The 57,023-nt window shown below is 68.5% G+C and carries 53 protein-coding genes and 1 pseudogene (1 of these 54 running past the window's edge); 27 read left to right on the forward strand and 27 right to left on the reverse strand.

Translation table 11 applies throughout. The features are described from left to right. The 6 genes from P3G67_RS32560 to P3G67_RS32585 all read left to right on the forward strand — a co-directional run. The coding region (locus P3G67_RS32560) for an alpha/beta fold hydrolase (protein WP_276096710.1) at positions 1-1,553 on the forward strand (1,553 nt) is incomplete at its 5' end. 851 nt (positions 1,554-2,404) lie between these two features. After that, on the forward strand, positions 2,405-3,016 hold the full coding sequence (locus P3G67_RS32565; RefSeq protein WP_276096711.1) for a UbiX family flavin prenyltransferase: 612 nt from the start codon (positions 2,405-2,407) through the stop codon (positions 3,014-3,016). A 52-nt stretch (positions 3,017-3,068) separates the two neighbouring features. Then, positions 3,069-4,529, forward strand: a complete 1,461-nt coding sequence (locus P3G67_RS32570; protein ID WP_276096712.1) for a UbiD family decarboxylase — start codon at positions 3,069-3,071, stop codon at positions 4,527-4,529. A gap of 1,689 nt (positions 4,530-6,218) precedes the next feature. Then, entirely contained in the window at positions 6,219-7,292 is a 1,074-nt protein-coding gene (locus P3G67_RS32575; RefSeq protein WP_276096713.1) for a response regulator transcription factor, read from the forward strand. Positions 7,293-7,466: 174 nt separating this feature from the next. Beyond that, positions 7,467-7,688 (forward strand): hypothetical protein, encoded by a 222-nt coding sequence (locus P3G67_RS32580; RefSeq protein ID WP_276096714.1) that lies wholly within the window; start codon positions 7,467-7,469, stop codon positions 7,686-7,688. Positions 7,689-7,882: 194 nt separating this feature from the next. Next, positions 7,883-8,011 carry a hypothetical protein gene (locus tag P3G67_RS32585; protein ID WP_276096715.1) on the forward strand — a complete coding sequence of 43 codons (129 nt, stop codon included), beginning with the start codon at positions 7,883-7,885 and terminating at the stop codon, positions 8,009-8,011. A gap of 168 nt (positions 8,012-8,179) precedes the next feature. Here the strand turns inward: P3G67_RS32585 and P3G67_RS32590 are convergent, their stop codons facing one another. The 7 genes from P3G67_RS32590 to P3G67_RS32620 form a co-directional block, all read right to left on the reverse strand. After that, positions 8,180-8,971, reverse strand: a complete 792-nt coding sequence (locus P3G67_RS32590) for an alpha/beta fold hydrolase (RefSeq protein ID WP_276096716.1) — start codon at positions 8,969-8,971, stop codon at positions 8,180-8,182. Between the two features lie 130 nt (positions 8,972-9,101). Then, the gene (locus P3G67_RS32595) at positions 9,102-9,515 is read right to left on the reverse strand and encodes a DUF6640 family protein (protein ID WP_276096717.1); all 414 of its coding nucleotides are present in this window, start codon (positions 9,513-9,515) and stop codon (positions 9,102-9,104) included. Between the two features lie 189 nt (positions 9,516-9,704). Then, positions 9,705-10,112 carry a winged helix-turn-helix transcriptional regulator gene (locus P3G67_RS32600; protein WP_276096718.1) on the reverse strand — a complete coding sequence of 136 codons (408 nt, stop codon included), beginning with the start codon at positions 10,110-10,112 and terminating at the stop codon, positions 9,705-9,707. Between the two features lie 79 nt (positions 10,113-10,191). After that, positions 10,192-10,344, reverse strand: a complete 153-nt coding sequence (locus P3G67_RS32605) for a helix-turn-helix domain-containing protein (protein ID WP_313881771.1) — start codon at positions 10,342-10,344, stop codon at positions 10,192-10,194. Positions 10,345-10,736: 392 nt separating this feature from the next. Next, complete coding sequence (locus P3G67_RS32610; protein ID WP_276096719.1) at positions 10,737-11,063, reverse strand: plasmid stabilization protein; 327 nt, start codon at positions 11,061-11,063, stop codon at positions 10,737-10,739. 164 nt (positions 11,064-11,227) lie between these two features. Further along, a complete protein-coding gene (locus P3G67_RS32615; RefSeq protein WP_276096720.1) occupies positions 11,228-11,785 on the reverse strand; it encodes a hemerythrin domain-containing protein in 558 nt (185 codons plus the stop codon). A gap of 152 nt (positions 11,786-11,937) precedes the next feature. Further along, positions 11,938-12,153, reverse strand: coding sequence for a hypothetical protein (locus P3G67_RS32620; protein ID WP_276096721.1), 216 nt, complete (start codon positions 12,151-12,153; stop codon positions 11,938-11,940). Between the two features lie 359 nt (positions 12,154-12,512). Between P3G67_RS32620 and P3G67_RS32625 the strand changes: the two genes are divergently transcribed. The 3 genes from P3G67_RS32625 to P3G67_RS32635 all read left to right on the forward strand — a co-directional run bounded on the left by P3G67_RS32625 (position 12,513) and on the right by P3G67_RS32635 (position 16,055). After that, positions 12,513-13,151 (forward strand): DNA polymerase ligase N-terminal domain-containing protein, encoded by a 639-nt coding sequence (locus P3G67_RS32625; protein WP_276096722.1) that lies wholly within the window; start codon positions 12,513-12,515, stop codon positions 13,149-13,151. A 514-nt stretch (positions 13,152-13,665) separates the two neighbouring features. Continuing rightward, positions 13,666-14,871, forward strand: coding sequence for a cytochrome P450 (locus P3G67_RS32630; protein WP_276096723.1), 1,206 nt, complete (start codon positions 13,666-13,668; stop codon positions 14,869-14,871). 56 nt (positions 14,872-14,927) lie between these two features. Then, positions 14,928-16,055 carry a type III polyketide synthase gene (locus P3G67_RS32635; RefSeq protein ID WP_269859422.1) on the forward strand — a complete coding sequence of 376 codons (1,128 nt, stop codon included), beginning with the start codon at positions 14,928-14,930 and terminating at the stop codon, positions 16,053-16,055. Here the strand turns inward: P3G67_RS32635 and P3G67_RS32640 are convergent. From P3G67_RS32640 to P3G67_RS32675, 8 genes are all read right to left on the reverse strand, one after another. Further along, entirely contained in the window at positions 16,023-16,904 is an 882-nt protein-coding gene (locus P3G67_RS32640) for an ABC transporter permease (RefSeq protein ID WP_276096724.1), read from the reverse strand. The two genes, P3G67_RS32635 and P3G67_RS32640, sit on opposite strands and share 33 nt — an antisense overlap. Further along, positions 16,904-17,905 carry an ATP-binding cassette domain-containing protein gene (locus tag P3G67_RS32645; protein ID WP_276096725.1) on the reverse strand — a complete coding sequence of 334 codons (1,002 nt, stop codon included), beginning with the start codon at positions 17,903-17,905 and terminating at the stop codon, positions 16,904-16,906. The genes P3G67_RS32640 and P3G67_RS32645 overlap by 1 nt, the downstream gene beginning before the upstream one ends. Positions 17,906-17,980: 75 nt before the next feature. Further along, complete coding sequence (locus tag P3G67_RS32650; protein ID WP_276096726.1) at positions 17,981-18,973, reverse strand: carbohydrate kinase family protein; 993 nt, start codon at positions 18,971-18,973, stop codon at positions 17,981-17,983. Between the two features lie 52 nt (positions 18,974-19,025). Next, the gene (locus tag P3G67_RS32655) at positions 19,026-20,015 is read right to left on the reverse strand and encodes a zinc-dependent alcohol dehydrogenase family protein (RefSeq protein ID WP_276096727.1); all 990 of its coding nucleotides are present in this window, start codon (positions 20,013-20,015) and stop codon (positions 19,026-19,028) included. Beyond that, positions 20,012-20,842 (reverse strand): carbohydrate ABC transporter permease, encoded by an 831-nt coding sequence (locus tag P3G67_RS32660; protein WP_276096728.1) that lies wholly within the window; start codon positions 20,840-20,842, stop codon positions 20,012-20,014. The genes P3G67_RS32655 and P3G67_RS32660 overlap by 4 nt, the downstream gene beginning before the upstream one ends. Next, the gene (locus P3G67_RS32665; RefSeq protein WP_276096729.1) at positions 20,839-21,807 is read right to left on the reverse strand and encodes a carbohydrate ABC transporter permease; all 969 of its coding nucleotides are present in this window, start codon (positions 21,805-21,807) and stop codon (positions 20,839-20,841) included. The genes P3G67_RS32660 and P3G67_RS32665 overlap by 4 nt, the downstream gene beginning before the upstream one ends. Before the next feature lie 42 nt (positions 21,808-21,849). Beyond that, the gene (locus P3G67_RS32670; protein WP_276096765.1) at positions 21,850-23,217 is read right to left on the reverse strand and encodes an ABC transporter substrate-binding protein; all 1,368 of its coding nucleotides are present in this window, start codon (positions 23,215-23,217) and stop codon (positions 21,850-21,852) included. Positions 23,218-23,312: 95 nt separating this feature from the next. Beyond that, positions 23,313-24,074, reverse strand: coding sequence for a DeoR/GlpR family DNA-binding transcription regulator (locus P3G67_RS32675; protein WP_276096730.1), 762 nt, complete (start codon positions 24,072-24,074; stop codon positions 23,313-23,315). A gap of 462 nt (positions 24,075-24,536) precedes the next feature. On the opposite strand from P3G67_RS32675, the gene P3G67_RS32680 reads away from it, so the two are divergent. Further along, complete coding sequence (locus P3G67_RS32680; protein WP_276096731.1) at positions 24,537-27,584, forward strand: non-ribosomal peptide synthetase; 3,048 nt, start codon at positions 24,537-24,539, stop codon at positions 27,582-27,584. Positions 27,585-27,764: 180 nt separating this feature from the next. Then, on the forward strand, positions 27,765-29,108 hold the full coding sequence (locus P3G67_RS32685) for a phosphoribosyltransferase family protein (RefSeq protein WP_276096732.1): 1,344 nt from the start codon (positions 27,765-27,767) through the stop codon (positions 29,106-29,108). Positions 29,109-29,120: 12 nt separating this feature from the next. On the opposite strand, the gene P3G67_RS32690 is transcribed toward P3G67_RS32685, so the two are convergent. Continuing rightward, positions 29,121-29,456, reverse strand: a complete 336-nt coding sequence (locus P3G67_RS32690) for a YnfA family protein (protein WP_269859433.1) — start codon at positions 29,454-29,456, stop codon at positions 29,121-29,123. Between the two features lie 120 nt (positions 29,457-29,576). On the opposite strand from P3G67_RS32690, the gene P3G67_RS32695 reads away from it, so the two are divergent. The 3 genes from P3G67_RS32695 (at position 29,577) to P3G67_RS32705 (ending at position 32,904) form a co-directional block, all read left to right on the forward strand. Beyond that, a complete protein-coding gene (locus P3G67_RS32695) occupies positions 29,577-29,987 on the forward strand; it encodes a YciI family protein (protein WP_276096733.1) in 411 nt (136 codons plus the stop codon). Positions 29,988-30,098: 111 nt separating this feature from the next. Then, the gene (locus P3G67_RS32700) at positions 30,099-31,376 is read left to right on the forward strand and encodes an RNA polymerase sigma factor (protein WP_276096734.1); all 1,278 of its coding nucleotides are present in this window, start codon (positions 30,099-30,101) and stop codon (positions 31,374-31,376) included. 115 nt (positions 31,377-31,491) lie between these two features. After that, complete coding sequence (locus tag P3G67_RS32705; protein WP_269859436.1) at positions 31,492-32,904, forward strand: glutamate decarboxylase; 1,413 nt, start codon at positions 31,492-31,494, stop codon at positions 32,902-32,904. On the opposite strand, the gene P3G67_RS32710 is transcribed toward P3G67_RS32705, so the two are convergent. Next, positions 32,901-33,110: a hypothetical protein gene (locus P3G67_RS32710; protein ID WP_276096735.1), complete on the reverse strand. Its 210-nt coding sequence runs from the start codon at positions 33,108-33,110 to the stop codon at positions 32,901-32,903. The two genes, P3G67_RS32705 and P3G67_RS32710, sit on opposite strands and share 4 nt — an antisense overlap. A gap of 202 nt (positions 33,111-33,312) precedes the next feature. On the opposite strand from P3G67_RS32710, the gene P3G67_RS32715 reads away from it, so the two are divergent. Together P3G67_RS32715 and P3G67_RS32720 are read left to right on the forward strand one after the other, a co-directional pair. Beyond that, the gene (locus tag P3G67_RS32715) at positions 33,313-33,492 is read left to right on the forward strand and encodes a hypothetical protein (protein WP_391858398.1); all 180 of its coding nucleotides are present in this window, start codon (positions 33,313-33,315) and stop codon (positions 33,490-33,492) included. Between the two features lie 128 nt (positions 33,493-33,620). Next, positions 33,621-34,640 (forward strand): tetratricopeptide repeat protein, encoded by a 1,020-nt coding sequence (locus P3G67_RS32720; RefSeq protein WP_276096736.1) that lies wholly within the window; start codon positions 33,621-33,623, stop codon positions 34,638-34,640. Positions 34,641-34,811: 171 nt separating this feature from the next. On the opposite strand, the gene P3G67_RS32725 is transcribed toward P3G67_RS32720, so the two are convergent. Both P3G67_RS32725 and P3G67_RS32730 read right to left on the reverse strand, forming a co-directional pair. Beyond that, positions 34,812-35,552, reverse strand: coding sequence for a peptidylprolyl isomerase (locus P3G67_RS32725; RefSeq protein ID WP_276096737.1), 741 nt, complete (start codon positions 35,550-35,552; stop codon positions 34,812-34,814). Continuing rightward, positions 35,549-40,711, reverse strand: coding sequence for a glycoside hydrolase family 38 N-terminal domain-containing protein (locus tag P3G67_RS32730; protein WP_276096738.1), 5,163 nt, complete (start codon positions 40,709-40,711; stop codon positions 35,549-35,551). Before P3G67_RS32730 ends, P3G67_RS32725 begins: the two co-directional genes overlap by 4 nt. Before the next feature lie 272 nt (positions 40,712-40,983). Between P3G67_RS32730 and rpmB the strand changes: the two genes are divergently transcribed. From rpmB to P3G67_RS36395, 6 genes and pseudogenes are all read left to right on the forward strand, one after another. After that, positions 40,984-41,220 carry a 50S ribosomal protein L28 gene (rpmB, locus tag P3G67_RS32735; RefSeq protein WP_269859442.1) on the forward strand — a complete coding sequence of 79 codons (237 nt, stop codon included), beginning with the start codon at positions 40,984-40,986 and terminating at the stop codon, positions 41,218-41,220. Further along, positions 41,220-41,525: a 30S ribosomal protein S14 gene (rpsN, locus tag P3G67_RS32740; protein WP_276096739.1), complete on the forward strand. Its 306-nt coding sequence runs from the start codon at positions 41,220-41,222 to the stop codon at positions 41,523-41,525. Before rpmB ends, rpsN begins: the two co-directional genes overlap by 1 nt. 574 nt (positions 41,526-42,099) lie before the next feature. After that, positions 42,100-42,663, forward strand: coding sequence for a GNAT family N-acetyltransferase (locus P3G67_RS32745; RefSeq protein WP_276096740.1), 564 nt, complete (start codon positions 42,100-42,102; stop codon positions 42,661-42,663). 270 nt (positions 42,664-42,933) lie between these two features. After that, complete coding sequence (locus tag P3G67_RS32750) at positions 42,934-44,241, forward strand: eCIS core domain-containing protein (protein ID WP_391858399.1); 1,308 nt, start codon at positions 42,934-42,936, stop codon at positions 44,239-44,241. Positions 44,242-44,544: 303 nt separating this feature from the next. Beyond that, positions 44,545-45,249 carry a ribonuclease H family protein gene (locus tag P3G67_RS32755; protein ID WP_276096741.1) on the forward strand — a complete coding sequence of 235 codons (705 nt, stop codon included), beginning with the start codon at positions 44,545-44,547 and terminating at the stop codon, positions 45,247-45,249. Positions 45,250-45,297: 48 nt separating this feature from the next. Further along, positions 45,298-45,462, forward strand: a pseudogene (locus P3G67_RS36395) (IS256 family transposase); the annotation flags it as partial. A gap of 66 nt (positions 45,463-45,528) precedes the next feature. Here the strand turns inward: P3G67_RS36395 and P3G67_RS32760 are convergent. Next, entirely contained in the window at positions 45,529-46,662 is a 1,134-nt protein-coding gene (locus P3G67_RS32760) for an FAD-dependent oxidoreductase (RefSeq protein ID WP_276096742.1), read from the reverse strand. A 123-nt stretch (positions 46,663-46,785) separates the two neighbouring features. On the opposite strand from P3G67_RS32760, the gene P3G67_RS32765 reads away from it, so the two are divergent. Further along, complete coding sequence (locus tag P3G67_RS32765; protein WP_276096743.1) at positions 46,786-47,511, forward strand: TetR/AcrR family transcriptional regulator; 726 nt, start codon at positions 46,786-46,788, stop codon at positions 47,509-47,511. A gap of 298 nt (positions 47,512-47,809) precedes the next feature. Here P3G67_RS32765 and P3G67_RS32770 read toward each other — a convergent pair whose 3' ends face one another. The 3 genes from P3G67_RS32770 to pip all read right to left on the reverse strand — a co-directional run bounded on the left by P3G67_RS32770 (position 47,810) and on the right by pip (position 50,749). Beyond that, entirely contained in the window at positions 47,810-48,619 is an 810-nt protein-coding gene (locus P3G67_RS32770) for an MBL fold metallo-hydrolase (RefSeq protein ID WP_276096744.1), read from the reverse strand. Between the two features lie 153 nt (positions 48,620-48,772). Then, on the reverse strand, positions 48,773-49,480 hold the full coding sequence (locus P3G67_RS32775) for a class I SAM-dependent methyltransferase (protein ID WP_313881773.1): 708 nt from the start codon (positions 49,478-49,480) through the stop codon (positions 48,773-48,775). Positions 49,481-49,789: 309 nt separating this feature from the next. Beyond that, positions 49,790-50,749, reverse strand: coding sequence for a prolyl aminopeptidase (gene pip / locus P3G67_RS32780; protein WP_276096745.1), 960 nt, complete (start codon positions 50,747-50,749; stop codon positions 49,790-49,792). A gap of 554 nt (positions 50,750-51,303) precedes the next feature. Between pip and P3G67_RS32785 the strand changes: the two genes are divergently transcribed. Next, positions 51,304-51,759: a transglycosylase SLT domain-containing protein gene (locus P3G67_RS32785; RefSeq protein ID WP_276093212.1), complete on the forward strand. Its 456-nt coding sequence runs from the start codon at positions 51,304-51,306 to the stop codon at positions 51,757-51,759. A 310-nt stretch (positions 51,760-52,069) separates the two neighbouring features. Here the strand turns inward: P3G67_RS32785 and P3G67_RS32790 are convergent, their stop codons facing one another. The 4 genes from P3G67_RS32790 to P3G67_RS32805 form a co-directional block, all read right to left on the reverse strand. Then, entirely contained in the window at positions 52,070-52,447 is a 378-nt protein-coding gene (locus tag P3G67_RS32790) for a hypothetical protein (protein WP_276096746.1), read from the reverse strand. A 267-nt stretch (positions 52,448-52,714) separates the two neighbouring features. After that, entirely contained in the window at positions 52,715-53,080 is a 366-nt protein-coding gene (locus P3G67_RS32795; protein ID WP_269858173.1) for a hypothetical protein, read from the reverse strand. A 196-nt stretch (positions 53,081-53,276) separates the two neighbouring features. Beyond that, entirely contained in the window at positions 53,277-53,687 is a 411-nt protein-coding gene (locus P3G67_RS32800; RefSeq protein ID WP_276096747.1) for a hypothetical protein, read from the reverse strand. 485 nt (positions 53,688-54,172) lie between these two features. Continuing rightward, positions 54,173-55,009, reverse strand: coding sequence for an NAD(P)H-binding protein (locus P3G67_RS32805; RefSeq protein ID WP_276096748.1), 837 nt, complete (start codon positions 55,007-55,009; stop codon positions 54,173-54,175). A 24-nt stretch (positions 55,010-55,033) separates the two neighbouring features. Between P3G67_RS32805 and P3G67_RS32810 the strand changes: the two genes are divergently transcribed. The 3 genes from P3G67_RS32810 to P3G67_RS32820 form a co-directional block, all read left to right on the forward strand. Further along, complete coding sequence (locus P3G67_RS32810; RefSeq protein WP_276096749.1) at positions 55,034-55,333, forward strand: hypothetical protein; 300 nt, start codon at positions 55,034-55,036, stop codon at positions 55,331-55,333. Between the two features lie 275 nt (positions 55,334-55,608). Continuing rightward, positions 55,609-56,778: a UDP-N-acetylglucosamine--N-acetylmuramyl-(pentapeptide) pyrophosphoryl-undecaprenol N-acetylglucosamine transferase gene (locus tag P3G67_RS32815; RefSeq protein ID WP_276096750.1), complete on the forward strand. Its 1,170-nt coding sequence runs from the start codon at positions 55,609-55,611 to the stop codon at positions 56,776-56,778. Beyond that, a protein-coding gene (locus tag P3G67_RS32820; protein ID WP_276096751.1) for an SDR family NAD(P)-dependent oxidoreductase crosses the window boundary here: on the forward strand, positions 56,775-57,023 show its start. 747 nt of this gene lie beyond the right edge of the window; 249 of the gene's 996 nt are visible here — the first part of the coding sequence; it begins with the start codon at positions 56,775-56,777; the stop codon falls past the right edge of the window. Before P3G67_RS32815 ends, P3G67_RS32820 begins: the two co-directional genes overlap by 4 nt.

Consider the following 57,023-nt stretch of genomic DNA (forward strand, 5'->3'; position numbering starts at 1 on the left):
GTGCGGCGGCGTGGGGTAGTGGTGGTCAGGGCGGGTATGCGGCCGGCAACGCTTATCTGGATGCTCTGGCTGGGTATCGCAGGGCGCAGGGTGGTAGGGCGACCTCGGTGGCGTGGGGTTCGTGGGATGAAGCGGGGATGCTGATCGACGTGGCCGGACAGCACCGTGAGCGTCTGGATGCGTTGGGTGTGGTGCCGATGCGGCCGGAGTTGGCGCTGGCCGCGTTGCAGCGTGTTTTGCATGATGACGAGACGACGATTGTCATCGCGGACATGGACTGGGCGCGGTTCGCGCCGATCTTCACCGCGGCCCGGGCGAGTGCTTTGCTGTCCGATCTGCCGGAGGTCGCCCAGGCGCTGCAGACCTCGGGAGGGGACCAGACGCTATCCGGCGGCCTGCGGCAGCAATTGGCCCAACTACCCCCTGCGGAACGCGAACAGGCCCTGCTTGCCCTGGTGCGGGAATCCGCCACCACCGTACTGGGACACGCCCCCAGCACACAGATCGATAGTGACCAGCCCTTCAAGGAACTCGGCTTCGACTCACTGACCGGCATCGAGCTACGCAACCTCCTCCAAGCCAAGACCGGAGCGAGCCTGCCCGCCAGCGTGGTGTTCGACTACCCGGATCCGGAGAGTCTTGCCAATGGCCTGGGGGCGATTTTGTTCCCGCCGACGGAACCTTCAAACCGCAGTGTCGGTATGATCTCGACGTCGCATCACGACTTGTTCGGCGAGTTGTACCTTCGGGCCATGGAGAACGGTCAGTTGGCGCATGCGCAAGAGCTCATGCTCAGTGGCGCACAGCTGCGTGCGAAATTCCATGATCCTGCCGAATTGGACGCCGCGCCTTCTGTTGTTCCGATCGGTTCGGCGCAGCACGGCCCGCACATGATCTGTGTGTGCCCGACGGTCATGACAACCGGACCGCAGGTTTACACACGTCTTGCGGAACAGTTCGCGGACGGCTGGACGGTGTCAGCCTTGGTTCCGCCCGGATTCGACGGCGGCGAAGCCCTGCCTGCGACTCGTGAGGCTTTGGTGCGCAGCTTGGCAGATTCGGTCGAAGAATACGTCGGGGATTCAGAGCTCTCGCTCGTCGGTCATTCCTCGGGTGGTGTGGTGGCGTATGAAGTCGCCAAGGAGCTTCAGGCGCGAGGTTTGGATCCCACTGCGGTGGTGTTGATAGATTCATACAGCTTCGACGGTGATGGCGGCCGGCCTGAAGAAATGTTCCGGAACGCGCTGAACGCAAGGATGATCGAGTACCTGCGCTGGGCGAGTGGCGACAAGCTGTCCGAGCGGATCACGGCCCAGGTGTGGAGTCTGGAGTTGCTCAGGGGTTGGCGGCCGGAAGGACTTTCCGCGCCGACACTGTACGTTCGCCCGATCCAGCCTCTTGTGGAAGAGGAGAAGCCCGAATGGCGAGGTGATGTCATATCGATGATGACCTCAGTCGCTGATGTACCCGGCGATCACTTCACCATCTTGGAAGGTGAGCATGTGGGTTCGACCGCTCGGGTCGTCGACCACTGGTTGAGGAACTTGCGATGACGACGCTGGTGCGCGCTGCCAGTTAGCGGTCGGCACCAGCGTCCAACAGAGAGGTGACAGTACCCTGTCCTGGGTGCGCTGTTGCCGCGCCCACTGCCCAACCAACGGCGATCCTGATGCGCAAGCCGGATCGCCTGATGCGCAAGCCGGATCGATGGCGCTTGCCCACACCCGTGGCGCGTTCGTGACCCGAAGACGAGGCGTTTCTCCTGCCGTACGCCGCGCGTACTACTCAAACGAGGGATGGGGTCGCTGGCCCCGCGCGGGACAATGAGCGGCGTACGAACTGACGGCCTAGGGTACAGGTTGGTGATCGGGACAGTCGTGTGCAGTCGGACCATGAACCCCACCGCCCCGCAGGCCATCGTGCGCTTCGGCCGCAGCGCCGGGAGAGCTGTGCCAGGCCCAGCGGGGTGCGGCCACTACGTGCCGCACACTTGGCCGGTCTCAACGCACAGCCGGTCGAAGATCCCTTGACGCTTCGTCAAATAGAAGTCGAGGGGGCACCTCGACCGTGACCCTGGCGGCTGGCGGTGAGTGCATGCGGATGGCAGCCGAGACGCCCGTGAGCGCCCGCCTGAGTACGGACCGCCAATGTTGTGCAGGCTTATGGCGTGAGGCCGCTGGTGCGGCTGGTGTCGATGCGTGGCCGACGCAGTGTGCCGGAGGCAGAGTTGGGCGGCCGGAGCCAGCGCGCGATGTGTGACGCCAGAGGTGGCCCGAGTGGGAGAGTTGCGTGCATCGGATGTGGAGGCGAAATGCGCGGCGCTGCGGACCACCTGGTATCGACTGACAAAAGTCGCTGAGTCGGCGTTGCGACAACTCGGGCGGGCGACCCTGAAGGCAGTGGTATGCGGTTGATCGTCGCCATCACGGGGACTACCGGTACAGCGTTGGGAGTCCGCCTGCTTCAGCGGTTGCGCGAGATCGGCTCGATCGAGACGCATCTCATCCTGAGTCGGTGGCCGAGAGCCACCCTGGAACCGGAGATTCCGTATTCCGTTGGTCAGGTTCGCGAGCTCGCCGATGTGACCTACGGTCCGGCGGACCAAGCCGCCCCGATCTTGAGCGGCATCTTGAGCGGCTCCTTCCTTGCGGATGGGATGATCGTGATCCCGTGCAGCAACGAAGCCCTCGCAGTGGTCCGCGCCGGATATGCGAGTGATCTGGTCACGAGAGCGACTGATGTCGTGATCAAGGAGCGGCGGCGCCTTGTCCTGGTGACGAGGGAGACGCCGCTTTCGGCGATTCATCTGGAGAACACGCTCGAACTCGCCCGGCTCTGGGTCACGACCATGCCGCCGACTCCTGCGCATTACACACGGCCGCAAGACATCGACGACGTCGTGGACAACTTCGTCGGCCGTGTTCTCGACCAGTTCGGGCCCGAAGTCGGGCCCGACTCCGCCGAGGTCCCCCGCTGGGCCGGGCTACCGACCAAGAGTCCGTTGAGCCCCGGCTAGCGTCGGCCACGCCGCCGACGACCGGTCCGTCCATCCTGAAGGGAACAGCTGAATGAAGCGACTCAAGGACCTTCGTGAGTATCTGGACGAGCTGAAGGCGCATGACGATGTGCGCCACATCGACGACCAGGTCGACCCTCATCTGGAGGCCGGTGCCGCGGCCCGCTACTCCTACGAGAACCGCGGACCAGCCCTGCTCCTGAATCACCTGACCGGACATGACCGGTTCTGCCGCATCCTGGCCGCGCCGGCGGGGCTCAGTTCCATCCCCGAATACCCTCTTGCCCGTATCGCGCTGTCCCTCGGGCTCGACGTCGCCGCGACGGCCCGCGAAATCATCGACGCTCTCGCGGCTTCGCGCACGCGGGAGCCGATCCCACCAGTCGTTGTCGACCATGCGCCGTGTCAGGACAACGTGTTGCTCGGTGAGGAAGCCGACCTCGATCGGTTCCCGGCGCCGATGCTTCACGACGGCGACGGGGGGCCCTACATCAACACCTGGGGGACGATCATCGTCTCGACTCCTGACGGGTCGTTCACCAACTGGGCGATCGCCCGCGTGATGAAGATCGATGGCCGACGAATGACCGGCACCTTCATTCCCACCCAGCACCTCGGGCAGATCCGGAAGCAGTGGTCCGACCTCGGCCGCCCTATGCCCTTCGCTATTGTGCAAGGAACCGAACCCGGCATTCCGTTCATTGCGAGCATGCCGCTCCCCGATGGGGTCGAGGAAGCGGCATTCCTCGGAACGCACTTCGGTGAGCCCATGGAGCTGGTCAAGTGCACCACCCTGGACCTGCTGGTCCCCGCGAGCGCGGAGATCGTCATCGAAGGACACGTCATGCCGGGGCGCACCGCGGTCGAGGGGCCGATGGGCGAGTACGCCGGCTACCAGCCACGGCACACCAGCATGCAACCGGAATACGTGGTGGAGGCGATCACCTACCGGGACGAACCCATCTGGCCTATCTCCGTTGCAGGTGAGCCGGCCGACGAGACACACACCGCGTGGGGCCTGGTCACGGCCGCGGAGGCCCTCGCTCAGCTGCGGGCGGCGAATCTGCCGGTTTCCACCGCGTGGATGCCCTTCGAATCCGCTTCCCACTGGCTCGTTATCACCCTCCCTGAGGATTGGCGGGAGCAGTTGCCCGGCGTCGGCACAGACGAGATGTGCTTGCGCATCTCACAAGTCCTGTCCAATACCCGCATCGAGGCCATATTCACGCGGATCTTCGTCCTCGACGACGACATCGACCCGTCCAACCCCACAGAGCTGGCCTGGGCAATAGCGACCCGGGTGAGCCCCGCGCGCGGACGCATCATCCGACACGGCATGATCAACCCGCTCGCGGGATGCTATTCCGACCAGGAACGCCGCCTCGGCTACGGTCCCAAGGCCGTCCTGAACGGCCTCCAAGCACCGTCCGGAGAGCGCAACACACGCAGCTCCTTCCGCCACAGCTACCCAGAAGCGGTGCAACAGCGAGTGATTGAGCTTCTTGCCCAGTAGGCGCGGCCTGCCTCCCGTGGTGATCGAGGAAGCACTTCCAGGAGCGGACACAGGCAAGGAGCGGCGGGACGTCTGAGGGGGGAGGGTGCCTTCGAAGTTGAGCGGTGCGTCCCGTTGGGCGAGCCAGTTACCCGTCGCAGTGAGTGACTGACGTGGCGGGCATCGGCCCTGTATGCGGAGCGCCCGTGGGCACATGTGATCATTTCGGTGCTCTACGCAGAGGCGAGGAGGCTGCGCAGGTTCTCCTTGGCGATCCACCCGGTCAGCAGCGTCTGGCTGATCCTGCCCTCACCCACCAGCGCGTTCCACATCGTCGCGAACTGCTTTGAACGGCACGTAACTCGGCGCTAGTCGTGTCTGCGCTGTGAGGCGCTGCTGGTCCTTGGTTGGTATACAAAAGCTGGCCGGTAGGCCACGAGGAAAGCCTGCGGTGTACTCGTGGCGATGCCGTACGCAGTCGGGCTTGTCCCTGTCCAACTTCGTGCACGACCCGGCAACGTCCTGGTGGCGTGCGACCTGGTCGCGGGTAACGAGGGAGCCCGGTCGACTACTTCTGCGCCCCGGGCTGTCGCTGGGTACTGGATGCAGGCATCGAGGCGTGCTTCGGCTCGATCGACCACGTGGCCCTGACGGAACCGGGTGCGTCACCTGGTGAAGGAAAAGGGCGTCTTGTCGCTAGTCAAAGCCTTCCTCAAGGCCGGGGTGCTCACGGAACTTGGTGATAGCAAGGAGGCGCTGACCTGCACCAAGCAAGGCGGCATTGTCAGCCTCCAACACAATAGAGAACTGCTGCTTCGAAGTGGCGTCGCGTCACCGGTGGTTGGGGAAGCTACCTTGCGCTGCGAGTAGGCTTGGCCATGAGGGGTAGTACTTTCGTGGCATGCCGCGTGGTGACCGTGTCTGGCGGCGGCGGTGTCTGACCGGCGTCGAACCAATGGCCAGCTTGCGCAACCCGGCGATCGGCGTCCACCGCCAGGACGGCCGCAGCATCAGCCCTCCGCCCCGCCGTCCGCGACTACCAACGACCCTTTTCAGCCCTCGGCTTATCTGATGAACCCGGACAGGACGCCATCATGCAAAGACCGTGCGTACGGGCTGGACATGCCGCAAGTCGTGTGTCTCGCACGACTCACCTCAGATAACTCATGCCAACAGAGGGTGGGCGCGAAACATTGGGTTAACCAATGTTGGTCCCGCAGCAGGATTAAAAGCGCACATTAGGGGGCAAGTCGGAAAAATCGGATGGTCGGGAACCGAGACCGGCTTAGGCGCGATAATGAGTCCAGAAGGGGGGCGCAGGGGCGGAGGAACCTGCTTCGGAAGTTGCCAGGTGGTCCAAGAGACCACATGCGCACACGTGCGCGCACTATCCCGGAAGACGTCGACGAAAGGTAAGTGGGCATCATGTGTGATTGCCGGTGCCGGGTGCACACCCAGCTTCTCCACAGCCTGTCTGACGATTTCGTGACCGCTCTCGTGGCGGGTGATGTCCGTGATTGCTCGCTTGCGCTCTCGGTATCCGCTTGGCTCGGCGGTGAAGTAAAGCGAGGGATTGAGTTAGCGTCGTATGCCGCAGACTCCGCACACGGGAATTGTGACGGAGGTTGCGCGAGGCTCGCGAAGATATGGCATGCCCAGCTCTTGACTCGTATACGCGATTTGAAGGCGGGGGCACGCGTCCTGGACGGTATGGGTGTACCGGCCGACGTTCCTGATGGTGACGGGGTTTCAGCCGCTTTGATGGTTTGCCGAGCTGAGCTCGCTCTCGCGTCGGGCGACGTTGGCGGCGCGGTCGCCAAGGCGGGCGTCGGAGTCGGGTTGGCAGAGCAGGCCGGTGTCCATGTCCTGTTGCCGAACCTGCATGTCATCCTGGCTGTGGGTGCTGTGCGACAGTCCGACATGACCGCGGGCCTGGAGTATGCGCGCCTGTTGGGCGACGACGCTCTTATCGGCCGCACGGTTTACGTACGTGGTCAATGCGCGTGGGCCACAGCCCAGGCGTTTGAGGCCGATAACGGCGCGGCAAGTATTTCCCATCTCGTGGAGCGCCTGATTATCGATGATCGGCTCAATCGGGAACTCCTCGTCGCTCAGCCTTCTGCCGCGGCGTGGCTTGTTCGGGTCGCGCGAGGTATGGGGGAGGAAGGGCTCGCGCTGAAATGCGTGGAGCGAGCTGACATGCTCGCAAGGGGGTCTTGGGGCTTTCGTACGCTCCATGCGGCAGCGTTGCACGCGGAAGGGCTGTTCGAGAATAATCCCGACAAACTGCGAGCCGCCAGCGACCTTCATCTGGATCGCTGGGCGGCAGCCTCCGCCAGCGAGGATCAGGCCAAGGTATGGTCCGCGCAGCGCATGGGCCGCGATCGCGCTGTCGAGCAGTTGAAGAACGCGGCCGCCGCCTATGAGGAGGTCGGCGCGGCTCGCGACCTCGCTCGAGTTGCAAGTAAACTCAGGGATCTCGGTGTGCGTTCCGGGCGAGTAATGCGACCGATGCGGCGCAACGGCCACACGATAGGGTTTCTGACGGATACGGAGTTCGCGGTGGCCAACTTGGTGAGTCAGGGATTGACGAACGTCCAAGTAGGCCGCCAGCTCTATATATCCACTCACACCGTCGCATTCCATCTGAAGAAGATCTTCCGGAAGTTGGAGGTTTCTTCGCGAGTGGAACTGGCCTGTGCGTGGGTGAATCTCACATCGGACCAACTGGCACTGCCCGGAATATCGAAACAGCGCACAATGGCGCTTACAGCCTCGACCTGACGGTCACGCAGTTTTCGCGGGCACGCACGTGCTCGCCTTGGTGACCTGTGTCGGTTTGTCAGTGATGCTTGAGCGTTGATGTGTCAGCGGCCTGGAGTGGCGTTGGCCGTGGCCGGGATGACGACGGTCGGGGTCAGGCACCGCAGGCCCGGCGCTGGTGAGGGGCGGTGGTCAGTGCCGCCGTGTGGAGGGATCGGCGAGGGGCCGTTCCAGCGCGGCGTGACGATCGGCGAGGTCAGCGAGCAGTTCGGCGTCGACGGCAAGATCGTACGTCGCTGTGCGCGGGCCGCCGCCGCCCAGGCGCTGATGCGGGAGCGGCCGGCCCGCACCAGCGAAACAACCCCTCACAGGCCCTACCTCGTCCGCCGGTGGTCCGAGGAATGCGACAACGCGTAAACCCTTGGCGGGATGAGATCGGCGCTTGGGGCTCCCAGGGCAGCGGCAGGAGCGCCCGCCGTTGCCTCCGCCTTAACTCCCTTGTCCAGCAGGGCGGTTCACGACAGGCGCCGTGCGACTTCCGCTGTCGCCGACGTGGTCCGATGGGTCATCGGCCGCCCGGAGAAGCAGAGCGACCAGGCCCGGCAGGGCCTGTGAAGGACGTGTGCGCCCGCTGCCCGAACGTCGCCGACGCCACCCGCCTGGTGCGCGGCTTCGCGACCATCCCGCGCCGCAGCGACGGTCACCGCCTGGGCGACTGGCCCGCCGAGGCGAACGAGTGAGGGATCACGGGAATCCGCACTTCGCCAACCCGCGACTTCCCCCCGAGGTGCGGTCTGACTTGCTCAAAACTGCGCACCGGCACCGCCATGGCCCGGAACGACATCGTCGGCAACGCACCGCGCGGGCTGCGCCGTCGAATTCTCGCGACGGCGCAGCGAACCACGGGATCAGTCGCGGTGAGGCAAACCGGCCCAGAACCGTGTCATCGCCTCGACCGCGGGGCGCGGATCCATCTCCGGCCACCAGTGCACCACCCCCTCAAGGAGGGCGACTTCCGCGCCAGCCCGTTGCGCCGACCACTGATGCATGGCCAGTGTCCCATTGGGATCGGCAGTGGGAACGAGGGCAAGCCCAGGCCGCTGACGAGCCCGCGCGAGACCTTTTCCGGCCTCGGCCATCACCGGTTGGGCGGCCGAGCGCAGCAGGGACAGCACAGCCCGGCCGAGTTCCTCGTCAAAGCCAGCGGCGAGGCGCTCGGCGACGGCTCCGCTGATGCCCATGCCGTTCACGACAGCCGTCCTCTGTTCGAAGGTACCGCCAAAGAGCTTCGCCACCGAGGCCTCACCGGCCCCCTCCTGCTGCCAGCCCTGCGCCAACGGGTGCCAGACGTAGTCCGGGGCGAACAACTGCATCGTGTCCGAGACCCAGCTGCGGATCAGGTCGGGACGATGCATGGCCACCTGCACCACGTGTGCGCCGCCCCAGTCATGGCCCACGAGGTCAACTGGGCGTGCGAACGCCTCCAACCGTGACACCAGCCATTCGCGATAGCCAACTACGGTGGCCTCGAAGCCACTGGGCAGGGGCACGCCGAACCCCGGTGGGGACAGTGTGAACACATCGTCACGGTCCAGCAGCTTGAGTACCGGCCCCCACACCGCGGCGTTCTCCGGGTTGCCGTGAACGAGGACGAGCGGCGGCCGCGCCGCGCTGTCTCTGCCCTCAATGTCGTTTGCCATGTCGTCCCTTCGATCTGTCACATCGGTTGGGTCCCCGGCCTTGCTCTGCCAGGTCCTCGGCGAGACAGCGGCCACGTCTGTGCGGCTCAGTAGCCGCCGCGTGAGCCCGCGTGGTGGGCGGCGAAGCGGGTCAACCGAGCCGACGCCGTTCCATGAGGTAGCCAAGCGCCACGAGGGCAAGCGAGGGTACAGCGAACTTGGCCTGTGGGAACCTGGCGGTGCCGGGCGGGTCCACGGCCTTGGACCCGGGATAGAACAGCGCGGAGATGTTGGTGACCCAGTACAACGCCGCACAGATGGCGGCGGCATCGAGTGCCTCGTGTGTGTCGCGGGGACCTTTCCAGAGGTGCCACAGGCTCGCGCCGCCGAGCGCGGCGCCCATGCTCATCGTCTGCGCGTTGTGGAACTTGGCATGTGGCGGCCACACGGGGTTGTAGATGTGGGTCTCGTTCCAGTCGAACTTGTATGGGCCTATGGCTGATTCGACCGCCACGAGTGAGATCAGGACCTTCCCGATCCCCAACCGGCCCTGGATCCTGGGCATGACGCTTCTCCCTCACTGCCGGGGGCGCGCCTTGGGCCGTCCCACCGGGTAGTAGTCCGATGCGTCCGCCGTAGCCTGCCTGCTGCGAACGCGTAACCGACGTTACGTCGGCTCGCGCTTGGGTTTCCTAGGTGAAACCGTCGACGCTCAGGTGCGGCACGGCCGCGTCCGGCCGTACCTGGGAACGAGTCATGACGGTCGCGGGCGGCCAGAGTCGTCGTACTGCCGCTGAGCCCTCCGCACGAGCGGCATGTTGTCGTCGGACCACTCGACCATCAACCGGAATATGGGGCTGAGGGACAGACCAAGGTCAGTGATCTCGTAGTCGACGCGGGGCGGGACCTGCGGGTGGTGGGTCCGGATGAGCAGGCCGTCGCGTTCCAACTGGCGAAGGCGCTCGGTGAGTGTTTTCGCGGTGATGGTGCCGAGACGCTCGCGTAGTTCGTTGAACCGCATCGGTCCCTGGTGCTGGAGCAGCCAAAGGATCGGTGTCGTCCAGCGGCTGAACACGACGTCGACGAGGGGCGACACCGGGCACGGGTCATACGGTTGCTGACGGATGGTCCCGGTGGCTGTTGCGGCGCGGGCTGATGTCATCTCACCGATTCTTTCTGAATGCCCATTCGTGGAGTTTGGGGCAATTGTGGTGCGGCCGTGTCCTCGGGTGCGAGGACGGTCAGCAGGAGAGGCGCAGCGTTCGCGCGAGCGCACGCAGGACGGCACCACTCGGGTGCGTGCGGCCCTGCTCGGGACATTTGACGTAGTCCGGTGAGACGCTGACGAGCCAGGCGACCTCCTCGCGACGCCGATCCCGGCGTCCTGCGAGAATCGCGCCCGAAGTTCAAGTCCACGTCTGCGTGTTGGGCGCGAGCGCGCCAGGAGCGTTGCAGCGTCGCCAGATTCGGTGTGTCGCCCATCACCCCATTGTCGACCCTCGGCCCTCTCCGTGGGGGTCCCGGCCCGGGCCACTCTCCCCGATCGGGCGGGTGTCAGCGTGAGCTGCGGCCGAAATGCGAGCGAGAGGGAGCAGCGCCGACAACCGGATGCAGGTAACCCCGGGGACCGCGCAAACCGAGACCTGGTCAAGCCCGCGCGCTCGGCTGGCGTCCATCTCCTCAGACGCCGCATTCTCCTCGCCAGCTGGCCCATTTCACGGAAGGTGCCGATATCACCAGGACCGTTGGCGCGGTACGTGTTCTCTCTGCGGATCGCAGCGGTGCTTCAGTGGCCGAGGGCTTCGCGCAGCTCTTGCTTGTTCATCGTCGAGCGTCCTTCGATGTGCTTCTTCTTCGCCTCTTCGTAGAGCTGGTCCTTGGTCGGCCCCTGGGCCCCGCGATGGGAACGCTCGCCGCCGCGCTGGGAGGCGGATTTCGGATCTTGCGTGGAGGTCCTGCTGGCCGATTCCGTCTCTCCTGAGCGCGCCCGCTCCTTGTTGACGGTGCGCGCGGCGATCTCCTTCGCCCGCCCCTGGGAGGCGCCGCGCTTCTCGGCGCTCTCCTTGATGTGCTCGTACTGCCGCTCCCGCTTACGGCTGGATCCTGCTGGCATCACGCTTCTCCTCCTCGTTGCAGGCTTCGTGCTCTTGGTGTCGCTCCGCCTACCCGCGACGGGCCCTGATACGACCGCCGGGTCGCTTCTCCCACTCCACGCCTTCCGGGAACCACGCGCTACCCGGGTGCAGACGCCACCGGCTCGCCTTGTTACTTGCCGTGTTACTTGCCGCGCCCGGTGAAGAAGTCCCGGACGCGGTCCACCAGCCCGATACCAGGGGCTAGGAGCTTGTTGGCCGGCGGGGTGCTGGGGGAACCAGGATGAGGGCGCGTCGGGGCGGTCTTCTTCGCGGTGCGGATCTTCTCGCCGAGCAGTTCCAGGACGTAGGGGTGGCAGCTCGCTCGCAGTTTGACGAAGAGGTTGCCCTCCTCGTCCTGAACGTGGGCGGTCACCTCGGTCCTTAGCCTGACGAGGAGATGGGCGAAGTCGGGGTCGTCGGCGGCGCGTCCCTCAAGGTCCTTGAGAAGCCCCTCCACACGTTTGTGGTCGGCGATCTCCTTGTCGGCCAGAGCATCGCCATCGGCCACGTGCTCACGCACCGCGGGGTAGAGGTGCTGCTCCTCAGCGACCGCATGCCGTACCAGCTCGGTGGTGAGATGATCGACGAGGTGCTTACGCTCCGAACCTTCCGGAGCGATCCGCTCGATCTGCTGAAAGAGATCTTCCACCTCACGGTGGTCAGCTGTCAGCTCCGCGATGACATCGGCGCCGTGTCCCATTCCGCATACCGCCTTTCCAAGAGCAGGCGCAGCCGGGGTACTCCGCGGGACGCGTTTCCCCTTTCAGGGCACGCTAACTCTCCTTGCCGGGGATTGCCGCTGGATGGCTTTGATCTCCGCGGGCGGGGGTCCCCGGCCCGGTTCGCTGACTGTCAGTCCGGCGGTTCCTGGGGGGCGGCCTCGTCTCCCGCGGTGCCGTCTCCGTCCCCGTCAGTCGGCCCGGAGCCTGCCTCGTCCGTGTCCGGGTATGTGCCCGACTCCTGCACGTCGGAGGCGGGCGTGTCCTCGTCGTCCGGCGCCTCCTGCGGCGGTGGCAGATCGCGCGGCACAGGGCCGGAGTCCGGCTCCGGTGTCCCGTTGTTGTCCATGTCCTTCCTCCTTTGGTCCCTTACCGTTCCGATGAGGGGACAACTCATTTGGCCAGAGGCTCATCGAGTGCGGCGTGCACCAGTCCCGTCCGCGAGCTGAGTCGTCGCGCCGCAGGACGAGACCGGCCAGCCACTCGGGCGAGGCGGGCAGGGCGATCCGCTCGGCACCGGCCGGGGCCTTGTGCCCGCGGATTCCTGCCGGTCGGCATGCACTTCCGGCGGGGAGACGACCACGGCCGTCGGCCCGATTCCCGGCACGTCCCGGGGCGCTCCGCTCCGTCTGCCATGCGTTTCCCCTGCCCGGATCTGCCGTGGCAATGCGACAGTTTGTCCGGTTCGGCCCCGGGCAGGCGCCGACCATGGCTGGTAGCAGCGGTAAGGACGAGCAGGGTGGGAAATCCCGCAGCGGCCGCTCGGCGGACTCGTTGCGGAAGTACCACGGCAAGCGCACGGCCGAACGCACGCCCGAGCCGATGGGTGGCGCCTCGCCGAAGGGCGGCAAGTGGCGGTTCGTCGTCCAGAAGCACGCGGCGACCGCGCTGCACTACGACTTCCGGCTGGAGGCGGGCGGCGTGCTGAAGTCGTGGGCCGTGCCCAAGGGGCCGTCCACCAACCCCAAGGACAAGCGCCTGGCGATGCGTACCGAGGATCATCCCGTCGACTATCTGGGGTTCGAGGGCGTCATCCCACGCGGCGAGTACGGCGCGGGCAAGGTCATCGTCTGGGACACCGGAACCTATCGCAACCTCACCGAGCGCGACGGCAAGAAGGTTCCCGTCTCCAAGGGCGTCGACGAAGGCCACATCAAGGTGTGGTTGGAAGGCGAGAAACTCCATGGCGGCTACGCGCTGACCCGCACCGGACGGGACGGCGACCGCGAGCGCTGGATCATGATCAAACTCTCCGACGAGGGAGCGGACGCCCGCCGCAACCCGGTCAGCACCGAACCGGCCTCGGTGCGCAGTGGCCGCACCCTCGACGAACTCGATGACAGCTGACCCAGGTCGAGTGTCACCAGGTCGATGAGGGAGACCGGGGCCAAGCAGTCGGTTGGCGATGCCCCACGCCGAACGGATTCCGTCCCCGGCGGAGAGCCTGCCAGCACTGGTGCCGCACGTCAGGGCCGCCGCCCCGCGAGTCGATGAGGTCCGGACTGTCCAGGGCTGCCCCATCCGGGTCGGCATCGGCGAGGCGCTGGAGCCCCTTCGACATTTCGTGGCGACTTCGCGAACCCTCCCGCCTTTGTTGCCTTCGCTTGCGGAGGTGCGTTGTGGCCGCGACCACTTCTGGCCCGGGCTTCGGCATGGCGTGGCGAGACCCCCGTCATGCGACCGTGGCGCACGACGGGGGGCGTCGCACCTTGTCAAACGCGGCAGGACAACACCTACGGGTGGTTTCGGTGACGGCCGTACATGAGTGCTCGGCGGCCGGGGGAATGCGTGGTCATTCGAATGGCGGAACGTAAGCGGAATGAGTTCCCCCACAAGCTGTCACGCCACCTGGAGCCACCGCATGGAGAACCCCGGCACCGTATGGGACTGCCCGTTCAAGCACGAGACCGCTCTGGAGTTCGACCCGCTGATGCGCCGATTACTCGATGAGGAACCGGTCGCCAGGATCCGTATGCCGCACGGCGACGGCGAGGCATGGCTGGTCACCAGGTACGAGGACGTCCGCACCGTGACCACCGACCGCCGCTTCAGCCGCGCCGCGGGCATCGGGCGCGACCTGCCCAGGATGACCCCGGAACCCATCGCGCAGGCCGAGTCGATCAACCTGATGGACCCCCCGGCCCACAACCATCTGCGCAGGCTGGTGGCGAAGGCGTTCACCAACCGCCAGGTCGAGGCGATGCGCCCGAAGACCCAGCGGATCGTGGACGAGCTGCTGGACGAGATGGAAGCCCACGGCAGGCCCGCCGACCTGGTGCGGCACCTGTCGTCCCGACTGCCGCTGATGACCATCAGCGAGATGCTCGGCATACCCGAGGAAGACCGCCCCCGGCTGCGCCACTGCGCCATCACCATGATGTCCACCTCCCCGACCGGACGCGAGGCGGCTGCCACGGCGAAGGCGGAACTGCGCGGGTACTTCACCGAACTGACCGCCCAGCGTCGCCGCGATCCCGGCGACGACCTGCTGAGCGCGCTGGCCACCTCACGCGACGGCGAGGACCTGCTGGACGACGCCGAACTGGCCGTCATGGGACAGGTGTTGATGGTCACCGGCCATGACACCAGCACCTATCAGATCAGCAACATCGTCTACACCCTGCTCACCCGCCCCGAAGCGCTCGCCACCCTGCGCGCCCGGTCGGAACTGCTTCCGAAGGCCATCGAGGAACTGCTGCGTTTCATACCCTTCCGCCAGGGCGTCGGCATCGCCCGGATCGCCATGGAGGACGTGGAGATCGGCGGGGTGACCGTTCGCAAGGGGGAGCCGGTACACGTTTCGTACCTCTGCGCCAACCGCGACGAGCGGGTTTTCGAACGGCCCGACGAACTGGACCTGGAACGCGGTGCCGCGAACCACATGACATTCGGGCACGGAACCCACCACTGCGCCGGTGCGCACCTGGCCAGGATGGAACTCCAGATCGCCGTCGGCACCCTGCTGCACCGTTTCCCGAAGTTGCGGTTGGCGGTGCCTCGCGATGAGATTGACTGGAACAGCGGATCGATTTGGCGGTATCCGCAGGCCCTACCGGTCTCCTGGTGAAGCCGGTGGGCTCACCGGACGCCTTCCCGCCCCCTGCGCCCGATAGCGGAGAGCTCATGGCAACCCTGTGCAGACCGGCTATCTGTGTTCCCGAGCATGTCATCACGATGGAGCAGACTCTGGAACTCGCCCGCAGTCTGCACGCGGACCATCCGCAACTCGGCCTGGTACTGCGGCTGATCGAGAACACCGGTGTGCGTACCCGCCATATCGTCCAGCCCATTGAGGACACCCTCAAACACCCGGGATTCACCCAACGCAACGCGCTCTACGAGGCCGAGTCGAAAAGACTCGTACCGCCCGTCATCGAGCAGGCGCTGGAGTACGCCGAGTTGCGCCCGCGGGACATCGACCTCATCGTCTATGTGTCCTGTACCGGTTTCATGATGCCCTCGTTGACGGCATGGCTGATCAACACCATGGGCTTCAGAAGCGACACCCGGCAAACGCCGATAGCCCAACTGGGCTGCGCGGCGGGCGGTGCCGCGATCAACCGGGCACATGACTTCTGCCTGGCCTATCCCGGCGCCAATGTGCTCATCGTCGCCTGCGAGTTCTGCTCGCTGTGCTACCAGCCCACCGACGTGGGTGTCGGCTCGCTGCTGTCCAACGGGCTGTTCGGCGACGCCATCGCCGCGGCCGTGGTGCGCGGCGACGGCGGCACCGGCATACGACTGGAGCGCAACGGCTCCCATCTGGTACCGGACACGGTGGACTGGATCGCCTACGGGGTACGCAACACCGGATTCCACTTCCTGTTGGACAAACGGGTTCCGAAAACCATGGAGATGCTCGCCCCGGCCCTGCGAACGCTGGCCGAGCAGCATTCCTGGGACGTGTCGGGTCTCGACTTCTACATAATCCACGCCGGCGGCCCGCGCATTCTCGACGACCTGTGCCGCCTGCTCTCGCTGAAACCCGCCGCCTTCCGCTACAGCCGGGCCACGCTTGAGGAACGCGGAAACATCGCCAGCGCGGTGGTGTTCGACGCCATGGCGCGGCTGTTCGCGGACGGCACCCAGGTGGACGCCGCGCGCGGGGTGATCGCCGGTTTCGGTCCCGGGATCACCGCCGAGATCGCACTGGGCAGTTGGACATCGGCCCGTACCGCGGTGGACGAGGAAGCCCTTGTCGCGCTCGACGCGGCACCCTCAGGAGAGCACGCGGCGGCGGAAGTTCCGTAGCCCGAGGCCGAGGAAGAGGGCACAGAATCCGATGAGCACCGGATACACCACGTACAGATGCATGTGCGATGCCTCGGTGAATCCGGCGCGCATTCCCTCGGTGAGGTAGATCAACGGATTGACCAGCACCAGGATTTGGAGCCAGTGGAATCCACCGACATGCACCAGTGACAGCTTGGTCCACTGGTAGTAGGTGCCGCCGAGGAAGACCAGTGGCAGTACCACGAAGCCGAACATGACACCGATGTTCCGCGGCTCGAACGTGGTGCCGAGAAGTAGTCCGAGTGAGGTCATGGTGACACAGGCCAGGGGGATCAGGGTGACCACGATCCACCAGTGCACGGTCAGATGGGCGTGCACGCCCGGTGCGTGCACCACGGCCGCGATGGGCAGCACGATGACCGCGGAGATCAGCCCCTGGGTGGCGCCGGACAACACCCGGGCCACCGCCACCAGCCACAGCGGGCACGGGGCCTGCACCCGGTCCTCTATCTCCCGGGTGAAACCGAACTCCTGGGACATCTGGATGGCCACCGACTGGATGCCCTGGAACATGATGGCGATCGACACCACCCCCGGCACCAGCACCGTGGCGAACGCCGATTCCCCCGCCGTGCCGCCGCCGGAGCCGATGCCCTGGCCGATGGTGGGGAAGACGTAGAGGAACACGAACACCAACAGGAACGGCTGCATCAGCGTACGGCCCACGAACTCGCCGAAGTTCTTGCGCAGCACCGTCAGATCCCGTCGGATCAGCGCCGCCAGCGCCGAGCGGCTGGCGGCCGCCGCGGACCTCGTGGGCCCTACGGCGATCCCGGCGGGTACCGAAGGCGCGGTGGATGCGGCCATCAGTCCCTCAGCTCCTTTCCGGTGAGGCTGATGAACACCGTCTCCAGGGTGCTCTCGGCGATCGACAGGTCGACCAGTTGGAAGCCCCCGGACTCGGCGCTGGCCATCACCCGGGGCAGGATTCGGTCGCCACCCTTCACCTGGAGCTCCAGCCCACCGTCCACCATTCGGGTGCGCACCACACCGTCGATGTCCCGGCGCAGCCGTGCCGCAAGCGGGCCCGGGTCGCCGCTGGTGGCCACCGTGACCACGGTGTCGGCGCCGAGGCTCCGTTTGAGCGCGCCGGGGGTGTCCAGGGCCAGGATCCGGCCGTGGTCGATGATCGCAACCCGGTCGCAGAGGTGGTCGGCCTCCTCCATGTTGTGCGTGGTGAGCAGGATCGTCTGGCCCTCGGCGATCAACTGGTCCAGGACCTCCCAGAGCGCCAGTCGGCTCTGCGGGTCCAGTCCCGCCGTCGGTTCGTCCAGGAAGAGCACGGCCGGGCGGTGGAAGATCGCCCGCGCCACCAGCAACCGCTGGGCCATGCCGCCGGACAGCGCGTACACCGAGGAGTCCGCCCACTTCGACAGCCGGAACTGAGCGAGGAGTTCGTCGGCCATCCGGCGCGATCGCCGGGCCGGGATGCCGAACAGCAGACCGTGGAAGTACAGGTTCTCCCGCACCGTCAGCGCCCGGTCCAGGGTGTTCTGCTGGGTGACAACGGCGATGACCTGCTTGGCCAGTGCGGGTTGGGCGATGACGTCGACCCCGCCGACGTACGCGGAGCCCGCGGTCGGGATGACCCGGGTGGTGAGCATCCCGACCGTGGTGGTCTTGCCCGCGCCGTTCGGGCCGAGCAGCCCGAAGATCTCGCCCTGGTAAACGCACAGGTCCAGCCGGTCCACGGCGGCGAAGTCGGTCTTCGGATAGACCTTGGTCAGACCGCGCGTACGGATGACGGGCTCCCGTCCGTCGACCGCCGCCGTGCCGTGCCGCTCCGCTTCCGTCTCCGGCGTCCCCATGGCTCACCTCGCCGCATCAGGCCCCGGGGCACCCTCCATCGTCCGCCAGTGATGCGGTCGGTACAACCGCGGACGCTACGGCAGCGCCGCGGACCGGTGGGCGGCGAGGTCGGCCAGCGTCGGCGGATCGGCGCCCGGGCGGCCGCAGGTCAGCGCTGCGACCAGGTTGGCCCGCGCCAGCGCGGCCGTCACGGCGGCGTCCAGCTCCGGGGCGGCGGTCGCCGCCCGCAGCCTGGTGCGCGGCGTCGAGTCGGCCCCGGCCGGTACGTCGCCGAGCAGCCCGGCGCCCAGCAGGCCGCTGAGCAGGCCCGCCATGAACGCGTCACCCGCACCCACGGTGTCGACCACCCGTACCGCGGGCACCGGCACCTCGCAGCCGCCCGCCCGCCAGAAGACGCCCGTACTGTCCGGCCCCCGGGTCAGCACCACCAGGGACGGCCCGGAAGCCGTCCACCCGGCCGCCACCTCCTCCGGCCGCCGCTCGGGGTAGAGCCAGGCGAGGTCCTCCTGGCTGGCCTTCACCACGTCGCTGGCCGCCACGAACGCCTCCACCCGTGGCCGCTCCGCCTCGGCGCCGCCCAGCAGGCTGGGCCGCAGGTTCGGGTCGTACGAGACGGTGGACACCGCGCGGGCGGCGCGCACCGCCGCCTCCACGTGGGGCGCGCCTGGCGCGAGCGCGGTGGCGATGGAACCGGTGTGCAGATGCCCCACCGCCCCTTCCCGCACCAGGCCGAGGGTGCTCGGTGGCATCTCCCAGTGCAGGTCGAAGGTGTAGGTGGCCGAACCGTGCTTGTCCAGGACCGCTGTCGCGGTCGGCGAGGGCCCGGGTACCACCGAGCCGTCCGTCAACTCCACACCGCTGCCCAGCAGATGGCGCAGCAGTTCCTGCCCGTTGGGGTCCTGGCCGATACTGGTGGCCAGCCGCACCGGGTGGCCGAGCCGGGCCAGACCGAGGGCGACGTTCGCCGGACTGCCACCCGGGCGGGCGCTGCGGCTGCCGTCCGGGCCGCACAGGACATCGGTGAGCGCCTCTCCGATGACGAGCACCGGCGGTTGTGACGGGGTCATGGCGTGTTCCTCGGCGTCGGCGGCGGGCTCGGAAAACCGAGCTTAGGGGACCTCACGGCAGCACCTGGATCTTGCGGCCCCTGCCCGCCCGGAAGCGGTCCAGGGCCGAGGCGTAGTCGTCCAGCGGCAGCCGGTCGCTGATGAAGACCTCAGGGTCGAGCACTCCCATGCTGAACAGCTCGGCGGCCCGCTCGTAACTGTGCAGCACCGCCATGGAACCGGTGATGGTGATCTCCTGGTTGTAGATCCGGTACGGCTCGATGGTGGCCCGGGCCGCGTAGTCGGAGACCCCGAACTGCAGATACGTACCGCCCTTGCCGACCCGGCCGAGTGCGTCCTGGATCGCCTTCTCGTTGCCGGTGGCGTCGATCACGACGTCCCAGCCGCGCGGCCGTTCGATCTCGTCGGCCGAGATGACCGCGGAGCTGCAGCCCAACTGCTCGGCGGTGGCCAGCCGTTCGCGGTTCAGATCGACCATGTCCACCGAGGCGGCGCCGGTGAGCTTGGCCAGTTGCAGCATCATCAGGCCCATGGTCCCGGACCCGTAGATGAGTACGTGGGCGGCCAACTCGTTGCGCAGGATGTCGTATCCGCGTACCGCGCAGGACAGCGGTTCGATCAGCGCCGCGTCCTCGGTGCGGACGTGGTCCGGCAGCTTCACGCAGTTGGCGGCGGGCGCCACGGCGTACTGCGCGGCGCCGCCCGCGGTGCTGACCCCGATCGCCGCCCAGCGCTCGCACAGGTTGTTGCGGCCACGACGGCAGTAGTAGCACTCGTGGCAGTACAGCGACGGATCCACCGCGACCCGGTCCCCGTCGCGAAGTTCGTCGACCTGCGAGCCGACCGCCACCACGCGTCCGGCGAACTCATGGCCGGGCACCACCGGCAGGGTGGGTGCGAACTCGCCTTGGAGGATGTGCAGATCAGTGCCGCACAGCCCGCAGGCCGCCACCTCGACCACCACCTCCCGAGGGCCCGGAGTGGGGTCGGGAACCTCTGCGACCTCCACCGAACCCACGCCGGTGATGATGGCTGCCTTCATTTGACTGCTCCTAGCGACAGGCCCTGGACGAGCTTGTCCTGGGCGGCGAACCCGGCGATCAGCACGGGCAGGGAGATACAGGTCGCGGCCGCGCAGACCTTCGCCAGGAACAGGCCCTGACTGGTGACGAAGCTGGTGAGGAAGACCGGTGCGGTACCCGCCACCACGCCGGTCAGTACCCGCGCGAACAGCAACTCGTTCCAACTGAAGATGAAGGAGATCAACGCGGTCGCGGCGATCCCGGGCATCGCCACCGGAGCGACGATCCGCAGCAGCGTGGTCGGCAACCGGGCGCCGTCGATGGCGGACGCCTCCAGGATCTCCACCGGTACCTCGGCGAGGAACGAGCGCATCATCCACACCGCGATCGGCAGGTTCATCGAGGTGTAGAGGATGACCAACAGCCAGATGTTGTCCAGCATGGCGAGGTGCTCGGCGATCAGATAGACCGGCAGCAGCGCCGCGACGGCGGGCAACATCTTGGTGGACAGGAAGAAGAACAGGACGTCGGACCACTTGCGCACCGGCTTGATGGACAGCGCGTACGCGGCCGGTATCGCCAGCACCAGGACCAGGAGGGTGGACATCACGCCGGCGGTCAGGGAGTTGAGCAGCGGTGGCCAGGGGCTGAGCCCGCCTCCGGCGCCGAAGAACTCCCGGTAGCCCTGGAGCGTCAGGGCGGCGCCGGGACTCGGCGGATTGGTCGCCGCGTCCTGCTCGCTGTGCAGCGAGGTCAGCACCATCCACAGCACCGGCAGCACGAACAGCACACCCGCGATCCAGGCCAGCAGCGTCCAGACCGCGCCCCGTCGGGCCGTAGAAGTCATCGGGATCCCTCCTGGCTGAGCAGGGACGACACGGTACGCAGTGCGAAGGTCGCCACGATGATCGAGCCGATCACCACCACGACGCCCTCGGCGGACGCCTGTCCGTAGTCATGGGCCTGGTAGAAGGTCTGGTAGATGCTGTACGGCAGGTTGGCGGTGCCCAGGCCGCCGGAGGTGATCGTGAAGACCGCGTCGAAGTTCTGCACCACGTACACCGAGCCGAGCAGCGCCGCGAGTTCGAGGTAGCGGCGCAGGTGCGGCAGCGTCAGATAGCGGAAGATCTGCCAGCCGCCCGCGCCGTCGACGGTGGCCGCCTCGACCGCGTCCAACTGCCTGCTCTGCAGCCCGGCGAGCAGGATCAGCATCATGAACGGGGTCCACTGCCAGATCAGCGAGACCTCAACCGCCAGCAGCGGAGTGTGCGAGATCCAGTCCGGCTGCGGAGCGTGGTGGCTGCCGAACAGTCGCCACACCCAGTTGAGCACGCCGTTGATGACACCGTACGACGCGTTGTACAGGGCGTGCTTCCACAGCAGCGCGGAGGCGACCGGCACGATCAGGAACGGTGTGATCAGCAGGGTGCGTACGATGCCCCGGCCCCGGAAGCGCCGGTCCAGCAGCAGCGCGAGGCCGAGCCCGAGCAACAGGCTCACCACCACGACGGTCGCGGTCAGCACGATGGTGGTGAGCACCGAGGAGCGCAGCATCGGATCCTCGAACACCGTCTGGTAGTTGGTCAGTCCGGTGAAACGGCGGTTCTGCGGGGCCAGGGCGTTCCACTGCATGAACGAGATCACCAGGGTTGCCACGAACGGCAGTTGGGTCACCACGACCATGAACACCAGCGCGGGAAGCAGCGGGGCGCGGCGCGCCCATGCCCTGGCCCGTTCTCCGGTCCGCTTGGCGGACCCGCTGCGGTCGAGTGGTGCGGTGGGGGTGAGGGGATAGGTTGCGTTCGTACTCATGCCTGCTCTCCGCTCCGTACGAAGCGTTCAGTCGCGGCGGTGTCACTTGGCATAGGTCGCGGCGACCCTCGCGGCGAGTTTCTGGCTGTCCTTGAGCGCCTGTGCGACGCTGGTCTGTCCGGCGATGGCCGAACTGAGGCTCTGCGAGACCCGGGTGCCCAGCGAGGAGAACTCGGGAATGCCGACGAACTGGATGCCGGGGGCCGGTCGCGGCTGTACGCCGGGGTGTTCGGGGTCCGCGCTGTCGATCGCGGTCTTGGTGGCGTTCGCGAAGGCGGCGGAGGCGCGCAGGTAGTCGGGATCGCTGTAGGTGGACGCCCGTTTGCCCGCGGGCACCCTTGACCAGCCGAGTTCCCTGCCGACCAGTTGCTCGTACTGCTTGCTGGTCGCCCAGTCGATGAACTTCCAGGCGTCGTCCTGGTGCTTGCTGGCCTTCTGCAGTGCGAACGCCCAGGTGTAGAGCCAGCCGGAATCGCGGGTCCGCTCCACCGGTGCCGGCGCGTATCCGATCTTCCCGGCCACCGGGGATCCGGCGCCGTCCAGCGAACCTGCCGCCGCGGTGGAGTCGTACCACATGGCGACCTTGCCCTGCTGGAGGTCGTTGAGGCATTCGGTGTATCCGGACTGCGCGGCGCCCGCCTCACCGTGTGATCGCAGCAATCCCACATAGAAGTTCGCCGCGCGGGTGAACTCGGGGCTGTCCAACCGCGCCTTCCAGTCCTTGGTGAACCAGGTGCCGCCGAAGGTGTTCACCACCGTGGTGAACGGCGCCGCCATCTGGCCCCAACCGGGTTGGCCGCGCAGGCAGATGCCCCGCATTCCGGGCTGCGCGCCGTCCAACTTGGCGGCCAGGTCCGCCACTTGGGTCCAGGTCGGCCGGGCGGGCATGGTGAGTCCCTTGGCGGCCAACAGGTCCTTGCGGTACATCAGGAACGACGATTCGCCGTAGAACGGCTCGGCGTAGATGCGGCCGTCGCTCGCGGTCAGCGAACGCCGAATCGGGGTGAGTACGTCCTGTTGGTCGTACGACGGATCGCGCGCGGCGCGTTGGCCCAGCGGGGAAAGCCAGCCGTTCCTGGCGTAGAACGGCACTTCGTAGTTGCTGATGGAGGCGACGTCGTATTCGGCGGCCTGGCTGGAGAAGTCCTGGCTGATCTTGTCGCGGACGTCGTCCTCGGGCAGCAGGGTGAAGTTCACCTTGATGCCGGTCTGCCGGGTGAAATGCTCGGCGGTCAGCTTCTGCAGATCCACCATCTGCGGGTTGTTGACCATCAGCACGTTGATGGTGTGGCGGTGTGGTCCGCCGCCGAGTTCGTCCCCGCCCGCTCCGGCGCAGCCGCTCAGTAGCAGCGCGGCGCAGGCAACCAGGACGCCGAGGCGGCGGGCCGGGGAACGCGGTGTTTTTGGCATGCGGGTGGTCATGATGGGCGCTTTCGGGGGAGAGACAAGGGGGGTTGTGGGGGCCTGCCCCCACGAAGGGGGCGTGCGGGCAGGCCCCCACAAGCTCAAACCCGCTGCACCTGGGGTCCGAGCAGCGAGTAGCGGTGGGCCTCGGCGGCGGACAGTCCGGTGTCGGTGACTATGGTCTCGAAGTCACCGACGTCCGCGAACCGGCAGAAGCTGTTGGCTCCGAACTTGCTGTGGAAGCCCAGGAACACCCGCCTGCGTGCCGAGCGCACCGCCTGTGACTTGACCGCGGCCACCGCCGGATCGGGAGTGGTCAGGCCGAACTCGCGGGAGATGCCGTTGGCCCCGAGGAAGGCCAGGTCGATCACGAAGGTGGAGAGCATCTCGGTGGCCCAGGAGCCGACCGAGGCCAGTGTCCTGCCACGGACGCGGCCACCGAGGAGCAGGACGGTGATGTCGTCCGACTCCGCCACGGCGGCGGCGGTGGCCAGCGAGGCGGTCACGAGGGTGAGCTTCCGGCCGGCGGGCAGCATGGAGGTGAGGAGTTGCGGGGTGTACCCCTCGTCCACGAACACCGTCTCCGCGTCGCCGAGGAGGCGTACCGCCGCCGCGGCGATGCGGCGTTTGTCCGCCACGTTCTGGTTCTCGCGGCGGGCCAGGCTGGTCTCGAAGCCCGCGCTCTCCACCGGATAGGCACCGCCATGGGTACGGCGGACCAGTCCTCTGTGTTCCAGGTCGCGTAGATCGCGGCGGACGGTCTCGGGCGCCACACCGAATTCGGTGGCGGCGGCCGTCACCTCGACCCGGCCTTCGTGCCGGGCGAGGGCGAGGATTCGGTGTTGCCGTTCCTCCGCTGTCATGACACTGCCCGCCTCCTTCCCGTGCACCGCCGGACTTTTTGTCTGATCGGGCATGTGCGGCCCGCTTCTGCCCGCCCGAGAGTTATATCAACGGGGTACGCCCACGGGTTGGTCCGGAACTGGGAAAGTTGTGCCCGGTTTTCTGTGCCTTGGATATCGAGTTTACGCAGGTGGGCGCGGTGCGCCTGGTGGAAGCGAGTGGCTTCTCGCCCTTGTGGGTGTCCGTTCGGTGCCCGGGTCCGTTCGGGCATGGCGCCACTCCGTCCGGCGGGGGCCGGAGTGCCTGGCTTACGAACCCTGGCGGTACGGGTTCGCCGGGAGTACACCTGGAATCCTCCCGCGTGAGCCTCAATGCCCCGCAAACCAGGCAGGTTTGGCCGAAAGCGCTCGGCTGTGGCGGCGTAACTACACTGCTGGATGGTGTTTTTAGGCCAGATCAGCAGAGAAACGGGGAGTTTACTGTTGAGTACGCCAACTAACGGGTTTCGATCGCCCGGCGGACCGACCGCCGCCGGACGTCAGCCCTACAACCGGGCCGTCTCACCCCTGGAGTGGATCTTCTTGGGGATCGAGCCGGAACGCAGTGTCGTCAACCACCTTGTCGAAGGTGACGGCAGACTCGGTGCCGAGGACCTGGCCCACGCCGTTTCCGTCGCGTCCGAGGCCAACCCGGGGGCCAGGCTGGTCCTCCAGGACAGGCGCTGGGTGGACAGCGGCAAGGCACCCGAAGTGCGGTTGCTTACCGCGGAAACGTTCAACCGGGAGCGCCTTGACTCGCCCGCACTGCGCACCGGACTGACCGGTCCGACCTGCGAGGTGCTGCTCGTCCCCGGGGATCCGACCACCGTGGTGTTCCGCGCGGCACACGCCGTGATGGACGGGCGCGGCCTGTTGATGTGGATGGGCGACGTGTTCCGGGTGCTGCGCGGTGAGGAGCCGCTGGGCGCCAACTCGCCGATCGGCAACGACGACCTGCTGCGGCGGATCTGCGCGCCGGACGGCCTGCCGCCGCTGGCTGAGGATCCGGCGATGGAGTTCCCGTCACCACTGGGGCCGCGTCCCGATGCGGCGGCCGGTCCGCTGTGGCGGCGCCGCACGGTTGACGGCACCCATCCGGCCGCCACCGCCAAGGTGACCGCGGCGCTCGCCGCGACATACGGACCCGGACGGTACTTCGTACCGGTCGACCTGCGCCGTCACGCACCGGACGTCCGCTCCACGGCCCCGTTGTCGCACCCGCTGCACCTGCCGGTGGGCGCCGACGACGGATGGGAGGAGGTGCAGCACAAGATGCTGACCGCCATGGCCGACCGGGAGGAACTGGCCAACCGCGCCAACCCGACCATCATGGATCTGCCGCTGCCCGTACTCCGCGTGGGCATAGCGGAGTTGGACGACAACGCGGCTCGCGCCGACACCCACACCGGCCGGGCCTACGTCTCCCATCTGGGCGCCGTCAGCCTCGATGACTTCTCCACCGATGACTTCCATGCCACGTCCCTGTACACACTGGGCGGTGTGAACCCCGGCAGCCCGCCGGAGATCAACCTGGTGGAAACGGTGGGACGGACGGAGATCACCGTCGCCTGGTACGAGGGTCCCGGTGTTGCGGCGCGGGCTGAGCGGTTGCTGGATGTGGTGGAGCAGGCGCTTTCCCCCCGGGAGCGTCGTGTGTGGGCGGGCAACCGTACTGAACGGGCGTTGCCCAGCGGGCATTCGGTGGTGCGGTTGTTTCGGGACCAGGTGGAGCGGACTCCCGATGGCGTCGCGTTGAGTGGTCCGGAAGGCGACGTGAGCTACGCGGAGTTGAGTCGTCGCGCTGACGCGGTGGCGGCTGCGTTGCGGCGTTGTGGTGTGGGCCGTGGTGCGGTGGTGGGGTTGCTGGCCGGGCGGTCGGTGGCCGCGGTGGCCGCGGTGTGGGGCGTGCTGCGGGTGGGCGCGTGCTATCTGCCGTTGGACGTGCGGCATCCGGATTTGCGGTTGGCGGAGTTGCTTGCGGATGCGGGCAGTTCGCTGTGCCTGGTGGAACGCCCCTACGACGAGCGTGACTGCATCCCGGAGGGGTGCCGCTCCCTGCTGCTGGACGACGTGGTGGATGACCTGGTGAACGTCGAGGCCACCGGCAGCGCTGACGCGGAAGTCAGCTTCGGCGATCTCGCATACATCATCTACACCTCTGGTTCAACGGGTCGGCCGAAAGGCGTGCAGATCGAGCATGGCAATCTGGCCAACTACGTCCACTGGGCGACCCGGGCCTTCGATGTCGACGCGGACATCCGGCTGCCGCTGTTGACCTCACCGTCGTTCGACGTGACTGGGACGTCGGTGTTCCTGCCACTGCTGGCCGGCGGCCAGGTCATCTTGATGCGCGAAGACCCCAACCACCTCTCGTTGCGCCGGCTGTTGCAGGAATCCGGCGCCAACGCCTTGAACCTGACCCCGTCCCACCTCGATCTGATCGGCAGGCTCGACATCACGCCCACCGGTTATCGCACGGTGATCGTGATCGGCGAGCAGTTGCGGGTGGAAGTCGCCGCACGGGCGCAGCAGATGTTCGGCCCCCGGTGCCGGATCATCAACGAGTACGGTCCCACCGAGGCCACCATCGGCTGCACCGCCCACACCTACGACCCGGCCGCGGACAAGGACAGTGCGGTCGTGCCGATCGGGGTTCCGGCGGACAACACCACCGTCCATCTGCTCGACGCACACGGCCGGTTCGTCGCACCCGGCGAGGTGGGCGAGATGTATCTGGGCGGCGCGCAGTTGGCCCGCGGCTACCTGGGGCGTCCGGATCTGAACCGTGAGCGGTTCCCGACCCTGGCCGATGGTAGGCGGGTGTATCGCACCGGTGACCTGGCGCGTGTCCTGCCGTCGGGCGCGTTGGAGTTCATCGGGCGCATCGACGACCAGGTCAAGGTCCGCGGTCACCGTGTCGAACCCGCCGAAGTCGCCCAGGCCTTGGAGGACCACCCGGCCGTCGAGCGCGCCGTCGTCGTGGCCAAGTCCCGACCGGGCCAGTCGGGCAAGGCCCTGTACGGGTACGTCCTGGCCAACTCGGCTGTAGAGGAAAAGGAGTTGGAAAAGCACCTGGCCGCACGGCTACCCGCCTATATGGTGCCCGCGGCGATGATGGTGCTGTCGGAGCTGCCGTACACCGTCAGCGGCAAGGTCGACGTCCGCGCCCTGCCTGACCCGCTTCCCGCTGCCGACGCCGCCGGTGACGACGGGGCCGAGGCCGTGGACGATCCGGTACAGGAGACGGTGGCCCGGATCTGGGCGGACACCCTCGGGGTACCGGCCGCCCGGCTGGACGGGCAGGCCGACTTCCACCGTCTCGGCGGTGACTCCGTCTCCCTGCTGGCCATGCTCGCCGCCCTCAGCCGCGAGGTCCTCGCCCCCGACGCCGAGGCCGCCTTCATGGCCAGACTCCCGGAAATCCTGCGCGAACCCACCCTGCAACGAGTGACCGCACTCGCCCACCAGGCAGGTACCAGAACCACCGCCTGACAAACCGCCCCGACCTGCGCCTTTCCGGTCGCCGCCGCTGGCCCTGCCGAGAGCGGCGGGCGAGGACGACACTGGAGGGAGCAGGTCGGGGCGGACGCGTCGCTCATGGGGGTCGTCGCCCGCGCGCCGGGTCCGCCTTGGTCCGAAGGGACCGGATCCGGCGTGCGAGGAGGTTTGACCGTGTACTTCTACGATCGGCTTGATGCGGGACGGCGACTGGCCGAGCGGCTGGCGCACCTACGTGGCACGGATGTGGTGGTGCTCGGCCTGCCCCGGGGCGGGGTCCCGGTCGCCGCCCAGGTCGCGGAGGCGCTCGACGCACTGCTCGATGTCTGTGTGGTGCGCAAGCTCGGAGCACCGTTCCAGCCGGAGCTGGCCATGGGGGCGATCGGCGAGGGCGGTGTGCGCGTCATCAATGACGAGGTGGTCGGCCTGGAGCGGGTCTCCGAGCAGGAACTGGCCGAGGTCGAGGAACGGGAGCGCGCGGAACTGGCCCGGCGCGCCCGTGCGTACCGGGGCGACCGGCCGCGGCTGGACATCAGGGGTCGCACGGTGATCGTCGTCGACGACGGCATCGCCACCGGCGCCACCGCCAAGGCGGCCTGCCGGATCGCCCGGGCACAGGGCGCGGAGCGGGTGATACTCGCGGTGCCGGTGGCGCCGCCGGACCGGATCGTGCCGCTGCAGGAGGACGCCGACGAGCTGGTGTGCCTGGAGACGCCGCATGACTTCTTCGGCGTGGGCCAGTTCTACGTCGACTTCTCGCAGACCTCCGACGCGGAGGTGATGGAGTGCCTGGCCCGGGCCGCGGAGCGAAGCGGCGCTGCCGGGAGCACCCTGTCCTCTTCCGCCTCCTCTGACTCCGGTCCGTACGACAGGGAGGTGGAGATCCGTGCCGGATCCGTACGGCTCGAAGGGCGGCTCACCGTCCCCGCCGGGGCGGCGGGCATAGTGGTGTTCGCCCACGGCAGCGGCAGCAGTCGGCACAGCCCCCGGAACCGTCTGGTCGCGGAGGAACTGAACCGGGCCGGGCTGGCGACGCTGCTGTTCGACCTGCTGACCCGGGAGGAGGAGGGTGACCGGGCCAATGTCTTCGACACCGTGCTGCTCGCCCGTCGGCTGACGGACACCACGAAGTGGCTGCGGGAGCGGCCGGAGGTACGGGGACTGCCGGTGGGCTACTTCGGTGCCAGCACCGGGGCCGCCGCGGCGCTGTGGGCCGCGGCCGAGCCGGGGGCGCGGATCTGCGCGGTGGTCTCCCGCGGCGGGCGCCCGGACCTGGCCGGGCCGCGGTTGTCCGCGGTGACCTCGCCGACGTTGCTGATCGTCGGCGGGGCGGACCCTCAGGTGCTGGACCTCAACCGGCAGGCGCAGGCCCGCATGCGCTGTGAGAGCCGCCTCGCCGTGGTGCCGGGTGCCACCCACCTCTTCGAGGAGGAGGGCACGCTGGAGCGGGCGGCGGAGCTGGCGAAGGACTGGTTCCTCAGCCACCTCGCCTCCGTACCGGGTGCGGCGGCCGGCTGACCGCCGCCGCGGTCAGTGCCCGCGCGGCGCGTACATGATCACGGCGACGCCGAGCAGGCAGACGCAGGCACCGATGATGTCCGCCCGGTCCGGGCGGTAGCCGTCCACGATCACACCCCATGCCAGTGACCCGGCGACGAAGACGCCGCCGTAGGCCGCCAGGATCCGCCCGAACGCCGCGTCCGGCTGGAGCGTCGCGACGAAGCCGTAGATGCCGAGCGCCAGCACACCGGCCCCCACCCAGGCCCAGCCACGGTGTTCCCTGACCCCCTGCCACACCAGCCAGGCACCGCCGATCTCGAAGAGTGCGGCGATGACGAACAACACGACGGAGCGAAGAACGAGCATCCGCTGAGCCTAGACCGAAAGACCTTTTCGCTGGGGTGTCGATTCCGTCCTCGGCCGTTCGACGCGTAGGTAGAGGCCGGGCGGACCGGCCGTTCACCGGATGGACGAGGAGAGAAGACGATGCGGTTCATGATGATCGTCAAGGCCAGCGAGGACTCCGAGGCGGGCGTGCTGCCGAGCAAGGAGCTGATCGCGGCCATGGGCAAGTACAACGATGAGTTGGCCAAGGCGGGTGTGCTGTTGGCGGCCGACGGGCTGCAGGCCAGCTCGAAGGGAGCGCGGGTGTCGTTCTCCGGCGCGAAGCGCACGGTGACCGACGGTCCGTTCGCGGAGACCAAGGAACTGATCGCCGGGTTCTGGATCATCCAGGCTAAGACGCTGGACGAAGCGGTCGAGTGGGCGGGCCGGGTGCCCTTCGAGGAGGGCGAGGTCGAGGTCCGGCAGGTTCAGGAGGTCTCGGGCTTTCCCGCCGACATCCTCCCGCCCGAGGACGCGGCGCGCGAGCAGGCGTTGCGGGACGCACTCGGCTAGCGCGTTCTGCGAGGCAGGCTCCGGCTCCCCGCGAGTGTCGGGGGCAGGCCCCGGCTGGCCTCGCGCGGCTGGGTTGCGGGGAGGCGGTGTGCGCTGCTCTGATGGGGCGGCGTGACGGCTTCGAATACCCATCGCGCGATCGACGCGGTCTGGCGGATCGAGTCGGCGAGGGTGATCGCCGGGCTCACGCGTATCGTCCGCGATATCGGCCTCGCCGAGGAACTGGCCCAGGACGCGCTGGTCGCCGCGCTCGAACAGTGGCCGGAGTCGGGCATCCCGCGCAACCCGGGTGCCTGGCTCATGGCCACCGCCAAGCACCGGGCGATCGACCTGCTGCGGCGGCAGCAGCGACTGGACGACAAGGTCCAGCTGCTCGGCCGGGAACTGGAGACCGGACAGCGCGGCGAAGACCCGCACTTCGAAACCGTCCTGGAGACCGACTTCGGCGATGACCTGCTGCGGCTGATGTTCATCTCCTGCCATCCGGTGCTGTCCACCGAGTCCCGGGTCGCGTTGACGCTTCGGCTTCTGGGTGGGCTGAGCACCGCGGAGATCGCCCGCGCCTTCCTGGTGTCGGAGTCGACCGTCGCCCAGCGGATCGTGCGGGCGAAACGCACCCTCGCCAAGGAACACGTGCCGTTCGAGGTGCCGGAGGGGCCGGAACTCGCCGACCGGCTGTCCTCCGTGCTTGAGGTCGTCTACCTGGTGTTCAACGAGGGCTACTCGGCGACCGCCGGCGACGACTGGATGCGCCCGGCGCTGTGCGAGGAGGCGCTGCGGCTCGGCCGCATCCTGGCCGAGCTGGTGCCGGACGAGTCGGAGGTGCACGGCCTGGTGGCGCTGATGGAGATCCAGGCGTCCAGGTCGGCCGCCCGCACCGGTCCAGACGGTGAGCCCGTGCTACTGCTGGAGCAGGACCGTTCCCGCTGGGACCAGCTGCTGATCCACCGCGGACTGGCCGCGTTGGAACGCGCCGAGAAGCTCGGCGCCCCCGGCCCCTATGTCCTACAGGCCGCGATCGCCGCCTGCCACGCCCGGGCCCGTACCGCGCAGGAGACCGACTGGGGTGGGATCGCCGCGCTGTACGAGGCGCTGGCGCATCTGGCGCCGTCGCCCGTCGTGGAGTTGAACCGCGCCGTCGCGCTGGCGATGGCGTACGGCCCGGCCACCGGCCTGGAACTCGTCGACCAGCTGGCCGCCGAACCGTCGCTGCGCACCTACCATCTACTGCCCAGCGTGCGCGGCGATCTGCTGGCCAAGCTCGGTCGACTCGCCGAAGCGCGCGAGGAGTTCGAGCGCGCGGCGGCGCTCACCAGGAACGAGCGCGAGCGCACTCTGCTCTTGGCACGCGCCGCCAAGTGCCGCCGTACTGGAGAGGGCGGCCGCTGACCACAAAGGAGCGGGCACTAGCCTGGCCGCCGGGCGTGACCGGTCCGACCGGGCCGGCCGCCGCCGAGTGAATCGGTACGTATGGAATGAAGTCGGCGAAAGGGACCTGCTCACGATGCCGCTCAAGCGCCCGCACCAGCACCGCAAAGCCAGCACCCACCTCATGGTGAACCCGGTCTTCACCCGGGAGCCCATCAGCGTCCCCCGGTTCGAGCTGCCCGAGGGGGGAATGGACCCCGACACCGCGTACCAGATCGTGCACGACGAGTTGATGCTCGACGGCAACGCCCGGCTGAACCTGGCCACCTTCGTCAGCACCTGGGCCGAGCCGCAGGCGCAGCAGTTGATGGCCGAGTGCGCCGAGAAGAACATGATCGACAAGGACGAGTACCCGCAGACCGCGGAGGTGGAGGCCCGCTGCGTCCACATGCTCGCCGATCTGTGGCGCGCCCCCGACCCCCATGCGGCGGTGGGCTGTTCCACCACCGGTTCCAGCGAGGCCGCGATGCTGGCGGGTCTCGCGCTCAAGCGGCGCTGGCAGCACCGCCGTCGCGCCGAGGGCAGGCCGACTGACCGGCCGAACATGGTCATGGGCATCAACGTGCAGGTGTGCTGGGAGAAGTTCGCCGACTACTTCGAGGTCGAACCCCGCTACGTGCCCATGGAGGGCAACCGCTTCACCCTCTCCGCCGAGGCCGCCGCCGAGCTGTGCGACGAGAACACCATCGGTGTCGTCGCGGTGCTCGGCTCGACCTTCGACGGCGCGTACGAGCCGGTGGCCGAGATATGCGCGGCCCTCGACGCGCTCCAGGAGCGCACCGGCATCGACGTTCCGGTCCATGTGGACGGCGCCTCCGGTGCGATGATCGCCCCGTTCCTCGACCCCGACCTGGCGTGGGACTTCCGGCTGCCGAGGGTCGCCTCCATCAACACCTCCGGGCACAAGTACGGTCTGGTCATGCCGGGTGTGGGCTGGGCGCTGTGGCGGGACGCCCAGGCGCTGCCGCAGGACCTGGTCTTCCACGTCAACTACCTCGGCGGCGACATGCCGACGTTCGCCCTGAACTTCTCCCGGCCGGGCGCTCAAGTGATCGCGCAGTACTACAACTTCCTGCGGCTGGGGTTCGACGGCTACCGCAGGGTGCAGCAGACCTGCCGGGACGTGGCCACCCGACTGGCCCGCGGTATCGCCGAGTTGGAGCCGTTCACCCTGATCACCGACGGCAGTGAACTTCCCGTCTTCGCGTTCCGGGTGAGCGACGGGATCACCAACTTCACCGTCTTCGACGTGTCCGCCGCACTGCGCGAACGCGGCTGGCTGGTCCCCGCGTACACCTTCCCGGCCAACCGCACCGACCTCGCGGCGCTGCGCGTCGTCATCCGCAACGGCTTCGGGCACGACCTCGCCGACCTCTTCCTGGAGGATCTGCGCCGGGTACTGCCGCGGCTCCAGGCCCAGGCCCAGCCGCACCGCGACGAGGAGAACGCGGGCGCCTTCGCCCACGGTGCGGAGTCCAAGTCCCGCTAGACGGCGTGGGGTAGCGGTTGCTCCGGGCGCTCAGCAGGTCGTCGCCGGGCACCCGGCGTTTGCCGTCGATGAGTTGGGCAAGAGCCCTCGGGCGCCGTCACCCGGTGCACCGGGCCCCGCTCCCGCAGATGTGCGTAGAGCGGGTAGGGAGCGGTGGCGAAGTCCATGCCGGGCGGGGTGAGTTGCTCCAGTGACGGCATGGTCATGTTGGGATCCCTTCGTCGGCCCATGGCGTGCCCGTGCCCGTGCCCGTGCCTCTGCGGCGCGGGCGCAAGGGGCGTGATGTGACACACGATCAACCGGGGAGCGCTCCACGGATTTACCGGGGAGTGCTCCCCGCGTCTGGGCGCGCCGCTGGACGACATCGCCACCGAGGACCTGCTGTTCACCCTGGCCGCGCTCGGCAGGGTGGTACCAGCCTCGGTCGCCGTCAGTCCGGACGCCTGGCGGCGTTACCTCGCCCTGCTGCTCGACGGGTTGCGCGCCGAGGCGGCGCGCCCGCTTCCGGTACCGCCGCTCACGCTGGACGAGCTGGGCGGTGTGCTGCGCGGACTCGGGCCGCACCGGGCGTCCCGTACGACTCAATGATGACAACCGCTCCCGCGTGGTACCGGAGTTTGACGTCACAACCCACGTACAGGTTGATCCGGCGAACTGCCTCCCGCTCATAGGTTCTTGGTCGAGACCGGTGACGGCGACCAGGAAGACAGGCACATATGTACAGCAAGGCGTTCGCTCCCGAGTACCAAGGCGTTCTGGGATCCGCTCTGTCGGTGAACTCCTCGTACGAGGAGGTGCTGGCCAAGGCGACCGAGGAGCAGCGCCGTTCGACGCTCGGGTACGCACGGGCCGGGCTCGCGGTCGCCGAGGCGAACCGGCGGCTGGGCCGGGTGGCCGACGCCGAGCGTGCCTGGCGGGACAGCTACCGTGCCGCGAGCCGTGCGGGGGACAGCGCGGCGATGGCCTGGGCGCTGTGGAGCGGCGGCACCCTGGCCCGCCAGCGCGGCAGGCTCGCGCTGGCCCGCCGCTGGCTGGCGGCCGCCGCCGAGTGCGCGGAGCGCGGCGGTGACCGGATCGCCCGCGGATACGCCCTGGCCGGGCTTGCGGAGACCGGCCGCATCCAGGGTGACTACGCGGCCGTCACCGAACTGCACGAGCGGCTGCTGGCCGAGGCCCGGGCGCACGGTGAGGCCCGGCACACGGTGTGGGCGCTGGAGGGCATCGCGCAGATGCACCGCAACACCGGTTCGTATGACACCGCGTTGGCGATGTTCGAGGAGGCCGCCGAGATAGCCGCGGCCGCCGAGGACGCCCGCGGCCATGCGTGGGCGCTGCGCGGCATAGCCGACGTGCTGTCGGTACGGGGTCAGACCGAGCGGGCGCTGGAACTGCTCACCGAGGCCGAAGGCATCTGCCGTGCCATGCGGTTGGAGAGCGCGCTCGCGTACAACCACAAGATGCGGGGGAACGTACTGTTCCGCTCCGGTCGGTATGAGGAGGCGCGCGAGGTCTACTCCGGCGCGCTGGAGAAGTTCCGGGCCATCGGGGAACCGCGCGGAGAGGCGTTGTCCAGGTTGGGCCTGGTCAAGTCCCGTGCGTATCTCGGCCGTTCGGCGGCGCAGACCGAGGCGGAGCTGGCGGAACTGGACGAAACGTTCCGCCGTATCGGCCTGGACCACGCCCGTTCCATGCTTCGGCGCTTCCGCGCGGAACTGGAGGGCCAGACGGCGGCCTGAGGGTTCCGGTTGGGGACGAGCGGACAGCCGCCGAGGTTGTGGCATCGGGCGAACGCGGGAAGCCGCCGTGCCGGGGCCTGGGGGCGTGCCCCCGAAAGGCAATCCGCCGCGACGCCCAGCAACCACCGTGGCGGAGACCGGCGGTGCCAACCACCGCACGCCGAAGGGGCCTCAATGCCGGTGCACCGCGTCCGGGAGGCTCGGGTCGCCCGGGTGTTCGTAGCCGGGCGACAGATGGATGAGCGCGGCTCGGCGACCGGCGAGCCAGTCGTCGAACGCCTGCCCGCGCGCAGCGGAGAGCAGGTCATCGTGGATGGATTCGCGTACCGCGTCGTAGGGGAGTACCGCACCCTGCTCGACGCCGTCGAGGACGGCGACATGCCAGCCGAAGACCGTCCGCACCGGTCCGATCCACGCCCCCGGCGCCGCGCCGAACACCGCGTCCTCGAAGGGGCCGCTGAGCTGCCCCCGAGTCAGCGTCTCGGGAGCGCCGAGGTCGTCGCGGCGTACGGCGGCGGCCTGCGCCCGGGTGTTGCGAACCGCCTGCCGCACGGTACGCCGCTCGGGGCGGGCCCACAGATCGAGGTTGTCCCGGTAGTACCGGAACAGTTCCGCCTCGCTGACCATCACGTCCGCGGTGACCCGGTCGAACAGGGCCCGGGCGGCCCGGTCGAGCGCCGGATGCGAGCCGTCATGGGACGGGACGCTGTGTCCGGCCTCATGCAGCAACAGCGCCTCGGAAGCCAGTAGTTGGGCGACCCAGCGGCGCAGTCGCACCCCCGCCGGCGTGCCGTCCTTCGGCAGCCGTGGGCCCAGTGGCCCGTTCCGGATGGCGGCCAGCCGCTCGTCCAGCTCGACGGTGGTGATCACGCTTCCGCCTACCCGGGCGACGACCTGTCCGGCGGCGCTCATGACGGACTCGCCGCCGTGTGGCCCTCGTCGCTGTCAACGCTCTGCCGGGGCGCGGGAGCCTGCGCGGAGGAACTGATGATGATGGACGCGGTCGGGGTGTAGATCAGCCGCCCGAAGTACATCAGCTTCACCAGCGCCCACCAGTTGCCCGGTCGGGCGCCACCCGGAGCGTTGATCTCGAAGGCGACCGTGCTCTCGCCGCCCGCCGGAACCGAGAACGGCTGGCTCCACGGCCCGCTGATCGGCCAGATCGCGTAGGGGGTGATCAGCTGGGCCTCGCCGTGGATGGACGAGCGCGCGGTGTTGCGCAGCGTCACGGACAAGTGGCCGGTCTGTCCCGGGGACACCACGATGTCCTGGACCGCCAGGGCCGCGTCCAACTCCGTGGTCGGCGCCCGCTGTTCGGGCCGTTCGGGCACGACCAGCCGTGCCTTGCGGGTGATCTTGTCGATGGACAGCGCCAACGCCCGTTCGAAGGCGGACTCCACCAGCTGCTCGGTCGGATCCGAGCCGGGCAGCACGGTCCGGGCCGGGGCGGTGGTGGCCCGCGCGGCGGGCACATGGTCCACGGTCACCACGTCCTCGTGGACCTGTCCGCGCCCGTCCGCGGTGCGGACGGCCACGAAGTACCGCCCGCTGGGGCCGTTGGGCTGGACACGCACGGTGTACCGCAGATGCGCGCCGGGGGAGAGCGCGTACATGCGGTTCGGGGGGCTGGCCGTCCAGCCGTCCGGAACGATCACCTCGACCATCCCCGCGACCTGCTCGCGGGTGTGCGAGGAGGCGACGGTGACCGTGAGGTCGTAAGGGCCGTGTCCGGTGACGGCGGTCGGCTCGGCCTCGATCGAGGCCATCCGGTAACCCATCGACGCGGCGCCCTTGTTGTGCCGCCAGTACCGCGCGAAGACCGGTTGGGTGGGCTCCGCGCTCGGCGCCAGCTCCGGCCGCGTGGCGCCCGGCACCCCGCGTGGACGCCCGGCGGGCTCGCGCGGGGTGGCCACCATGGTGCGGATCTCGAACGCGCCGAGCTCGGTGGTGATTCCGCCCTCCGCCCCCGCGATCGAACGGGCCTCCTGCTCAAGGGGATTGACGTTGGCCGGGAAGTCCAGCGGGCGGAAGAACCGGAACCGGGCGGTGGTCGGCCGCCCGGTCGACTCGTACGCCCGCAGCACGACCCCGGCGGACGGGTCCACTTCCGTACCGGCCATCGACGCCATCGGGTTGCCGTGCGGCTTGAGCGCGGTGACCACCACGCCGTCGCCCTCGGCGGCCAGGAACTCGGCGGCGGCGCCCAGTTGGCCGTGGTGCACGCTCTCCTGCCGGGTGCTGAAGGGGTTGTTGTAGGCGTGGCCGCGTCGCGCCAGACCGGCGTCGCGCCAGTCGCCGCGGTGGCCGACCAGCGCGTACGAGAAGGTGTGGCTCCAGTGGTTGGTCTCGAAGTTCGCCCCGTCCGGCAGGGTGCGCCGCGGCGGGTCGATCCAGGTGCCGGACGGCCAGCCGGTGGAGGACCGCAGGATGCCCAGGTAGATGTCGCCGGAGTTGTCGATGGTGAAGCCCGGCAGGCCCCGGTTGAGCACGGCGAAGCCGTACGGCTCGACCCGACCGGTGGTGCCGTCGAGTTCGGCGGGCTGCACCACGTCGATCCTCGGCGCGCGGCGCAGTTCGGCGGCGAGGTCGTGCAGCGCGGTACGGGTGTCGGCCGGGGTGCGCCCGGCGACCACCAGGACTGGCAGGGTGCGCGGGCCGCGTAGGTCGGCGCGCGGCTGCCACGCCTCGGCCAGCGGCTTGTCGGCCGGTACCCACACCCGTGCGGTACGGCCTCGGGCGAGCTGGCGGTCGAGTTCGGCCCGGTACCCGGGCGGGGCCGCGGCCAGTACCGCCGCGGTGAAGTCGTTCTCGGCCGGCCCGCCGACGCTGACCCGCACGTCGGGCAGGTTGGAGTCCACGTCCAGGCTGCCGTAGCGCGAGCCGTCGTGGGTGGAGGTGGTGGCGGTGACACCGGTGGCCACCAGCGCGGTGACCGCGTCCCGCGCCGCCTGCGCGTACTCGGTGATGTCGGGCACGACGACCTCGGCGACGCTCACCGCCCGCGCGGCCCGCACCGTGTCGCCGCCCGCCGTGTTCACCAGCGCGACGACCAGCGTCGCGCCCAGCTCGACCCAGTTGTAGGCGGGGTACTCCAGGGTCCACTTCGCGTCCGCGTAGTCGACGTTGGGGAACCCGAAGCCCCGTCCCACCACCGCGTCGCCCACCTCGGAGACCGGCATGCCGCCCTCGACGGCGGGTTGGAAGCGCACCCGCATCAGGCGGTTGGTGCCGGTGAAGCCGTCGATGCGGGTGGTCAGATCGACCCGGTCGACGCCGTCCCACAGGGTGATCTCCTGTGCGTAGCGGCACAGTTCGAAGTCGGCGGAGACGGTGATGCGCTGCCCGACGGGGGAGTGCTCCACGCTGACGGTCGCCGGATAGGCCGAACTCGCCGCGACCGGGCCGCCCTTGGGAACCGTCACCCACGGTCCGCCGGACGGGGCGCCGGGGCCGTCCTCGTACTCGTCGTACGCCAGCAGTTCGTTGGCGAGGCAGCCGGGCCGCAGCATCTGCTTGGCCGCCTTCTTGTCGTACAACGAGGTGATGGCGCCCCCGCGTTCGTAGTCGACGGTCAGCCGGTAGTACTCGTTCTCGATCGTCAGGCCGTCCGACTTCGCCCAGGTCGGCCCGTCCAGCGGGGCGTTGGCGGGGATGACGTGGTACGTGGCGTAGCCGGTGGCCGGAACGTCATGCGCGACGAACGCCAGCGTCACCGAGTCGAGGGTGCCGTCGGGATGCCGGGTGAGGTGGTCCACCTGGACGGGCACGCTCTTGCCGGTGGAGTCCAGCAGGGCGATGCCCACCGGGCCGGGCGCGGGGAACTCCACGGTGGCCCGGGCGGCGTCGGTGCGCGGCCAGGACATCGCGTTGAACACCAGCACCGGTGTGCCGGGCCCCGAGGTGTCCGCGTGCGCGGCGATCAGCGCCTGGGCGCCGTCCAGCGCGGTCCGGCCCAGCTCCAGCGCCTCCCGCCAGCCGCCCAGCAAGTCCAGGTAGACCTGGTCGCACTCGGAACCGGTGATCGCGTCATGGTGGGCGCCGAAGCAGAGCTGTCGCCACGCCTTGTCCATCGCCTCCACGGGATAGCGGGCGCCGAGCAGGGCCGCGACGGTGGCGAACCGTTCCGCCGCGAGCAGGGTGTTCTCCGCCTGCCGTTGTGCCTGCTTGGTGTCGATGAACGAGATGTCCTTGCCGGTGAAGATGGGGTTCATGTCCCGGGTCTGGGGGGACAGCGCCACCTTGTCCCGGGCCAGGTCCCGGCGCACCGCGTCGAAGAACTCGCTGGGCACCGCGGTGACGAACTTGGGCCAGACGTACTTGTCGGCCCAGGAGCGGTGGATGCGGGTAACCCAGCGGTTCGGCGGCGAGTAGTCGGTGCCCACCGGCAGCAGGCAGTTCTTCGTGGCGGCGACCGACTTCAGGTCGCGGAACAGCTCGTAGGTGGCGGCCTCGGCGGTCGGCAGGTCCTTGGCGGTGTCCATCCACCAGCCCGCCGAGTAGTGGTTGGGCATGTAACTGGTGAGCAGCGCCCTGCCGCTGGGAGCGATCCAGTCGAACTCGCTGCGGAACTGCATCCGCCGGTTGTCCCCCACACAGCTCTTGGGCCCCCACTCGTGGTGCGGTCCGCGCGCCCAGGAGCTTGAGGTCAGACCGGCGTCGGCCATGATGCCGGGGAACTGCGGGTCGTGCCCGAACACGTCCAACTGCCAGGTGCTGCGCGGCGTCCCACCCAGAACGTCGCGCTGGTACCCCACGCCGTACACCGCGCTGCGGATGGTCAGTTCCATGCTGGTGAGGTTGGTGTTCGGCTCGTTGTACAGTCCGCCGACGAACTCCAGCCGTCCCTCGCGCAGCAGTTGCCGCACGTAGTCGCGGTCCTCGGGGCAGGTGTCCCAGAACGGCTTGAGGTAGTCCAGCTCGGCCAGTACGAACTTGTAGTCCGGGTCCCGCCGCGCCATGTCCAGATGTGCCTGGACCAGGGTCAGGCCGGGACGCTGGAAGCCGGAGTTCTCCCAGGACTCGGTGTAGGCGCCCTGGGTGTTCCACCAGACCGGGTCGTAGTGGTAGTGCGAGACCATGTACATCGTCCAGCCGGGTTCGGCGGCGGTGATCCGTGCCGACTGGACGTCCCGGACGTCCGCGGTGCGCGCCTCGACGCGGGCCCGGTGCACCGTGCCCTCGGTCTGCGGTGCGGCGTAGACGACGCCGACCTCGATGGTGTCCTGGTGGCCGGGCGGCAGGTCCGTGACGGTGGCCGGGTCCGGGACGCCGATACCGTCCCCGGTCAGGCTGATGGTCGCCGGGGAGTCGGAAGTCAGAGGCCGGGCGCCGATGTTGGCGACGGTGACGTGCACCAGTTGGCGAGGCGCCTTCTCGGTGCCCGTGAACAGTTCCGTCGACGCCACCGAGGTGACCTTCACCGCCGCCGCGTCCACCGCCGGTTGTGCGCTGACCGCGATCAGCTTCAACGCGGGGGCCTCCGGCAAGGTCAGGCTGACCGCCTGCCGTGCCGGGTCGAACGGCACCACCTGGAGGAACAGCCGTACCCGCGGCCCCGCGTCGCCCGCCGGCCGGTGCCGGTGCGTGGTCTCCACGGCCACCGCCTCCAGGAACTGGGGCAGATGCGCCCAGTCGGTGAACCGCAGCGGTACCGACTCGCTGCCACCGTCCGCGTAGCGGACCAGCGCCTCCTTGCTGACCGAACCGCCGGAGGCGGCGCCGATCAGGTACAGCATCGAGTGGCGGCCCTCCGGCACGTCGAGCGTCTGGCCCGACGCGGCCAGGAAGCTCTTCTCACCCGGCTCGTACGTCGGGAACACGAACGGCAGCCCGGCGACCCTGGTGTGACCGGAGGGCAGTTCCTCGGCCGGGAAGGCCCAGCCGTGACCGTCGAAGTCCCCGGTCGAACGGTCGGAGTCGTACGACGCGCCCTCCAGGTCGTAGGGCAGTGGCAGCGGCACCGCCTCGGGCACCGTCACCCCGGCCCGCGCAGCGGCGGTCGTGCCGCCGTCCATACCCACCGCGGCCGCTGACGCCACCGCCAGCGACGCCAAGAACCTGCGGCGGCTCACATTCGCCGCGCGCTCCTCAGGCAGCCCAGACACGGCACCTCTTCCAGGTCGACGTCTGTCCACGGCGGTCGGGCCGCCGGTCTCCCGCCAAAGATGCCAGGACAAACCTGTAAAGATCACCACAAACATGGACTTACCGATCAACTATGCAAATACGACCGGGCCGCCGGTCGTGCGGGGCGACGAGCCGGATGGCGCATTGAGAATTGGTTTTCATTTTCATAAAGCGATACGGTGGGGAGTCGAGCACCATCCACCAGCGAAAGGGAGCCATGTCCGCGCACTGCCAACTCACCGGCCGCCAGCCGGGGTTCGGCCACAACATCTCGCACTCGCACCGGCGCACCAAGCGGCGCTTCGACCCCAACGTGCAGCGCAAGCGGTACTGGCTGCCGAGCGAGGGGCGGTACGTACGGCTGACGCTGAGCACCAAGGGGATCAAGACCGTGGACGTCATCGGGATCGAGGCCGCGGTCACCCGAATCCGGGCGAGGGGAGAGAAGGTCTGATGGCGAAGAAGAGCAAGATCGCAAAGAACGAGAAGCGGCAGGAGATCGTCGCGCGGTACGCGCAGCGCCGGGCCGAGCTGAAGGAGATCATCGCGAGTCCGCGGTCCTCGGACGAGGAACGGCTCGCCGCCCAGCGAGAGTTGCGGCGTCAGCCGCGCGATGCGAGCGCCACCCGGGTCCGGAACCGGGATTCGGTCGACGGCCGCCCGCGCGGCCACTTCCGCGCGTTCGGGCTCTCCCGCATCCGACTGCGGGAGATGGCCCATGCGGGGGAGCTGCCGGGGGTGACCAAGAGCAGCTGGTAGCCGCGCCAGTTTTTCGGGGCCGGGTGGGGGTTGCTGTGGGTTCGGCACCGCCGGACCCGAGCCGTCCCGGTTGCTCACCGTCGCGGCAGTGTCCTTGGCGACGACCGTACGGCGGCTTCTCGGCGCGGCGGCGGTAAGAAGTGCCCGCCGCGACGGCGAGCAACCCCCACGGAGGGGCCTGCCGGTATCGACTCACCGCAAATCCCACCCGCCCCCGGAAGATTCGAGTTGCGTGGGCGGCCATCGGGCGCGGTGACGCTTTACGGAGGGAGCGGCGACGGGGGGCGCGATGGGTAGCTCATCGCAGAAGACTGGTCGAGCGTCGGACCGGCCACGGACCGCCCTCACGCCGCCGTCCACCGGTCGATCGCGTGACGGCATCCAGGCGAGCAACGGTTCACCCGGTTCACGGAGCAACCACGTCGCCGGGGCACGAGGCCGACGGGGTGGCCCCGCATACGACACCATCCTCGCCGCGCGGTCGGAGATGAACCCCCGCCACCGGCAACGCGGGCCCCAGCGCAACAGCAGGTGGGGCCAGTGCTCGTCCCGGCAGGCTGCGTAGGATCCGTGAATGTCTTCCACCAACTACCTTGTGTCTGGGCGCCGGGTGGCTGTTCGGCATGTCTGTCGCCGCGACCACCAGGAACTCAGGGCATTGGCCGAGGAGAGCGACGAGCTGCACCGCCGGTGGCTGCCAGCTCGCGAGAACTCGACAGAGGCGTTCGAAAGTTACCTCGAACGTTTTGCGCAGCCCACCCACGAGGGGTTTGTCATCTGCCTGCGGAACACGGGAGCGATCGTGGGCGGTGTCAACGTCAACAACATCGTCCGGGGCACCCTCCAATGCGGATCCTTGGGCTATACCGCCTACGCCTCAACGACCGGCCGCGGCTATATGACCGAGGGGCTGGGGCTCGTCATGCGGCTTGCGTTCGGCGAGTTGGGACTGCACCGACTGGAGGCGAACATCCAGCCCGACAACACGCCTTCGCTGAACCTCGTCAGGAGACTGGGGTTCCGGCGAGAGGGGTACTCGACCGCTTTCCAGTTCATCAACGGCGCGTGGCGGGATCACGAACGCTGGGCCATCACTGCTGAGATGGCCCAGAGCGCGGCTCCACAGCGCGTGGAGTGAACCCGCCGCGCCGGGGGCAACCCGACGAGCTGACCAAGGTCAGGCCACACGACTCGACTGCTTGCCGCCCCCCTTCTCCGGGGCGCCGGGTCCCGCAATGGGAATGACCGCTTCAGCGAAGATCAGTTGGCCCTCTGCCGTGGTGGTGCGACCAAATGCCGCCGCCACACGCCCGCGAACTCGCAGTCGTGCTCGCCAACGCACCATTCCCGGCCGACGAGGAGATGCGCCCTGAGACGCCGAGCACGGGCACAAGTGCTCCTGGTACTGGTGACCAACGCAACCGGGCGCGGGGCGCGGCGCGCCTGTCGGGCGACGTTGCCCGCACTGGTGCCCGTCCAGACATTCCCCGCCCGCTTCCCGTTCGGGGAGTCTGTTGGTCAGTCTCTGTCCGAAGTCGAGGAGATGTTCATGCGGGCGCACGGGAAACAAAGGGATCAGAGCGGCACCTCACAGCGCTCGCTGGTAGCGGCCGAACGCCAGCAGCAGGCCGCGCACATCCAGGACTGCCGATCAACCGGCTGGACGCCGGCGACCGTCGCTGCTTTGCAGCGCACGGCGGGCAATGCGGCCATGCAGCGCGCCCTGGCCCACGACCAGCACACGCACGGCCCTGGATGCGGCCACCAGGAGATGGCCCCAGTCCAGCGCTCGACCGTCCCTGACGTACTACGCGGCCCCGGCAAGCCGCTGGATGACGAGGTCCGCGCCGACATGGAGGGACGCTTCGGCGAGGACTTCTCCGATGTGCGTGTGCACACCGGTCCCGCCGCCCAACGCTCCGCCGCCGAAATCGGCGCACGCGCCTACACGTCCGGAAACCATGTGGTCATCGGCGAAGGCGGCGCTGACCGGCACACTCTCGCCCACGAGCTGACGCATGTCATCCAGCAGCGTCAAGGGCCGGTAGCAGGCACCGACAACGGCGACGGGCTCAAAGTCTCCGACCCCTCGGACCGGTTCGAACGTGAAGCCGAAGCGCAGGCGCATCGCGTGCTGCGTGGACCCAGCCCCGTGCAACGCGCGCAGGCCGCAGGACTCAGCGGCACGGTGCGGCAGTCGACGGCGGCGACCATGGAGAGTGTGCAACGCGTCCACTACGAGCCAGGCGCAACCGTCACCGCCCACCCCGGCTTCTCCGTCACCCTGCAGGCAACACTCAACGGCGTCACGATCGGAACCTTCAGCAGCGAAACCACCCCGTACTCGCCCGGTGATCACGCCGAGGACCAGTTGGTGGACGAGATCGAGGCAACCATCGCCGGGATGTACGGGAATCCCGCAGTCGCGCAGGCCCTGGCCGCGGGGCAGGGCGGCGTGCACGCTCTCGCCATCCACCTCACCGCGAGTCCCTGCTCCAGCGCGAGGCGGACCTGCACCAAGGTCGACGGTGCCGAAGGGTGCGCCGAAAGACTCATCGCCCTGGCGCAACACGGCTATTCCGGGCACCGGTTTGCCATCAGCGTTCGCGCACATCACCTGTACCAACCGCGGTTGAACGGCGTTGACGCCCAACAAGCGTCGGCGCAGGCTGTCGCTGACATGAGGAGCGCGGGAATCAACGTGACGATCGGCTAGCGCCCGCTTCCCCAGCAGTCGTTGATCACGAATGTGACCGTGTTCCTGAGCGCTGGGGCGAGCACTGTGGGCGACTTGGGGTGTGGCGCTGCACGGTCAGGTTCCGGACACGTCGGTCGGATGCAGAAGACAGCGCCGAGATGCGTGCGAAGTGAGCCCGCCGCACAGTCTCTGGCGACGCTGGTTCTCAAGCTGAGTTGATGTACCAGCTGGAGGGCCTGCCCGTAGTCCTTCCATTGCGGAGCAGCACAATGGGGGAACCACGGACGTCGGCCACAGCGCTCCAAGTGGAAGAATCGCAGCATGGCTGAACAGATCATTGCCGCATGCGACGGCGCGTCGAAAGGTAATCCCGGGGCCGCCGCCTGGGCATGGGTCCTGGCGGCCCCGGATGGCACGGTCGACCGCTGGGAAGCCGGGCCGCTGGGGATCGCCACCAACAACGTGGCCGAACTGACCGCCCTGCGTGAGCTTTTGGCGTCCACGGACCCCACCGTCCCACTTCAAGTGCGGATGGACTCCCAGTACGCGATGAAGGCGGTCACGGACTGGCTGCCCGGTTGGCGTAAGAGGGGTTGGAAGACCGCAGCCGGAACCCCTGTTGCCAACCGCGACCTGGTGGTCCGAATCGACGAACTGCTCACAGGACGCGCGGTCGACTTCGTCTACGTGCCCGCACACCAAGTGGACGGAGATCCCTACAACGATGTCGCGGACCGCGCGGCCAGCTACGTGGCCCGCACACAGCAGGCTGCCGGCACCTCTCTCGGGTCAGAGATGCCGCCACAGGAGGGCCCGCAGCGCACGGGCCGACCGAGCGGGGGCGCCAAGGCTCCGGCGAACTCCCGCCGGGGCCGGTCGGCGCGTAGCGCGGGCGCCACGGTCAAGGCGAAGTTCCCCGGGCACTGCCCCTGCGGGCGTCCATACGCGCAAGGGGAGACGATCGCGAAGACTCCACGGGGCTGGGGCCACCCGTCCTGTGCCACGAGCACCGCACCCGCCACATAGGTTCTGGGCAACGGGAAACCACGGAGCCGATCTGCGCGGCGCGCGAACCCCGACGGCACAGCCGTCATCCGCCAGGTCGGATCCGTACTCGCCGAGCAGAACGAAGAACGGGCCGAGGCCCGCCGCTACATGGGCCGCGAAATCCTCGCCAAATTCCGCCTCCACCCGATCGAGTCAGAAACCGACGAACCCACCGCCTCCACCGAACTCACAGACAGGCCCTGGTACACCAATCCCTGGCCGGTTCATCGATGTCCTTGGGCCCACATGACGATTGGCTCATTGGGTCTGCTCGTGTCCGGTGAACCTGTTGATCAGGCTGTGGGGTGCGTTGTCGCCGAACATGAGCTGGTGGATGCGGACGGCTTCGGTGGCCTCCGCGGCGCTGCGGCGGAACAGTGCCTGCTCGTATTCGGTGAGCGCGGCCTCGACGTCATCGGGGTGCGCGGCGATGGCCTTGCCGAGTTCAGCGCCGTCATACATGGCCAGATTGGCGCCCTCACCGGACGGAATCATGAGGTGAGCGGCGTCGCCGAGCAGGGTCACCCCCGGCACCCGATCCCACTGGTGCCCATTGGGCAGCGTATTGACGGGGCGCAGGACCGGCACGATGTCACCGTCGGTCATGAGCGCCGTGAGCTCCGGCGCCCAGCCGTCGAACTCCTGCATGATCCGCGCGCTGGCCGCGGCGGGATCGGTGAAGTCGATACAGGCGAACCAGTCCTGCGGCTTGAGGAGCGTCACGTAGGTGTGGAGGGTCCCGCCGCTCTCGCGGTGAGCCTGGATCCCCTTCCCCGGTGCGAGCGCGAACAGGGACCCGCCGCCGACGGTTTTCGCGCTGGTGGGGTGCCGGGTGTCGCTGTCGAACAGGTAGGTCTCGACGAAGGTCAGGCCGGCGTACTCGGGTGTGGCGCTGGAGAGCAGCGGCCGGACTCGTGACCACGCGCCGTCCGCGCCGATCAGCAGGCTCGTGGCGACGGTGGTGCCGTCGGCGAAGGTCACCTCGTGGCGGTTGTCGCCAAGGGTACGGACGCCGCTGACCTTGTGCCCCCACCGGACGGTGTCGGCCGGCAGCGAGTCGAGCAGGATCCGTCGCAGCTCACCGCGCTGCACCTCGGGGCGTCCACCCGTGCTGTCGTCGGCTATGTCGAGCAGCACGGTCCCGTCCCGGTCGAGGAACCGGTACTGCTGGCGGCCCTCCAGGATGAGGCCGCGGAACTCGTCGATCAGGCCCGCCGCCTGCAGCGCGGGTTGGCCGTTGTGGTCGTGGATGTCGAGCATCCCGCCCTGCGCGCGGGCCGTCGGTGAGGGCTCCGCCTCGTAGACCGTGGCCGGGATGCCCTGGACGTGCAGGACGCGGGCGAGGGTGAGGCCACCGAGTCCGGCGCCGATGATCGTGACGGGAGTGCCCATTTGTGTTCCTTCGGGATCGAGGCCGCCGTCGGTGAGGTTCGGCCAGTCGCTCTGGTATGTCGTTCCACTCTGGTATGCCGTTCCAATGTTGGAACGACGCTCCAGGCGTGTCAAGATGGCGACATGGCAACGCGGACGCGCCGGTCACAGCGGCGCACAGAGGCGCTCTCCCGGGAGCGCATCGTCGAGGCTGCCGTCGAGCTGCTCGATGCTGCCGGCGAGGGCGGGCTGACGTTTCGGGCGCTGACCGAGCGCCTTGCCACCGGGCCCGGGGCGATCTATTGGCATGTGGCGAACAAGAGCGAGCTGCTCGACGCCGCGACCGACGCCGTCGTCGCCGCCGCTCTGGCCATCGAGCCCGCCGAGTCTCCGGACGCGCCGAGGGGGAAGATCCGCGCTGTCGCGCTCGGCTTGTTCGACGCGATCGACGAACACCCGTGGCTTGCGACGCAGCTCGCCACGCAGCTCTCCCGCAGTCCCTGGGGGTCGGTGACGCCGCGGATCTTCGAAAGCATCGGTCGGCAGGTCGGTGCCGTGGGTGTGCCCGAGGGCAGCCAGTTCACAGCGACCTCCGCGTTGGTGCACTACATCCTCGGCGCCGCTGGCCAGAACGCCGCGAACGGCCGCGTTCTCGGGCCCGACGTGGACCGCGGCGATTTCCTCGACGCCGTCTCGAAGGCATGGGAGGAACTCGACCCCGACGACTACCCGTTCACCCGGTCCGTCGCGGACCAGATGCGCGAGCACGACGACCGCGAGCAGTTCCTCGCCGGAATCGATCTCGTCCTCGCCGGCATCACTGCTCTCCACCTGCCCAACGGGCAGGCGAGCGCCCCACCCGCCACCTGAGCCGGGCGAGCCCTTCGGCTCCGGCCACCCGCGCGGACCCCAAGGGGGCTACGGCCCGCAGCAGTGGTCACCGGGCCTGCGCGACGCCGCTGGCCATGTCGAGGCGGACTTCGCCGAGCCGATGCGAAGAACGCCGGTACTTTCAGCGCCCGCGTCAACTGACAGTGCTCACATCCGCCACCGGCCCGCAGTTCACGTAGCAGCAGACGCCCCTGCGGCGCGTACGCAAAAACGCACCCTGGAGTTCAGCCGCCGCGGTGACCACAGCTTGGCCCCATCGGGGGCCACGGGCTCTCCGTCAGGTGAACCAGCGTCGCGCTTGCCCGGTGAGGACGCGGCCGAACTGCAGCTCGGGAAAGTGAGCACCGGCGCCAAGGGTGGTGCCGTCCTCAAGTTCACGGAACAGTCGTTCGCGGACCTGTTGTGCGAGTTCGTGGTCGACGTCGCCGATCGATCGCCAGGCGGGTTCGTCGAGCTGTACCGGGCAGACGATCGCGTCGCCGAGGAGCAGCGCGCGGCGGCCTGCGGAAGAGACGACGACGCACAGATGTCCGGGGGTGTGCCCTGGTGTCAGGGTCAGGGTGACGCCGGGCGCGACGGTGGTGTCGCAGCCGACGGGCCGGAGGCGGTCACCGCGCTCGGCGGCGGCGCGGAAACCATGCCGGATGTGGTCGAACATCCACACGTCAGGGTTGGCTACGAAGTGGTCCCAGTCGTGCGCGCCGAACCAGATGCTGGCGTGGGTGAATACCGGGGAGGCGTCCGGGGCGAAGAGCCAGCCGCAGTGATCGGCGTGCAGGTGGGTGCAGATGACGTCGGTGATGTCCGGCGGAGCGACGCCGACGGCGCGGAGCCCGAGCAGAAGCTGGCCGCCGACCAGGAGTCGGCGGGGGCCATCGTCACGCATCTCTGGTCCCATACCGGCGTCGACAAGGATCGTGCGGTCACCGGTTCGCACAAGGAAACAGCCGATGGGCAGCCAGGCCATCGCGTGGCGGGTGAAGAGGTCCTCATGGCCGTCGGCGCGGGCGTGGGCGCCGAAGTAGGCGGGGGAAGCCCGGAAGGTCCCGTCGGCGATGGGGTGGATGTCGATGTCACCGATCAACATGGGTCTCCCTAGGTGCGAGTCACTGGCCTGGCGCGGACACTCGCAGGGGCGACTCAGGCACCAGCGCTACCGCGAGCCGCTGCTCCTACCGATGTAACCAGGCAGGCGGCGGCTGACCACTTCCGTCATGGCACCGGGGTCCTACCCGCCTGGTTACCCCGGCCGCACCGCCGTGACGACGTAGTAGTCGAGGATCCGCCGCTCGTAGGCTCGCAGGAAGTTCCGCGGCCAGGTTCCCGGAGCCCACCACCGGCTGAGCCAGCGGTCCCATCCGGGCCAGACGTGCGGCCCGATCGATTCGACGCGCCCCCCCGTGAGCCCGGCTGCCGCGAACGCGTCCACGAGCGCTTTCACCGGCCGCGCGATGTCCAGGCCGTTCGCGTACGTGTCCAGCAGCCCCGCGAGTTCCTCCGGCCGACCCGGCGCGTCGTCCACGGTGAAGAAGCTGGCGACAGCCGCGCGGCCGCCCGGTCGCAGCACCCGCGACGTCTCCGCTGCGAAGGCGACGATATCCGGGAAGTGCTGAGCGGCCTCCACGCTGATGACGGCATCGAACTCGCCGTCTTCCAACGGCATGTGTTCCGCGGCCCCTTGGACGAACCGCAGACGTCCCGGCTCCTCCCGCAGCAGGCCGGCGTGCGCGTCGCGCGCCCGCTGCAACTGCTCCGGATGAATGTCCATGCCGGTAACCGCGGCGGGACCGTATTCACGCAGGGCCACCACGCATCCCATCCCGAGCCCGCAGCCCACTTCCAGAACCTTCGGCTCCTTCAACAGCCCAGCGGCGTCCAGGACATACCGGTAGAGATCCTCCTGGCTGCGGACCCGCTCCGCCTCGTTGAGTGGCGGTCTCAGGTCAATGGCCCGCCAGTATCAGAAGTTGATGAACCCGCCGGCGAAGATCGGATTCCCACTCAGATCGGCTGGACCATAGGCCTCCTGCACCACGCGACGCATGGCGGGACAGGCCCGCTGACCACCGTCCGCCAACTCCGCCACTCCTCCCGAAAGCACAACCACCGGTTCGCGCACGGCCCTTCGCGATCCTGCCGCCCGTGAAATCCGCCCGACGGTGACAACGCCGCGCACGCTGGACGGTCACGGTCAGGACCGCCTGTCGCCTGGACCGAGCACCTCCCGTTCGAGGTCCTCTGCTACATACTCAGAGGATCACCGGTTCTTGAACTCCTCAATGGCTTCCCGGACCATGTGCTGCATCGCGGCGCTTCCGGTGTGCCCGGAGTCTTCGAAGATGTGCAGCCGCGCGTCCGGCCACACCTTCGCCAACTCCCACGCCGTCTGTACCGGGCTGCCCATGTCGTGTCGGCCGTGCACCAGCACCGCAGGGATCCCGGCCAGCTTGTGGGCGTCGCGCAGCAGTTGGTCCTCCTCCAGCCACGCGCCGTTGCTGAAGAAGTGGGCGCAGATCCGTACGAACGCGATCTGCGCGTCGACCTCCCGGTCGCTGTACATGCCGGGCACGCCGTTGGGCTCGTTGGAGATGACCGCGTCCTCCCAGGCGAGCCAGTCGGCAGCGGCCTTCTCCCGGATCGCCCGATCAGGGTTCTCCATCAGCCGCGCGTAGGCCGCCAGCAAGTCGCCACCCCGCTCGGCCTCGGGGACGCCGTCGCGGAACCGGTCCCACGCCTCGGGGTAGAAGCGCCCGGCGCCCCGGTAGAGCCAGTCGGTCTCGGAGCGGCGGGTCGTCGTCACCGCCTGGACGACTACCTCGCTGACCCGCTCGGGGTGCTGCTGCGCGTAGGCCAGGATGAGCGTCGAGCCCCAGGAGGCACCGTTCATCAGCCACTTCTCGATGCCGAGACGCTCGCGCAGCCGCTCCATGTCGTCGATCAGGTGCTGCGTGGTGTTCAGACCCATGTCCGCTGCCGGGTCGCTGGCGTGCGGGGTGCTGCGACCGCAGTTGCGCTGGTCGAAGCGGATGACGCGGTAGCGCTCGGGGTCCCAGGCCCTCGTCGGCCGCTGCGGTGCGCCCGATCCCGGGCCGCCGTGGACATGCAGAGCAGGCTTGCCTTCAGGGTTGCCGAGCTGTTCGTAGTAGATGCGGTTGCCGTCTCCGGCGTCGAGAAACCCATAGTCGTAAGGGCGGGTCGCAGGGTAGAGATCAACCATGACCGTCGATCCTACGGAGTGACCGTGGTTGAGCTCCGTGAGTCTTCCCAACGCGCCGCATTGGCAGGGGCGTTGACCTGACGCTACTCGGCCCCCTCGTGGGCGTGCGGGCATTCCGTTGGGCGCGAAGCCGTGCGACCAGCGGTGGGCAGGGGGGCGGCGAGGCAGTCAGTCGGCTCGTCGTGAGGTGTGCCGGGGTCGCCAGCGTCGCCCGAGATGGGCGGGGCCCCGTGCCTCTCGCGGAATTTCCGGTGGGTCTCCCTACTACTCGCGCAGGGTTTTTCTGTTCGGTGGCCTATTCGTGTGACGGGCGCAATATGACCCACGTCACATTAAGGGGGGTTCACTGTGATGCCCCCGATATGAGGCGCGTCACATACGAGGCCACTTAGTGGCAACCAGGTGCCCGCAAGCCGGGAATGGCGGGGGTCCATCCGCGAGTGAATGTCGCCGTACTAATCCAGGTCGTAGCCCACGCCGATTCTTATGTCTTGTTTTGCCCCTAATGCCTGGTTAATGCTTTTGGAGTCCCCGACGAAAGAGGTACCCCTCGCATGCTGCGCTTCACCAAGCCCTCGACCCGCCGCCTGACCAAGGCCCGTACCTTCGCCCTCAGCGGCCTCGCCGCCACCGGCCTGTCGGTACTCGCCGCGACCGCCGGCGCCCCGAGCGCATCGGCGGCCACCCAGAGCGGCAGCGTCGACAGCTGGATCAAGCAGGCCCTGGTCGTCATGCACGACAAGGGCATCCCCGGCAGCTACGACGGCATCCACCGCAACCTCATGCGCGAGTCCGCAGGCAACCCCAACGCCATCAACAACTGGGACTCCAACGCCAAGATCGGCACCCCCTCCAAGGGCCTCATGCAGGTGATCGACCCCACGTTCAAGGCCTACCACGTAACCGGTACCTCCTCGAACATCTACGACCCGGTCGCCAACATCACCGCCTCCGCCAACTACGCGGCACACCGCTACGGCTCGATCGACAACGTCAACTCCGCCTACTGAGCGCGCACTCCAGGCGAGACTCCCACCCCACGCGGGGCGACGGCACTCCAAGTGCCGCCGCCCCGCGCGGCGTTTGCGTTCGATCCCGGCGCCGCCCCACGGCAGGAGGCGTCGGTCATGAGGTGGTCGGAGTTCCAAGGCGGGGGTGGATGACCACAACGACTGCCCTGGTCAGGCCAACGAGGAGTGGGGTCACGTTCCCACCGACACCTTGACGGGGCAGCCGCAACGCTGAGCCGCTTCCGCCCCCTGTTGGATTTTCGAGCAGCGACACAAACGGTAGGAGCGGTCCAACTGACCTGCTCTCGCGTTACGGGCTGACCAGTCGGCAGGGGATGTCGAGGTCTTCCGTCAAGTGGTAGGCGGCGCAGACCCGGTGATAGCCGTCGGCGATGATCAGCGGCTGGCCTCGGACAAGGAGCACGGGACTGAGTTTCTTGCCATCCCGGACCTTGTGGATGTTGTGCCTCACGTGGATGTTGTCCGCGGGCAGCAGCGGCAGCTGAGACGCCCGCATGATGTCCTTCGCCTTCTTGGTGATCGTCCCGGCTTGGCGTAGTGCAGTCACGGCCCGTTCCACCTGCTCCGCATCGACGAGCAGATCCAAGTAGTCGGCGGCCGCCGGGAAATCGTGCTCTTCTGGATCCGGGAGCCACAGGTCCGCGGCAGACAGGTCGGGGGTACTCACGGCTTCCTCCCCAAGGCTAGGACGCGCTTGAAGAGATGGTACGGCGGCGCCGTCGCGGGCCGGGCGCATATTGGGCGCAACATCCCTGCCCGGATCTTCAGCGGTGAGCGATGGGGTTGTTCGTGTACCTGGAGAACTATGGGCCAGCGACCCGCGCCCTGGAGATGTCCGGCCGCTGAGCGTTGCCAGAGCACAGTCGAATCCAGCCACGTACGAATCGTGCGAAACGTCAGTTCAGGTCCGCGTAACTCCACCCATATCAGGCCGTCAGAGCTGCTCCTCCATCCCGATGGCCTCCTTGAGACACTGCCGTGCCTCGCCCTGCTCACCGCCCCAGTGGTGAAGCAGCGCGGTCGCGAGGGCATCCAGCTTCCGCTGGACAGCATGCTCCGCACGACGCTCAGCGTTCTTCAACAACGCCAGCAACAGCAGCGTGAGAGCCCCCATCGCGTCGCCCGCAACGTGCTGCCAGTCCAACGACAGACCGGCCACATGGACCGCGATGAACGCCCCGACGAGCAGGAGGCAGAACGAGAAGAACAGCGGCGAACTGGTCAGGTTCGAGCCCCACTCGGCAAGCCGGGCGAACGTGCCGCGCTGCGGGCCGCCACGCTCCGCAGGGTGTCTGATCATGACCTCGGCGCCGCGGGAGCGCCCAGCCGGGACAGGGTGTACATTCTCACGGCCCTACCAACGTCGGCCGCACGCATGCCGACACGGGACGCGGCTCACCTACACCGGAACGGACGCGCCCCGGTTCGCGGGCGTGTACCGGACCCTGGGCTCACGACCGCGCGGTCCAGCAGCGGCACGGCCCCCGCAGTCCCTCCTACGCTGTGCCTTCACCGTCCGTCCGGCGGCACCGCAGTTCGGCCGCCAGCAGGAAGAACCACAAAGCCACGGTCACCAAGTGGATCCGCTGGGCGATCCCATGCCCGCCCGGCCAGCCCACATAGGGGCCCACGGAGGAGATGGCCGCGGCCATGGACACCGGCATCAGCCACCGCGCCCAGCGTCCCACCAACGGCCAACGCCTGGGAGCCGAGTAGGCGGCGATGATGAACGCCGCCATGGAAGCGAACAAGGAGAAGTGCACCAGGGCACTGGTCAGGGTGTGCCAGAGGTTGTCGGCGGGACAGCCCGACTCCCTGTTGACGTGGATCCAGCGCCTGATCTTCGTGCGCCCAGCGCCAGTACGGCACCCCGTCCGAACCGAGAGATCGGCAAGGACATCGCGCACGGGCAGAGTTACCGTCGCACTCGGGGCGTACAACTGCGGCGTGGCCGTCGAAGTTGCGTGGCCAGCGACCGGAACCGGCGAAGCAGCAACAGCTGCTGCTGAGGCGCCACTGCGAGTGAAGCCCGTCAAGCGGTCTCCTCCAAGATCCCGAACGAGTCGTAACGTTCATAACGACCCGTACCGACTACCCGCCCCGCAACCGGCTCGACCGCCACTCGCACGAACGGTAAATCGCATCTTCGGGGCATTCGGGAACCGTGCCTGTACGGGCAGGTCGCCGGGACGAGGAGCCAACGACGCTGAACCGAACGCCGCGGTACCCGCGCGCACATGGAGGTACTCGAACCGGTGCGCCGGAACATCAAAGGGGTTGTGGTAGGCGCGGCAGCGGGTGTCGGGCTTTCACGGCTCTGCTCGGTAGGGAGCTCGATCAGCCGCTTCCAAGTGGGATCCCGGAGTGCCGGTTGCCGCCGGTGCTGTCACCGTCACTGGAAGTCGGCCGCGTGGTCCTTCGCCCACTGCGAGAACGGGACGGCGGGACGCCCCGTGACCTCCCGTACCCCGTCGTGTACCTCGGCGGGCACGCCGTCGCCTGCGGCGCGGTACGCGATCAGGACATCGGCGATTTCGGGGCCCGTGGACCGTGCCGTACGGGCGAGCTCCTCCTCGCGGCTGATCGGCTTGATCCGGACCGGCTTGCCGATGGCGTGCGCGATGAGCTCGACCATCTGCTCCTCGCTGAGCGACTCGGGGCCGGTCAGGTGGTAAGTCGCCTTGTGATGCGCTTCGTTGAGCAGCGCTTGGACCGCCACCGCCGCGATGTCCCGCTCGTGCACGGGCGAGTTGTGCGTGTTCGGGAACGCGGAGAGCACCACGCCGTCGGCGCGGATCGAGGGTGCCCACTGCAGCGCGTTCGTGGCGAACGCGCCGGGCCGCACGATCGTCCAGTCAATGCCCGACGCGATCAGCGCCTGCTCCGCCGCGATGTGGAACGCGGCGATGGCGTTCGGCTCCGCGCGCTTCTCGCCCGCCGACTGCGACGACAGCAGCACGATGTGCTCCACGCCCGCGGCGCGCGCCGCGTCCAGGAACGCGCCGATGCCTGCGGGCTCCGCGTACAGGAACACCTTGCGGACTCCGTCGAGAGCGGCCTCGAACGTGGTGGGGTCGGAGAGGTCGAGCCGCACGGCCGGCACGCCCTCCGGCAGCCGAGCCTCCTGGGGCTTGCGCCCGGCGGCCCGCACGGGCTCGCCGCGTTCCAGCAATTCCCGCAGGACGGCCGCGCTCACATGTCCTCGCGCGCCGGTCACCAGAATCGTCATGAGTTCTCCTGTCGAGGGGAAGCGATGGGTGTTCCCGCGCCGACCCGCCGCGAGCGGATCTTCCGCACGGACCTGTCGAACCGTATCGATGACCTCAACCGGCCAGTCAGCCCTGGAATTCCCAAGTTGACGCTGGCGAGTTTCGCGCCAACTGCCGTGTTCGCCAAGGACACCGGAGTCGACGCGGCGGTCGCCGACGCCGCGACCGCCTCGGCCGTGTTCACCAGGACGTGGGTATGGGCTCGGCCATTTCGGCGAACGTCGATGAAGCGCCGATTCGACCACGACCCGCTTTCGGCGGCTTCCCGCCAAGCGCAGCCGTAGGTCGCCAAGTTCAGGAGTCATCCTTTGGGACCGGATGCTGCGCGAGCGCGCTCCAGGAGCGCAGGAGGAGGTCGAAGGTGTCGACGACGACATCGCCCGGTACAGCGTCGGGGGTCAGCAGGTGCTGGACAAGGGGTGTGTGAGGCGCTGGCCTCGGCCGCGGTGGGAGCGTCGGGTGTGCCAGGTCGGGGCCGGAGTGTGGAATGTCCGACGGATTCCGGTGTGCCGTTTTCCTTTCAGCTTTCTCTTAGGGTTCCACCGCACAGTCCTCGGGCATGGGCACTCACCAGATCCAGAGCTCGGGCCCCGTCATCGCCATCGGCGCCGGCGGGACCGGCGGACACATCTACCCGGGGCTCGCGCTTGCCGAGGCGGTACTGCGGGCCGAGCCGGACGCGACCGTGGTCTTCACCGGCACTGAGCGCGGGCTGGAGACGAGGCTGGTACCCGAGGCCGGGTACCGGTTGCACACCGTCGACATGATTCCGTTCGACCGATCGCTCGGTTCCCGCCGCTTTCTGCTGCCTGCGGCGCTGGCCCGCTCCGCCGAACAGGCCCGCCGCATTCTGCGGGAGGTCGCAGCCGATGTAGCGGTGGGCATGGGCGGCTACAGCAGCGCGCCGCTCATCGCCGGTGCGCGCCTGGCCCGTATCCCCTCGTTGATACACGAGTCCAACGCGGTGCCCGGGCGCGCGAACCGCTTCTCGGCGTCTTTGACGCCCAACATCGCGGTCGCCTCCCGGGCCGGGGCGGCGGCCTTCGGCTATCGGTGCCGGGTCATCGGCATGCCGCTGCTGCCGCAGATCGCCTCACTGGACCGGGCCGCCTCCCGCCGACTGGCCCGGCGCCGCTTCGGCGTGCCGGAGGGCGTCCGGTTGATCGTGGTCAACGGTGGCAGCGCGGGCGCGGTACGGCTCAACGATGCGGCCGTCGAACTGGCGGGCCGCTGGCGGGACCGGCGTGACGTGCAACTGCTGATCAAGGCGGGCAAGGGCGGTCCAGGCCCGTTGAACGCTCGAATAGCCCAGCTCGGCGCCGAGTCGGTGGCACATGCGGTCGGGTACCTGGAGCGCATCGACCTGGCCTACTCCGCCGCCGACCTCATGGTCTGCCGCTCGGGTTCGGCCACCGTCGCCGAGCTCAGTGTCGCCGGAGTACCCGCCGTGCTGGTGCCGTACCCCTATGCGCCCGGCGACCACCAGACGCACAACGCCCGCGAACTGGTCGATGCGGGCGGGGCCGTGCTCGTCCCCGACACCGAAGCGACCGCGGAGCGCCTGCAGCGGGCAGTCGGCGCGCTGTTGGACACCCCCGGGCGTCTCGAAGCGATGGCACAGGCTGCCGCGTCCCCATTGCATGCCCACGCGGCGGATGAACTCGCCGACTGGGTACTCGACTTGGCCGCACAACACCGCCATACCAAGCAGACGAAGGAGATAGCATGAAGAACGACGCCACCACCTACTGGCAGGGCCGCACCGTACTGGTGACGGGAGCCGAGGGCTTCATCGGCAGCACCCTGGTCGAACAGTTGCTGGCCCGGGGCGCGAAGGTGCGTGGCTTCGCGCACTACAAGCCATACGGCGACCGAGGCCACCTCGCCAATCTGCAAAACGATGTCGAGATCGTCTCCGGCGACGTCCGCGACCCCGGCCGGGCGGCCGACGCCGTCGCAGGATGCGAAGTCGTC

Source organism: Streptomyces silvisoli (assembly GCF_029269905.1).
Taxonomy (GTDB): domain Bacteria; phylum Actinomycetota; class Actinomycetes; order Streptomycetales; family Streptomycetaceae; genus Streptantibioticus_A; species Streptantibioticus_A silvisoli_A.

Coding starts and splice junctions, on each gene's coding strand:
- P3G67_RS32705 (WP_269859436.1), top strand. CDS start 31,492: ATGCCGCTCAAGCGCCCGCACCAGCACCGCAAAGCCAGCACCCACCTC.
- P3G67_RS32665 (WP_276096729.1), bottom strand. CDS start 21,807: ATGAGTACGAACGCAACCTATCCCCTCACCCCCACCGCACCACTCGAC.
- P3G67_RS32610 (WP_276096719.1), bottom strand. CDS start 11,063: ATGCCAGCAGGATCCAGCCGTAAGCGGGAGCGGCAGTACGAGCACATC.
- P3G67_RS32600 (WP_276096718.1), bottom strand. CDS start 10,112: ATGACATCAGCCCGCGCCGCAACAGCCACCGGGACCATCCGTCAGCAA.
- P3G67_RS32785 (WP_276093212.1), top strand. CDS start 51,304: ATGCTGCGCTTCACCAAGCCCTCGACCCGCCGCCTGACCAAGGCCCGT.
- P3G67_RS32565 (WP_276096711.1), top strand. CDS start 2,405: ATGCGGTTGATCGTCGCCATCACGGGGACTACCGGTACAGCGTTGGGA.
- P3G67_RS32805 (WP_276096748.1), bottom strand. CDS start 55,009: ATGACGATTCTGGTGACCGGCGCGCGAGGACATGTGAGCGCGGCCGTC.
- P3G67_RS32625 (WP_276096722.1), top strand. CDS start 12,513: ATGGCTGGTAGCAGCGGTAAGGACGAGCAGGGTGGGAAATCCCGCAGC.
- P3G67_RS32755 (WP_276096741.1), top strand. CDS start 44,545: ATGGCTGAACAGATCATTGCCGCATGCGACGGCGCGTCGAAAGGTAAT.
- P3G67_RS32695 (WP_276096733.1), top strand. CDS start 29,577: ATGCGGTTCATGATGATCGTCAAGGCCAGCGAGGACTCCGAGGCGGGC.
- rpmB (WP_269859442.1), top strand. CDS start 40,984: ATGTCCGCGCACTGCCAACTCACCGGCCGCCAGCCGGGGTTCGGCCAC.
- P3G67_RS32620 (WP_276096721.1), bottom strand. CDS start 12,153: ATGGACAACAACGGGACACCGGAGCCGGACTCCGGCCCTGTGCCGCGC.
- P3G67_RS32690 (WP_269859433.1), bottom strand. CDS start 29,456: ATGCTCGTTCTTCGCTCCGTCGTGTTGTTCGTCATCGCCGCACTCTTC.
- P3G67_RS32645 (WP_276096725.1), bottom strand. CDS start 17,905: ATGGGGACGCCGGAGACGGAAGCGGAGCGGCACGGCACGGCGGCGGTC.
- P3G67_RS32655 (WP_276096727.1), bottom strand. CDS start 20,015: ATGAAGGCAGCCATCATCACCGGCGTGGGTTCGGTGGAGGTCGCAGAG.
- P3G67_RS32570 (WP_276096712.1), top strand. CDS start 3,069: ATGAAGCGACTCAAGGACCTTCGTGAGTATCTGGACGAGCTGAAGGCG.
- rpsN (WP_276096739.1), top strand. CDS start 41,220: ATGGCGAAGAAGAGCAAGATCGCAAAGAACGAGAAGCGGCAGGAGATC.
- P3G67_RS32810 (WP_276096749.1), top strand. CDS start 55,034: ATGGGTGTTCCCGCGCCGACCCGCCGCGAGCGGATCTTCCGCACGGAC.
- P3G67_RS32710 (WP_276096735.1), bottom strand. CDS start 33,110: ATGACCATGCCGTCACTGGAGCAACTCACCCCGCCCGGCATGGACTTC.
- P3G67_RS32815 (WP_276096750.1), top strand. CDS start 55,609: ATGGGCACTCACCAGATCCAGAGCTCGGGCCCCGTCATCGCCATCGGC.
- P3G67_RS32615 (WP_276096720.1), bottom strand. CDS start 11,785: ATGGGACACGGCGCCGATGTCATCGCGGAGCTGACAGCTGACCACCGT.
- P3G67_RS32660 (WP_276096728.1), bottom strand. CDS start 20,842: ATGACTTCTACGGCCCGACGGGGCGCGGTCTGGACGCTGCTGGCCTGG.
- P3G67_RS32720 (WP_276096736.1), top strand. CDS start 33,621: ATGTACAGCAAGGCGTTCGCTCCCGAGTACCAAGGCGTTCTGGGATCC.
- P3G67_RS32590 (WP_276096716.1), bottom strand. CDS start 8,971: ATGGCAAACGACATTGAGGGCAGAGACAGCGCGGCGCGGCCGCCGCTC.
- P3G67_RS32725 (WP_276096737.1), bottom strand. CDS start 35,552: ATGAGCGCCGCCGGACAGGTCGTCGCCCGGGTAGGCGGAAGCGTGATC.
- P3G67_RS32745 (WP_276096740.1), top strand. CDS start 42,100: ATGTCTTCCACCAACTACCTTGTGTCTGGGCGCCGGGTGGCTGTTCGG.
- pip (WP_276096745.1), bottom strand. CDS start 50,749: ATGGTTGATCTCTACCCTGCGACCCGCCCTTACGACTATGGGTTTCTC.
- P3G67_RS32635 (WP_269859422.1), top strand. CDS start 14,928: ATGGCAACCCTGTGCAGACCGGCTATCTGTGTTCCCGAGCATGTCATC.
- P3G67_RS32770 (WP_276096744.1), bottom strand. CDS start 48,619: ATGTTGATCGGTGACATCGACATCCACCCCATCGCCGACGGGACCTTC.
- P3G67_RS32630 (WP_276096723.1), top strand. CDS start 13,666: ATGGAGAACCCCGGCACCGTATGGGACTGCCCGTTCAAGCACGAGACC.
- P3G67_RS32650 (WP_276096726.1), bottom strand. CDS start 18,973: ATGACCCCGTCACAACCGCCGGTGCTCGTCATCGGAGAGGCGCTCACC.
- P3G67_RS32795 (WP_269858173.1), bottom strand. CDS start 53,080: ATGATCAGACACCCTGCGGAGCGTGGCGGCCCGCAGCGCGGCACGTTC.
- P3G67_RS32595 (WP_276096717.1), bottom strand. CDS start 9,515: ATGCCCAGGATCCAGGGCCGGTTGGGGATCGGGAAGGTCCTGATCTCA.
- P3G67_RS32670 (WP_276096765.1), bottom strand. CDS start 23,217: ATGCCAAAAACACCGCGTTCCCCGGCCCGCCGCCTCGGCGTCCTGGTT.
- P3G67_RS32765 (WP_276096743.1), top strand. CDS start 46,786: ATGGCAACGCGGACGCGCCGGTCACAGCGGCGCACAGAGGCGCTCTCC.
- P3G67_RS32760 (WP_276096742.1), bottom strand. CDS start 46,662: ATGGGCACTCCCGTCACGATCATCGGCGCCGGACTCGGTGGCCTCACC.
- P3G67_RS32675 (WP_276096730.1), bottom strand. CDS start 24,074: ATGACAGCGGAGGAACGGCAACACCGAATCCTCGCCCTCGCCCGGCAC.
- P3G67_RS32640 (WP_276096724.1), bottom strand. CDS start 16,904: ATGGCCGCATCCACCGCGCCTTCGGTACCCGCCGGGATCGCCGTAGGG.
- P3G67_RS32575 (WP_276096713.1), top strand. CDS start 6,219: ATGGGTGTACCGGCCGACGTTCCTGATGGTGACGGGGTTTCAGCCGCT.